Source organism: Alcaligenes faecalis (assembly GCF_005311025.1).
In the GTDB taxonomy this organism is placed as follows: Bacteria; Pseudomonadota; Gammaproteobacteria; order Burkholderiales; family Burkholderiaceae_B; genus Alcaligenes; species Alcaligenes phenolicus.
The window spans coordinates 3,011,731-3,069,401 of the sequence record NZ_CP031747.1 but is presented as its reverse complement, the minus strand read 5'-3'; the positions used below and the strand labels follow the sequence as shown (position 1 = coordinate 3,069,401).

Here is a 57,671-nt window from a genome sequence, read left to right as displayed (position 1 = left end):
CCTTCCGGCGAGCCGGTGTCATCCGAGCCGCTACCGCCGCCGCTGCCGCAGGCAGCCAGCAGCCCGCAGAACATCAGCAAGACAGATGCGCGTTTGAGGCGCTCGAAGGTAAGTGAGGTGTTCTTGGGAGTCATGAAAAGTCCTTGCGTGGCGATCAGGGTTGGAGGCTGGACAAAGGTTGGCGAGATTCATAGATGCTGGTCAGCTCGTCCGTGCTCAGGGCACGATCCCAGATGGCCAGCTCGCCAAAGTCCATGTTGATGTCGCTGCGTCCCCAGCGTTTGTAGTACTGGCCGGTAACGTCTTCGTTCAAGCCCAGTTCACCCGTGCCAGTGCCGCCCAGGGCCTGGATCGTGCGGGCTTCCAGGGCTACGGAGCTGAATTGCGCCCCTTTCTTGGGGTCGAATACGTGGCCCAGCATCCGGCCATCTGTCTTGTCGATCACGACGGCAACATAAGCCCACTCGTTGGGTGTGACGTTGTAGCCTTGGCTTTCATTACGGCCACCGCCGTAGCCGGTGTTAAAGCGGATATCGCAGCCACCGGAGTTGAACAGGCCCAGTGCAAAACCGGCGGTGTTGCCCGAGTCGTAGTTCTTGTTGGCCATGATGGAAGCGCCGTAACCCTGGCAGTTGTCGGGGGTGCGGAACCAGAAGCCGATGGTCATTTTGGGCACGCTGCTCAGGGAAAACAGGTCGCGGCTCATGGCCAGGCGGTAGCCTCGGTTGCCATTGGCATCAACATTGCTGCCCAGGATGCGCAGGCCGCCTTTGGCGGTGCTGGGGTCCAGGAAGTCGGCGGCAATCAGCTGACCGGCGGGCACGGATGGGGTGGAGGTTTGCAGGCTGCTGCCACCCTTGCTGTCGGTAAAAGGCTGGGCGTTGAAGGTGTAGTAGCTTTGCAGGCCGTTTTTCAGGGTGTCAGCCAGTTTGGGTGGGGGCTTGTAACCTACTTCTGCTTTCAGGGCGGACGCTGCCTTGCCTGTCTGGATCGAGTAATAGAGCGAGTAGATCTGCTCGGTGTCCGAGGTGGGCATTGGGTCGGAGTACTGGGTTGTGCCGGCAGGCAGGGTAGCGATCAGCTTGCCGTCGCGCATGACCTGGATTTCCTGTGAGGCGTCACCATCCAGTACCCATTTCAGGTCCACCATGTTCTTGTCGGCGGGTTTGCTGAAGGACACGTTGCGCACACGAGTTTCAGCTTGCAGTGGTGAGCCACGGAAGCGGTACTGTTCGCTTTGGATGCCCAGGTGGGACAGCACGGTGGGGGCAATGTCGATGACAGCCGCCAGGGTGTTCATGTCCGTCGTGCTGGTCACGGCGCTGTCAACGGCTGGCAAGGAGGCCAGTGTCTTGTTGGTGGCGATGAAGCTGGTCTTGTTGCGGTTGAATTGCGAGCCGGTGGTGCCGCCAAATTCGTCCAGACCATAGCTGGTGGTCAGGATGACCAACCAGTCTTCCGACGCGTCTGCCTGCTTGCGTTTTTCGATCAGGGCAAACAGTTTGTCCACGGAGGCCAGCGAGGCTTGCACGGCTTGCTGGTAGGCCTGGCCACCCAGGCCACCCTGGGATGCGGCACGGGCGGGAGCCTGGATCTGGGCCAGAATCAGGGATTTGCCTTGCTGCAGGTATTTTTCGGTTTGCTCGCTGACACAGCTGTCGGAATCGGTGCAGTTGGCCGCTTCGACGATGCGTCCGGCCTGCAGGTCTTCACCCAGCAGCTTGCGGTAGTCGGCGGCGCTCAGGGCCATGGCGGCCTGGGGCTGCTTGTCAGCCAGGGCTAGCAGGGTGGGGGCGCTCAGTGTGGGAGCGGCAGTGCCTACGCCACGCAGGCCGTGCTGGTCTGCCCAAACGCCGGTGATCAGGGAGGCCCAGCCAGGGACGGGCAGGGTGCGTTGTTCGCTGCTGGTGCCGACATAGCCGCCGGTTTGTGCGGGCGCGATGGTCAGTGATTTCAGGGCGGGGTGCTGGCCGGCCTGACGGGCTTGCAACAAGGCTTCGTAGCTCAAACCGTCGATGGTGACGATCAGTGCTTTTTTGCCACCCAGGGCCTGGGGTTTGTCGCCGGGTTCAACGGTAGGGGGTTCCGGGTCCACGCCAGGACTGGTGGAGCCATCATTGCCGCCGGAGCCACCACTACAAGCACTTAGCAGCAGGGCCATGGACAGAGTAAGCCCGGCTTGCTGCATGCGCTGCAATGCCGGGGACTTGGGAAGACGGGGAGAGAAGGTCATCAGCCACCGGCGCCAGCATACGCACCGGCGTACGCCCAGCAGCACGGACCAGGACTGCGGCAGTGAAGGTGCGCACCGCCCCGCGAACGCGAGAGCCAAACCGCCGGTCGACCGACCGCCTCGCCAGCCGGCCGGTGGGCAGGAAGCCCGGCGGGCTGGTCGGCCGCGGCAGCGCCGTGCGGCGGATGAGAAGCTCCGTCGCGGGCCAGCCCGCGCAGCTCAGCCGCCTTGAATGCCTTGTTCGTGCCGCGGCGGCGGCCGCCGCCGCCGCCAGTGCCGCGGCAGCTTGCTGAGCTTGAAGGTGGAGCAGGCTTGGGGGCGTTGGTTGCTGCTGAGTGGGGGGCAGAGCACTCTTCGTAGGCCGCTACTCGGGGTGCTGGCACAGGGGCGCGGGGCGGACCACTTGCCGACGCTGCGCGTCGGTCCCCTTGGCAGAGTGACAATCGGGGCGCAGCCTGAACTCGCCCGGTGGTTTGTCCCCCGGACAAACCACAAGCTTCGGGCTCAAGCAGCAGGCTGCTTGCATCCCCGATCGTCACTCCGCCTGCGGCAAGTGGTCTGACTCGCCCCGCGCCCCTGTGCCAGCACCCCGAGCAGTTTTCATAGGCTTCAAGAGTGAGGCCTGGAGTCTTTGTTTGGGTGGGGTGCTGGTTTGAGTTGTGATGGGGCAGGATCGTTGTTCGGGCTGACTTTAAAACCGTCCGGGGGGAGGGGCGTCATGTCATCACGTCAGTTCGAACGCTGAGTCGAGTCGAGTGGAGAGGGTGAATGGGGGGCGGTGGACCGCTAAAGCTAGTGGTCAATTAGCTGGAGCAGCCAATTCAAGCTGCTCTTATTGAACATGGCGAGAGATTGAGTAGAGGCCGTTTTTACAGCACGTTTAGCGAATGTATGGGGAATGCCAGCATGGTGGGTTCGCTCAGTCCTGTCAGGGCTTGGATGACTTTTTGGGCTTGGTCCACGGGGGCGCTGCTGATGAAGGCGCTGTTGCCTGCCTGGGCTTGTGTGTTCAGGCAGTTGGCCTGCTCCAGGCGACGGTGCACTTGCGCGGCGACGGCAAAGGACGGTTCCAGGATATGGAAGCGCGAGCCGCTGATGGCTTCGATTGTGGGACGCAGAAAGGGGTAGTGTGTGCAGCCCAGGACCAGGGTATCGGCCTGGCTTTGCAGGGCGGGGGCCAATCGTTCTTTGAGTTCTGCTTCGATTTCCGGGCCTGACAGTTGCAGGGCCTCGACCCGGTCGGCTAGCCCTGGACAGGGAATGCGTATGACTTCCACGTCGTTGGCATAGCGGTCAATCAGGCTTTGCAGGCCGCTGCTGTCCAGGGTGCGGCTGGTGGCCATCAGGGCGACGCTACGGCTACGGCTCAAGGTGGCAGCGGGTTTGATGGCGGGTTCGATGGCGATGATGGGGATGGAAAGCCTGGAGCGCAGGGCGGGGGCGGCTACCAGTGTGGCGGTGTTGCAGGCGATGACCAGCGCCTTGCAGCCCTGGTCTACCAGCAATTGAGTCATTTGCAGGGTACGCTCCACAATCCATTCGGGGGATCGGTCTCCGTAGGGAGCGTATTGGGAATCGGCCAGGTAGAGCAGATGCTCGTTGGGCAGGGATTGGCGCAGGGCACGCCAGATGGACAATCCACCCACGCCCGAATCAAACACGCCAATAGGGGCTTGTGCAAAAACGGCGGGGCGGGATGGACTCATGGCGCTGAACGATGCTTGTGGGGCAAAAATTCTATTATGGCGCTTTTGTCGTGTTTGGAGCAGAGGCTACAGCCTGGTTGACAGCGGCTGTCTCCTTTAGGCCCTGTTCCAGGTCTTGGTTGGTGTGTGGGGCGGTCTTTCCATGACCGCCCTGTTGCTGCGTTCAAGCCAGGTTCTTCAGGACGCCTCCCACTGCATCGAAGAGTGAGTTGAGTTGCTCGGGGGTAGAGGTAAAGGTGGGGCCAAATTGCAGAGTGTCGCCACCAAAGCGTACGTAAAAGCCCTGTTTCCACAGTTGTAGTCCCGCTTCAAAGGGGCGGATGGCGGGGTCGCCATTCCGTGGGGCGAGCTGAATGGCACCCGCCAGGCCGCAGTTGCGGATGTCGATGACATTCGGGCTGTCGCGCAGCTGGTGCAGGGCTTGTTCAAAATGCGGAGCCAGTTCAGCGGAGCGTTGCAGCAGATTGTCCTGTTCCAGCAACTCCAGGGCAGCCAGTCCGGCGGCGCAGGCGACGGGGTGGGCAGAGTAGGTGTGCCCGTGGCTGAATTCCACGGCGTGCAGTGGCAAGTCCTGGCCCATGAAGGTTTGGTAGATTTCCTTGCTGGCAACGACCGCGCCCATGGGGATGGCACCGTTAGTCAATTGCTTCGCCATGGTCATGATGTCGGGGGTGACGCCAAAGTATCCGGCCCCGGTATAGGTTCCCAGGCGGCCCAGGCCGGTGATGACTTCATCAAAGACCAGCAGAATGTTGTGCTGGTCGCAAATCTGGCGCAGGCGTTGCAGGTAGCCGGTAGGTGGCACCAGTACGCCTGCCGATCCGGAGACGGGTTCGACAAACACGGCGGCGATGGTGCTGGCGTCGTGCAATTCGATCAGTTTCAGCAGTTCGTCGGCCAGGGCAAGGCCCCCTGTTTCGGGCTGGCCGCGCGTGAAGGCGCAGTCTGCTTGCAGTACGTGGGGCAGGTGGTCGGCATCCATCAGTTGCCCGAACATCTTGCGATTACCGCCTATGCCTCCCAGGCTGGTGCCGGCCACGTTCACGCCGTGGTAGCCACGAGCACGGCCAATCAGACGGGTTTTGGTCGCCTGGCCTTTAATACGCCAGTACGCCCGCACCATCTTCACGACGGTGTCGGTACATTCAGAACCGGAGTTCGTGAAGAAAACATGATCCAGACCGTCAGGGGTGTGCTGGGTCAGCTTGTCGGCCAGTTGAAAAGCGGCGGGATGTCCAAACTGAAAGGCAGGGGAGTAGTCTAGTTGACCAAGTTGACGATGCACGGCTGCCTGGATTTCATGGCGAGCATGTCCGGCACCACAAGTCCAAAGCCCGGACAGGCTGTCAAAAATCTGGCGGCCATCCTGATCGTACAGCCAGTTGCCTTCGGCTTTGACCACCAGGCGCGGGTCCTGCTGGAAGTGTCGGTTCGCGGTAAAGGGCATCCAGTGGGACTGGAGATTGAGTTCACTGGCAATCTGCTGTGGCGCAAAGTAGGGTGAGTTCATGGTGGTCTCCTCAAGGCGGTGAATACCCCCAGTGTAGGCAGCTAAGTTGTTGAGTAAAATACGTTTTTATTCAACTTCACTTATTGTTTTACTCACCTATATGCAACTCAAAGGACTCTTGCAGGTTTCCGATTTTGATTTGCGTCTACTGCGTGTGTTCAGAACAGTAGCGCAAGTGGGCAGCTTTTCAGCCGCGGAAGGCGTGCTGGGCATTACACGTTCGGCCATTAGCTTGCATATGAGCGATCTGGAAAAACGTTTGGGTGGAATCCGGCTTTGTCAGCGTGGCCGGGCGGGTTTTGCCTTGACGGAAGAAGGGCGACAGGTATTGCGGGCCAGTGAAACCTTGATGGCGGCGGTGGAGAATTTCCGCAGTGAGGTGAACCAGCTGCATTCCAGTTTGCGGGGGGACTTGAATATAGGCTTGATGAATAGCCTGATCTCGCAGCCTCATATGCACATCACCTCGGCCTTGCGTGCCTTGCGGCAAAACAGTGAGGCGGTGCGCGTCCATATCAGCATGAGTACGCCGGGTGAGATTGAGCGTGGTTTACTGGATGGTCGCTTGCATATGGGCGTGCTGCCTGAAACTAATGCCTTGAGCGGGCTGGAATATCGCACGCTTTATGCCGAACCTTATTTTCTGTATTGCTCCTGGGAGCATCCTTTGTTTGCCGCGGTGCAAAAAGGGACAGTGTCTCAGGAAGCCTTGCGCCGGGCTGCGGCCATTGCGCCTGCTTATCGCATGAGCCCGGAGGCGATCGGGCAACACCAGGATCTGAATTGTGTTGCCACGGCCAGTGACCGGGAAGGAATCGCCTTTTTGATTTTGACGGGGGAATACATCGGTTTCTTGCCCGAGCACGTGGCGGCTCGCTGGGTAGAGAAGGGCCAGATGATTGCGGTGGACCCGCAGCAGCGTCAGTTTACGATTCCCTTGTCCTTGGCCATGCGCAAGGACAGGCGCGCACACGCGATTGTGGATTATTTTCTGGGCCTGTTAGATAGTGAGACTCAAAACTGAAACGGCCAGCATAAGCTGGCCGTGGGGGGCCAAGCGGTCAGACAGGCTTGGCACGATGCCACAAGAGGGTGCCTGTGCCCAGCTTGCCTGCGACGGTGATAGGCGTGCCTGTCGTCAGTTCGAGCTCATCCTGGGTAAGACGTGCCAAACGTGGTTGGGGAATACCGAGCCAATTGGGAGATAGGGACATGTCTACAAAGTGGGTAACACACTGAGAGGTTTCATCGACCTCAAATGTTCCTGCGTAGGCCAAGTATTTGTCTAGTAGCGTTTGGCTGCTGTCTTGCTCCGTTCTGTCTTTGCTACCTAGTTGCGCTGTCACATAGCCTGTTTCTGTGTACGTCAATTGCCCAATGGGATTTGGCCCAAACCCCGGGTAATTGGGCGAGCCATCTTCCGGGACAAAATCAAAGGACACCAATTGCCAGACACCGATCAGCTTGCTACGTAAGGTATGGGCCATCAAAAACTCCTGAATAGACAGTGTTGTTGCGTTATGTAACTGAGTCATCGTGCTGTCTTTTCGTTTGTTATTCAATGACTTGCCTATTCTTATTTTCTATCGCCAGGCCCTACGCTTCATGACTTTTTAAGTGGCAATGGTCGGCATAAATTACCCAGTATTTCCAGTGCGTGATCGCTGTGTTCTGTCCACGGATGGCCAAAGTTAAGACGCAGGCAATGGCTGTAATTCTGGGTAGTTGAAAAGATGGAGCCTGGTGCCAGACTGATGCCTTGTGACAGGGCCTGGCGATGCAGTTCCAAGGTCTGCACACTTTTTTCCAGCTCTACCCACAGGAAGTAGCCGCCCTCGGGGCGGGTGGCCCGAGTTCCTGCGGGGAAGTAGCGTCCCAAGGCTTTGGAGAACTGCGCATACTGGTTTTTTAGTTGAGTGCGTAAACGGCGCAGGTGTTGCTCGTACGCACCTTTTTCCAGGTAGCTGGCCAGGGCCAATTGGGTGGGCACGGGAGACGTCAGGGTAGTAGTCAACTTGGCCTGGGCGACTTCACGTATATAGCGTCCCGGCACAGCCCAGCCGATGCGATAGCCAGGTGCCAGGGTTTTGGAAAAAGAGGAGCAGTGCATCACCAGTCCTTGACGGTCAAAGGCTTTGGCGGGGCGGGGGCGCTCCGTGTCGAAGTACAGTTCGCCGTAAACATCGTCCTCGATCAAGGGGATTTCATAGCGGGCCAGCAGCTCGACCAATTGGGCTTTTTTCGCATCGGGCATCAGGCTGCCCAGCGGGTTCTGGAAGTTGGTCATCAGCCAGCAGGCTTTGGGGGCGTGATGTTTGATCGCGTGTTCCAGCGCTTCCAGATCAATGCCTTCACGCGGGTGGGTGGGCACTTCCAGTGCTTGCAGCTTCATGCGTTCCAGCGATTGCAGCGCGGCATAAAAGGTGGGCGATTCCACCAGCACGATGTCACCCGGTTGAGTTACCGCTGCAAGACATAGGTTCAGCGCTTCCAGAGCTCCGTTGGTAATCACAATATCGTTGGCATTGATGGCCATGCCTTGAGCCAGATAGCGCAAGGCAATCTGGCGACGCAGGGGCGCGTGGCCTTGGGTCAGATCGTCCACGCTGGCCCAGGGATCTTGCTGTTTCAGACTGGCAGACAAGAAGCGGCCCAGGCGTTCCAGAGGAAAGAGCACAGGGCTGGGGAAAGCGGAGCCTAAAGGCGCTACGGAACGCTCTGAACTGGATTGCAGGATCGCCATGATCAGGTCGCTATTGTTGACGCTGGTCGCTTGCAGCGGTGGCTGGGAGGCCGTGTCCGCCTCCAAGGTATGAGGCGCCAGGCTGGAGCAGACGTAGTAGCCCGAACGAGGACGCGCCTTGATCAAGCCTTGTGCTTCCAGTCGGTAATACGCCTGGAAAATCGTCGAGGCACTGATCTTGTGCTTATCCATCAATTGACGCACAGAGGGCATGCGCTCGCCTGCGGCAACTGTGCCGTCAAGAATGGCCTGGGCCAGTTCCTTGGCCAGCGTCTCGTACAGTTTCATGTCCTTCTGTGCTCCATCTGATACGGTAATTTCAATAAATGTGGTTTTTCTATTATCTGATGGGTATGTCTTCAAGCACAAGCAAACGGCAATTTGCGGGGCTTTCAGGACAACTGATAGGGTTTTTTAAGCTTTAACTGATTCTTGGAATGCTCTGTGCCGACAGGTAGCCTTGCCGGGTGTTTTCGTCCGTGCCCGTGTGGGCTGCGGGCCTATCTAATCAGAGGAATACCATGAACCCGACGGCGCTTTTGCTTGCCGCATTCATCCTGTCGATTGCCGGGCTTTTTGCCTTTATCTGGTCCTTGCGCAAGGGCCTGTTCGATGCTGACGTCAGTGGTGCGCGCACTATTTTTCACAAGGGCGAAATCGGCCAGCCCGAAGAACCCTCGGCCGATGCTGCCCAACGGCAGGCGCTAAGCCTGGCGGCGGCCGACCATATTGCAGAGAACCATGGTCAGCAAACCAGCGCGCTTGAAATGGCGGCGCGTGAACAGGCCGACCGTTCCAGTTCCATGCCTGCGTTCTTACTGATTGTCTGTGCGGTGGTCTGGCTGGTGGTGGCCTCGTTTGCGGGTTTGATCAGCTCCTTGAAACTGCACTGGCCCGAGTTTCTGGGTGACGTTTCCTGGTTGAGCTTTGGCCGTCTGCGCACGATTCACCTGAATGGCGTGGCATATGGCTGGGCACCCATGGGCTTGTTGGGGCTAACAATCTGGATGTTGCCGCGCTTGCTGCAGACCCCTTTGCTGGGTGGCCGTTTGGTGATGGTGGGCGGTCTGGTCTGGAATGCTGCGCTGGTGGCGGGGATTGGTGCTTTGGCCATTGGCTTGAATGCGGGTTTGGAGTGGTTGGAAATCCCCTGGCAAATCGGTGTGCTGTTCGCCTTTGGCGGCATGATGATCGGTATGCCGCTGGCCTTGATGCTCTCGCAACGCAAGGTCAAGCACTTGTACGTGTCGGTGTGGTACATCGGCGCGGCGCTGTTCTGGTTCCCCATTCTGTATCTGGTCGCCAAGGTTCCTGGCGTGCACTTCGGGGTGGAACAAGCCACCATGAATTGGTGGTTCGGGCATAACGTGCTGGGCTTGTTCTATACCCCCATGTCGATTGCCGCTATTTACTACTTCCTGCCCAAAGTCATTGGACGCCCTGTGCGCTCCTACAACTTGTCGCTGCTGGGTTTCTGGACGCTGGCCTTTTTCTACGGGCAGGTCGGTGCGCACCATTTGATTGGTGGTCCTATCCCTGAATGGCTGATTACCTTGTCCATCGTGCAAAGCGTGATGATGGTGATTCCGGTGCTGGCCTTCTCGGCTAACCAGCATTTGACGCTGAAGGGGCATTTCAGTGCGCTGCGTCACTCGCCCGTTCTGCGTTTTATTGTCTTTGGCGCCATGATGTACACCGTCGCGTCCCTGCAAGGTTCTGCTGAAGCCTTGCGTTCGCTGAATTCCATTACACACTTCACGCACTTCACGGTGGCTCATGCTCATCTGGGTATGTACGGCTTTGTGACCATGGTGATTTTCGGCGGAGTGTACTTTGCCTTGCCTCGCATTCTGAACACGGCCTGGCCCCGGCCTGCCTTGATCTCCTGGCACTTCTGGCTGGTGGTGGCTGGCTTTGCCGTGTACATGATCACGCTCAGCATTGGTGGCGTGCTGCAAGGTTTGGCCTTGCTGGATCCAGCCCGTGGTTTTATGGAATCGGTGGCAGTCACCATGCCCTGGTTGCAAGGCCGTTCTATTGGCGGCGCCATGATGACGCTGGGCCATCTGGTTTTTGCCCTGCACGTATTGCTGATGATTGTGAAGTCGGGTGCGTTTGCCTTGACCGAGTCCCGCTCGGCTGCAGTGCGCCGTACCGCTGAGCTGGAGGTTTAAGGTCATGGAAAACGAACTGAAGTTGATCATCGGGTCCATGGTGACCTTGTCCTTGGCAACGGCAGCCATGATTGTGGTGCCTTTTTTGCAGTTGAAGGATGAGCCTGCTCCTGAAGGTTTGTCGCCCTATACCAGCCAGGAAGTGCGGGGTCGGGCGGTGTATCGGGGCAATGGCTGCATTACTTGTCACACGCAGCAGCCCAGTACAACGGGCGCGGGTGTAGCGGATGCCAGCCGTGGCTGGGGGCGTGCTTCGGTCGCCGGGGATTATCACTACGACGACCCACCTTTGCTGGGCACCATGCGTACCGGGCCGGATCTGTTCAATATTGGTGTGCGTCAGCCTAGTCAGGATTGGCATTTGGGGCACCTGTACGATCCGCGCGCTTACTCGCCGGGTAGCAATATGCCTCCCTATCGTTTCTTGTTTGAAGCCAAGAACCCGGATCAGGTGCAGCCTGACGAGCGCGTCGTGAGTCTGCCGCCGGGTGTGGCACCGGAGGGCAAGGTGGTGGTAGCCCGTCCGGAGGCCTTGGATCTGGTGGTGTATTTGCAGTCACTCAAGCATGTGTATCCGATCTTGAGTGCTGATGTGGTGGGGAGTGAGGAATGAACCGGCCTGTTCAAAGTCGTCAAAGCGAGAATGCTGATCCCCACGAGCAGTACAACCCGATTCCGCGCATAGTGATTCTGGTGATTTTGGCCTTGCTGGCCTGGGCGGTGTATTACATCGTCTCGGCTCAGCCCAACAGCTCTCCGCGTTTGGGGGATCAGCGTCCTTTGGCGGTTCTGGCTCCTGCGCCTGGCAGTGTATCTGCGGATGGCAAGCAGCTATATGCCAATGCCTGTGTGGCGTGTCATCAGGCGACGGGGCAAGGTTTGCCAGGGGTGTTCCCGCCTTTGGCGGATTCAGAGTGGGTGAAGGGTGACCCCAAGGTACTGGCGCAACTGGTGCTGCACGGGGTCACGGGAGCTATCACGGTGAAAGGCCAGGAATATCAGGGGGCGATGCCTGCATTTGCAGAGCAGTTTAGTGATGCGGAGCTGGCGGCTGTGTTGAGCTTTATTCGCCATGAGTGGGGGAATGAGGAGGATGCCATTACCCCCGAGTTTGTTGCCGAGGAGCGGGCTGCCAGTGGGGATCGTAGTCAGCCTTGGCAAGGGGAGAAGGAACTGTTGGAGTGGATTGCGGCGCATTGAGGTGGCTGCGATGAGTTCTTCTGGAATTAATAATTAGAAGCACGTTTTGAAACGGTAGCACGCCGGGAACAGGCCCCCGGCTTTTGAACCGATATCTCGCCCGACCCCAGGGTTGGAGATGTCGGTTTTTTTTGTTTAGTGTCTCTGTGGGGACGCCGCTTGGGGGCCGGGTCCAGGGGGGCGGGCTTGACTACTTGCCGATGCTGCGCATCGGTACCCTTGTCGATTCTGATATCCGGGCGCCCTGTGAACTCGCCCGGTGATTGGTCCCCCGGACCAATCACAAGCGTCGGGCTCAAACAGCACAGGGCTTGCATCCCGGATATCAGAACCGCCTGCGGCAAGCAGTCTGAATCGCCCACCCCCCTGGACCCGGCCCCCAAGCGGCTCACAACGGAGAAATATAGAAAAACCGATTTTGGACGGGGGAAAGTGCTGGTTGTAGAGGGGACGGGGGCTGTGTACCGTTTCTAGGCTTGGCGCTTGGTAGGCTGGGTCTGTTGTCGGCCAAGTTGTTGAGATGGATTGGAGAGGCACTGCGGTTGAGCGCAGTGAGGCTAGTTGAAAAAGCCCAAAAGTAAACATTACTGATGATCAACGTGCTCGCAGTACTCACACACTGATGATTGGCATCAATCTGTAGCGAGAACTTGTAAACCAGGGGCTTTTAGAGGGGGCTTTGAGGGTTGCTGCTTAAAAATGGAGATCCAGGCATTGGATCTGTGTATGCAGCACTTGGATCTTGGAAGCAAACCGGCTTGAGTCGTGGAGTTGCATCACTGTGAACCACTTGGGGCCCTCTGCAGGGATTGGGCGGATCAGAGTACTTGCCGCGGTCAGGAGATAGCGTAGGGATGCAAGCGCCCTGTTGTTTGACCGGGGCGCTTGTGGTTCGTCCGGGGGACGAACCACCCCGGGAGTTCAGGGTGCGCCCGTAGCTATCTCCTGACAAGGGTACCGGTGCGCAGCACCGGCAAGTGCTCAGCCCAATCCCTGCAGAGGGCCCCAAGTGGTGGCTTCACGGAGACCGATCTCATCATTCAAAGACCGATTTCACTCTCCGTGAATCCCCACCTATACAGGCAGACTTACGCCGCTTTCTTCCGTAACGTCAGCCAAAGACCCGCCAAGATAGCCACCAGTCCCAACCCAGCGCGAGCCGCCAAGGTATTCCCTAGAATCAGGAAATCCAGCCCGGCTGTCACCACAGGAACCAGATAAAACAGGCTAGTAACGTTGACCAGATTCCCGCTGCGAATCATGCGATACAGCAGCAACTGGGCCAGCACGGAAATCACCAGACCAAGCCAGACCACCGGCCCCCAAAAGCCCAATGTGTTCTCCCAGCGGATTTCTTGTCCCAAACCCAGGGACGCAAGAATAAACAAGCCCAGAGACAAGGAATACTGCAAAGGCATTCCTTGCAACGCCCCCACGGGCTGACGCTTTTGAACAATGGTCCCCACAGTGATGCTCAACAAAGCAGCAATTGCAAATACCAGACCCATCACGGACAAACGGCTGACAATCAGGCTTTGATACACCACCAGAATCAGCCCTGTCAGCGATAGTGCCAAACCGGCCACACGGCTCAAAGAAAAACGCCGCTCGGTCAAAGCCAAGGTCAGAATCGGCTGCACACCCAGGATCGTCGCCAGCAGACCCGGCGTGATTCCTTGAGCCAGGGTTTCAAAATAGAAAAACGAATACAGCCCGATCATCAGCAAACCGCTGATAGCTGGCAGCAGACGTTGCCCTTTGGGCGGCAGCCAGCCGCCATTGAAGTGCCCCAGCATGATCACCATAGGTAGGGCGATGGCAAAACGCAGGATCAGCATGGCCATAACCGAGCCATGATCCAGACCGATACGCGTGAAAATACCCGCGCTGCCCCAAAGCAGCACGAACAAGGCAATAGCACCCGCTTGGGCGCGAGAAGAAGAAATCATGATGTTCTTTATCTGTCTAAATAAATTAGGTTTGTCTGCAAAGACATTCCAGGCGCATCAATGGCGCAGGAAAAGAAAAAGAGGTCTTAGGAGCAGACGCTGTAGACGCGTGTGTCGACGACGACGTCGGACACGACTGCGGCTTGATTGACGACGCCTGGGGCGACGACAGTCAACAGCAAGACAGATGGAGGGGAGCCCGCCCGCAGCGACGCGGCCCGCGACAGGGGCAGAGTGCTTGGCAAAGAGGATGCGGGGCGGTTCATGAAATAAGAATCAGATCGTTAAATCGATGAAGTACTGTAGCACAAAATATATTCAGCACGCCAATCATCAGCCGCTAGGGTAATCGCTAGTACAGGCGATAGTCCGGGCTATGTAAGAATTGCACCGATCGCGATTTCAGATCGCTGCGACATTTCCAAATAGATACGACATCCGCTGCCAATGCTGCCAGCGCCGATGCCGGGCAAAAAGGCCCAGACCGGTTCAATGCTTGAACCGGTCTGGGCCTTTTTGTTTGCCTGAAATAAATCCGACCTCGTAGTTAGGTTGCGAACTATCTGGAACCTTGCTTCGCGGCACGATGCCATCGCGATACACAGAGCTCACGCAGCGTCAGCAAGATCTGACGCCAGCCAGGCCGGAATCGTCACCTTGTTTTGGAGGCTTATGCCATGTTGGGTGTTGCGCTTTTCTTTATTGGGGCTGTGCTGATTGTGAATGGCGTGGGTTTGACTGGACGTATTGAAAGTCGGGACCTGGCCCCCTTTAACTTGCTGGTGGGGCTGTTGGCCCTGTTCATCAATTTGCTGGGCTTGCAGCGCGGCGAGCAAATGGCGGATTACTTTGCCGTTGCTGGTGGGCTGCTGTTTGCCTTCACCTATCTGTATCTGGCTGTGGTGCAGTGGTATGGGTTGAAAGGAGTGGGCTTTGGCTGGTATTGCCTGTTCGTTGCCATCAGCGCACTGGCCTTTGCCGGGTCTGCCAGCGATCCGCGTTTGATCGCCATGTGGCTCTTGTGGTCCAGCCTGTGGTTTCTGTTTTTCCTGGCCTTGGGGTTGGGACGGTCCTTGCGTATCTTGCCTGCGTATACCGTCTTGATCGGGGCCTTGACCTGCTGGTTGCCCGGCACCCTGATCATGATGGATGCCTGGTAGTTTTCATAGGAGTGCAAGCGTGGTGGGGGCCAGAGTAATGCAGTTTTTTGGAGTAACCTGATGCTCGCTCGTAGTGTTTACCGGCAGGTCCGTCGACCTGCGCCCCTACCATGCTAGACAGGAGATGGACTTTGGCTCACAACGAACCCGTACGCGTCGGCGTTCTTTATTCCGCAACCGGCATGACCTCTACCATTGGTCAGTCGCAATGGCAGGGCACCAAACTGGCGATTGAGGAAATCAACGAGGCCGGTGGCCTGCTGGGGCGTGAACTGGTGGCGGTGTGCTACGACCCGGCGTCCAGGCCCGCTTGCTACGCTGAACAGGCCGAGCGGCTGATTGTGCAGGACCGCGTCAATGTGATCTTTGGCTGTTATATGTCCAGCAGCCGCAAGGCCGTGATCCCGATTGTGGAGAAGTGGAACAAGCTGCTGTTCTATCCCACCCTGTACGAAGGTTTCGAGTTTTCGGGCAATGTGATTTATACCGGCGCGGCGCCCAATCAGAACAGTGTGCAGCTGGCGCATTTCATGACCAGCAATTTTGGCGCGCGGGTCTACATGATTGGCTCGGACTATATCTACCCCTATGAGTCCAATCGCATCATGCGCGAGCTGGTCATGCAGCATCCCGATAGCAAAGTGCTGGGCGAACACTATCTGCCATTGGATGCCAGCGAGAGCGATTACAGCCTGATCATGGAAGACATACGCCAGAAACAGCCGGACTTTATTTTCTCCACCGTGGTGGGGGACTCCACTGCCAATCTGTATCGTGCTTATGCCAATGCGGGCTTTAATCCGCAAACCATGCCCATTGCCAGTTTGACGACCTCCGAGGCCGAGATTGCCCAGATGGGCGCGGAAATTGCCTGTGGACACTTCACCGCCGCACCGTATTTTCAGTCCATCGAGTCGGAGGTCAATGCGCGTTGTCTGGCCAGTTTGCGCAAGCGCTTTGGGGCCGACTGCCACCCTAATCTGTGCTGGGAAGCTGCCTATTCACAGATGCATTTGTTCGCCAATGCGTATCGACAATCCGCCAGTGATGCGATCGGAGATCTGCTGCCCTACCTGCTGGGCAGTGAACTGGATGCACCTCAGGGGCGGATCAAGATCGATCCCAATAATCACCATACTTGGCTTTATCCACGGATTGGCCGCATCAATGCCGACGGCGAGTTTGCGATTGTGCGCCAGGCAACGCGCCCGGTCTCGCCCGACCCGTATCTGGTTACCCATTCCTTGGGCGACTGGACTGCCAAGCTGGATACTTTGGAGACATAAAGCGTGGCCAACTCCTCTTCCTACGGTGATGAGCCGGCAAACAAGCCTTTGCGAGTGCGGAATCGTTTTCCGCATGCCACCTCGCCGCAGCTCAAGGAACTGCGGCAATTGACGATGGTGGTCATGCATCCGGACGATAGCGATGGCCGCTTGCTGACCCAGCAACTGCAGCGTATCGGGTGTTCGGTCCAGACGATCTGGCCGCCCACGCAAAACCTGCCTTCAGGAACGGATCTGGTGTTTCTGGCCGTGCAGCCTGATCTTTTGCACCTGCGCCTGGATTGGGTCTGCGAGGAGGAAGCACCCACGATTATTGCCGTGGTCAATTATGAAAATCCCACGATAGTGTCGGCCGTGCTGGATTTGAATATTCAGGCGATCCTGCCTTCGCCCATACGCTCTTTTGGCTTGTTGTCCACGGTGGTGCTGGCACGTAAATACCATAAAGAACTGCGCCAGCAACGTCGGCTGATCAGCAAGCTGCAAACCAAACTGATGGGGCAGCGGCATGTGGCGCAAGCCAAGACGATCTTGATGCGTACCCATCAGGTGTCCGAGGACCAGGCCTACGATTTGATTCGTGAGCAGGCCATGAACAAGCGCAGCACGATTGAGGATATTTCGATTGCCATTGTGAATGCCAGTGAAGTGCTGTCCCTGGGGCAAAAAGGTTCGTCCTTGCTGGGGAACTAGCCAGGCGTTTTGGCCTGGCTGAGCTGCGGTGGCTGGCTAGAGCAGGCGCGTGATTGAAGTGGTAGGCATAGGCTTGCTTGGTAAAGAGAAAAAGGCAGAAACACTACCCGTTTTCATTCCTCCTACAATAGCGATTTTCCAGAGTACGCCGCTGCTGCAGCGTAGAGATAATGAGCCATCAGGAATATGAACAGCCCCGGTCTGCCCTTGCGGTGACATCAGAGCAGCGCGCTGCCTGGGTTCAACTGCAAAAAGACCGCGATCAGCTTTACGAGCAATTAGAGACTCTGAACCGTGGCCACCTGGATTTGAGGAAATTCTTGCTCAAGGCCAAACGCAATAATTGGATTGCCTGCACTTTAGTGGTGATTTTTACCGCGCTTGGCTGGTTGCTGGATGCATCGGTCTGGCTGCGTTGGTATGTATTGCCGATTACGTTTTTCTGCTGCGCCTTGTTGTGGTTTGGCGGAAAGCTGCTGGATCGGCTAATGCAAAGCAAGATTGCGAATCTATCCGAGTTTTTGCAACAGACGGATGCACAAATAGAAAAGGGGCGGCCTATCTTCGAGACAGACCACCCCCAATCCGATCAAGCTTGAAGTTACTCAGTGGAGCTTGGTGTCGCCACTCCCCAACCCAAGGCCTGATACAAGGCAATTACATTCAGGTACGAGCCGGTTTCCGCTATTGCCAGTTCTTGCCGGGTCTGGTTCAGGCTGCGCTGATTTTCCAGCACTTGCTGATAGGCACCGGCTCCCACTTCATAACGCGTCAAGGCACGCTCATGGGCATTTTCCAGATGTGACGCCGCCCGAGTCAGGCTAAGCAGGCTTTCCTGATGTTGAGTCAGCCTTTGCAAAGAGCCCTGAATTTCTTCCTGAGCTTGCAACAGCACTTGTTGATAGTGCAGGCGTGATTCATCGGCCACCGCCTCCATGCCACGCAAGCGCGCTTTGGCATGGCCCAGGCGCAGGGCAGGCCATTGCATGGCAGGTGAAACATCAAAGGCACGGGCAGCATGGCCCAGGTCGCTACCTCGCAAAGCAAAAAAGCCAATAAAGCCAGCCAGATCCAGGCGGGGGTACAGCTCGGCGGTGGCGGCGGCCACTTCGTGCGAGCTGGCCAGGATTTCTTGCCGGGCGGCGCGTACGTCAGGCCGGTTGAACAGCATGGCGTTCACATCGCCTAACGGCAAGGAAGCGGCCAAGGGTGCCTTGGCGCTGGGCAATGGCGTATCAATGCTCCCGGCTTGCCCGCCGCTTAGTACCTGGATGCGCAAACGAGCCAGTTCCAGGTCGCTGCGCAGTTGGGGCACCAGGGTTTTGGCGCGCTCCAGACCAGCCTGGGCATTGTCCAGATTCTCCGGCAATTCCCGACCCAGCGAGACGCCAGCCTGCACCAGCCTGATCGTATGTTCCCAGCTGCGTACGTCATCCTCAGCCAGAGCCAGTTGCCGTTGCAAACCTTGGGCTTGCACGTATTGGCGTGCCAGTTCAGCCGCGATAGCCTGGCGAGTCAGGTCCAGTTGGTCTGCGCTGGCCTCGCTGCGAGCCTGTGCAGAACGGGCCAGTTGCTCCAGACGACCCAACAGATCGATCTCCCAAGTGGCCTGCATGCCCAGGCGCCAGTTCTCGGTAATACCGTGATCAATGGAGCCGTCGGGCGCGGCAAACTGTGAGCCGCTACGGTTATAGCTGGCGTGGGCCGTGATGGCGGGTAGACGGTCGTGTTGGCGCTCGTCGATCAGGGCGCGGGAGGCCCGCCAGCGGGCCTGTGCCTGGGCAATATCCAGGTTGTGATCCAGGGCCTTGGCAATCAAGGCGTCCAGCTGCGGGTCTTGCAGCAAGGTCCACCAGTTTTCGCGTTGCTCGGTGGCCTGAGCGAACTGGCTGTTCCAGTTGGTGTCGGCCAAGCTTGGAGCGGTGGGAATGGAGGTGTCCAGCCCCACAGCGCAACCGCTCAGGATCAGGCTGGGGATCACCAGTCGCAGAGCACGCGCCACAGGCGCTAGCCTGTTTGATAGTTGTGGCGTCATGATGAGTGTTCTCCAGTCGAAGGGCGCAGGGCTTGCGCCAAATCGCGCGCCCGCGGGGTGTCTGCTTGATGGGCGTGATCACGCGCCAGCAAGGTATACAAAGTCGGCAAGATAAACAGGGTGAATATTGTGCCGATCAACATGCCCGAGACCAGCACTACGCCCAGGCCAAAGCGGCTGTTAGCACCCGCACCGGAGGCAAACAGCAGAGGCACTAGACCAAAGACCATGGCCCCGGTTGTCATCAGCACGGGGCGCAAACGAATGCGGGCGGCTTGCAAGATGGCTTCGGGCTTTTTCAGGCCCTCTTTGAATTGCAGTTCATTGGCAAACTCCACCATCAGAATGCCGTGTTTACTGATCAGGCCGACCAGCGTTAACAGACCTATCTGGGTGTAGATGTTGAGCGTGCCAAATCCCAGGGCCAAAGGCAGCAGGGCACCGCACAGGGACAAGGGCACCGTCACCAGAATGATGATGGGGTCCACCAGGCTTTCGTACTGCGCGGCCAGTACCAGATAAATCACCACCAGCGCGGCCAGGAAGGCCCACACCAGAGACTGACTTTCCTGGGTGAATTGGCGCGACTCGGATTGCCAGTCATGCGTAAAGCCTGCGGGCAATTGCCGGGCGATGTCGTCCAGATAGCCCACTGCTTGCCCCAGCGTTACGCCCGGTGCTGGAATGGCTTGCAGCGTGGCCGAGTTTTGCTGGTTGAATTGGTGCAGGCTGTTGGGTTCCACTTCGCTGTGGATTTGAACCATGGCCGACAAGGGCACCAGCTCGCCATTGGCGCTGCGTACAAACTGACGTGTCAGTGCTTGAGCCGTCAGGCGCAGTTCACGCTGGCTTTGTGGAATCACGTCATACGAGCGACCATCCAGCGAAAAGCGGTTCAGGTAATTCTCGCCCACCAGTACGGCCAGGGAATCAGCAATATCTCGCAGACTGATCCCCATGCTGGCCGCTTTGCTGCGGTCAATTTCCACGCGGGAAACGGGCTTGTTGTAGTCCAGATCGCTGTCTACCACGACGAACAATCCGCTTTCACGGGCTTGCTGTTTGACCCACTCCATCGTGTCGTACACCGTACGGTAGTCGCCGGGGCTGCGTAGTACCAGTTGAACCGGCAGACCGCCGCTGGAACCGGGCAAGGGGGCAAGCTGGAAGGCGAAGATACTGCTGCCGGGAATCGCGCTGACACGTCCTTGCAGCTCACCCTGTACGGCGCTGGCATCGCGCTCGCGCTTGCTCCAGTCCTTCAGGTTGATCCCGCCAAAGCTGGCGGCCGGGCCGTCTGTCCCCACAATCAACCAGGTGCTTTCGGTTTCGGCCACTTCACGATACGTGTCATCCAGCAGCTTGCCGTCGCGCTCGGCATAGGCCAAGTTGGCATTTTGCGGAGCTTTCACGGCTGTCAGTACGCTGGCCTGATCTTCAATGGGAGCCAGTTCGCTGTGCGTCATTTGATAGAGCACGGGCAGGCTGATAAAGACCAGCAAGGCCATGGCGCCCGTGATCCAGCGATGGCGCAAGGAGCGGGCCAGCAATCGACCGTAGCGGGCCGACAGACCACCAAAGAAGCTCTCTGCCAGGTGCGCCATGCGACCTTCATCTTGCTGTGAGGGCAGTAGCAAGGAACTCATCACTGGGGACAAGGTCAAGGCCACGACCCCGGATACCAGCACGGCACCGGCCAGCGTCAGGGCAAACTCTTTGAACAGTGCTCCAGTCAGGCCACCCATCAGCCCAATCGGGGCATAGACGGCGGCCAGGGTCAGGGTCATGGCGATCACTGGGCCGGCCACTTCACGTGCGCCCAATAAAGCCGCCACCACGGGTGAGCGTCCGGCGGCAATGTGACGGTGTACGTTTTCAACCACCACAATCGCATCGTCCACTACCAGTCCGATAGCCAGCACCATGGCCAGCAAGGTCAGCAAATTGATGCTGAAACCAAAGGCCAGCATCAAGGCGGCTGCTCCCAACATGGACAAGGGAATGGTAGCCAGCGGAATCAGCACGCTGCGGAAAGAACCCAGACACAGATAAATCACCAGCACCACGATAATCATGGCTTCGGTCAGGGTCTTGAGCACCTCATCAATCGAGGCCTGGATGAAGCGGGCGGTTTCAAAAGCCAGGGCCACTTCCACGCCGGGAGGCAAGGTGGCCTCAATGGCTGGGAGGCGATCACGAATGCCTTCCACAATCCGCAAGGGGTTGCCGCCGGGAGTGGGGAACAAGCCCAGGTGAATCGCGGGCAGGCCATCCATCAGGGCGCTGGTTTCCGTCGCTGCTGCTCCCAGCTCTACCTTGCCTACGTCGCGCAGTCTAACCAGCGAGGTGCCGTCTTCGCGCACGATCAGGTCCTGAAATTCGGCCACGCTGGTCAGGTCCGAATTGAGCTGAATATTGCTCAAGACATGCTGGCCTTTGACCATGCCGGGGGCGGCCTGATAGTTGTTGGCACGCACAGCCTGGGCAATATCGGCAGCCGTCAGTCCATAGCCCGCCATGCGATCCGAATCCAGCCACAGTCGCATGGCCAGTTTTTGACCACCAAAGGTCTGGATTTTCGCCACGCCATCAATGGTGGAGAACATGGGCTCCACCACGCGGGACAGATAGTCATTCAGTTCCGGGATGGAGATTGACGTCGTGGAAAAGCCCACATAGGCCACCGCAGTGGAGTCCCCGGAGGAACGTTCCACAACCGGGTCATAGGCGCCTTCAGGCAGGCGGTAGCGCACCTGGCTGACCTTGCTCATGACTTCGGTCAGGGCCTGGGTAGAGTCGCGGTTCAGCTCCATGCGCAGGGTCACGACACTGCGGCTTTGCACGGAGTTGGAGGACAGGTAATCCACCCCTTCCACCGAGGCCAGAGCCTGGGCGATGGGCTGGGTGACAAAGCCTTGCATCAGTTGTGCAGAGGCGCCGGGGTACTCGGTGGTAATCGTGATGGTGGAGTTCTCCAGCAGGGGATACTGCCGGATGGGCAGCTTGTCCAAGGAGAACAGCCCCAACATCAGGAGCAAGGCGCTGACCACCAGGGCAAGTACCGGCCGACGAACGAACAAGTCGGTAAAGCCGGGACGGGAGGTGGTGTTCATACTGGCTCCTTGTCCTTGGCGGTTTGTACTGTGGAGCCGTCCTGAATCTTGATCTGGCCGGCGCTCACAACCTTGTCGCCTTCTTTCAAGCCATCAATGATTTCGACACGTTCATCCCATTGCTCGCCAGTTTGTACGGCCACGCGCTTGACCTGCCACAGACCCTGATCCGTGGGGGAGGCCACAAACACGGTCTGGCCGTAGGCGGTGTAGGTCAATGCGGTTTCGGGCACGGTCAGGACGGGCGCTTCGGCGGGGCGCTTCAATTGAGCACGGGCGTACATCCCCGCTTTCAGGCGATTGTCCGGGTTGGGCAGCAGCGCTTGCAGGCGCACGGTGCGCGAATCTCCAATCAAGGGATCGATGGCGCTGATTTCAGCCTGGAAGTTCTCGCCTGGCCAGGCGTCCACCTGTACGTGCAGGGTCTGGCCCACCTTCAGATCCGGCAGGCTTTGCTCTGGCACGGTCAGATTCACACGCAGTTGACTGTCATCGACCAGGCTGGCGATGGCTTGGCCGGGTTGCAAGTAGTGGCCCTGATGCAAGCTGGTGATACCGATGCGACCCGAGAAGGGGGCGGCAATCTGTTTCAAGGCCAGTTCAGCGCGTTGATATTGCAGTTGGGCCTGGGCCACAGCGTGATCGGCCTGGGCTTGATCCAACTGCTCCTGGGTAGCGGCTTGCTGTTCCTTCAGCTTGCGTACACGGGTGAGCTGAATGGCGGCCTGTTTGACCTGTGCCTGCTCGCGGCGCACGCTGGCTTGTTCCAGTTCGTCATTGAGCAAAACCAGTGGCTGGCCTGCCTTGACTTGCTGTCCGGAGGTGAAATCAATCTTGCGAATACGGCCGCTGGTCTCTGCACTGAGCAGCACTTGCTGCCAGGCTTCCAGTGCACCGACGGCATGCAAAAGACGAGGAGCGGTCTGGGACTCGACGCTGGATAGTTCGACGACGGCAGGCGGATAGGCTCCCCCTGCTTGAGCTTCTTGCGAGGCTGGCAGCAAACGCCAGCCTATGGCCAATACGCCGGCCAGAACGGGAATCATGATCCAAGTACGACGCGAACTCATGCTGCCGACCCTCCTGTCAGGGAAGAGGGCCACAAAGGCTGTTTGTTGGGAAGAGTCCAGCCGAATCGCTGATCACTTTGCGACCAGTCTTCGGGTTTGAAGTAGGTGGCTGACACAAGCTGGGCTTGCCGTAACCATGACAGAGGTCCGGCAAACAGAATCCAAATGAGGGGAGGCATGGCAGGTTCCTGTGACAACAAAGAGGCAGCCAACATGGCTTGCCTTAATTAGGTACCTGGACTATAAAACCTCAAGTTAACTTGAGGTCAAGGGGTGTCAAGATGGCAAAAACAGTGGATTTCAGTCGTGCCTTGACGGTGGGAGAAGTGGCCAAACGCAGTGGTGTCCCTGTCTCGACCGTGCATTTTTATGAAGCCAAGGGCTTGATTGCCAGTACGCGGAATAGCGGGAACCAGCGTCGTTTTGATTCGGTGGTTTTACGCTATATTGCGATCATCAAAGTGGCGCAGCGTACCGGGATTCCCCTGGAGGAAATCCACGAGGCCTTGCGTGGTTTGCCACCGGGCAGCAAGCCATCCAGCAAGCAATGGCGAGCCATGTCCAGCCGTTGGCAGGCCAGTTTGAATGATCGTATTGAGCAGTTGACGCGACTGCGCGATGAGCTGACCCACTGTATTGGCTGTGGGTGCTTGTCCATGAGTGAGTGTCCCTTGCGTAATCCGGCCGATATTCTGGGCCAGCAAGGGCCCGGTCCCCAGATTCTGGAAAGAAAACTGGAGACCGGAACAGAGGCTTAGCTCGGGTCGGGCGACTGCGCGTACAGCGCGGTGGCTTCGGAAGTGACCAGGGACTGATAGCGCTCGAAGTGGTTCAGGATGTCGTTGATGACCTGACTGGACGACAGGCCCATCAAGTCATAACCCCGACTGCCATCGGCAAAGACAGTACGCACTTGCCATTCTTGAGGGCGAGCCTGTTCGTTGCGTGCTGCTGCCGCGGTAAAGCTGGCAACCCGGCGAGCGCGCAACTCGACGCCATAGACAAAGTTGCGCTGGTTGTCGGCCTGAATGGTTAGTTGGGCCGTATCCTGCTCGCTGGTCTCCAGGCTGACGTTCAGGTTGCGTTTGCCCAGCTCGTCGGCCACGGCCTGCAAGGCGGGAACCACGGTTTCACCCATGAAGCGACGGGCGTCCCGCTGGTTGGGCGTGTGCAGGATCGTCGAGAGGCGTCGACGCCAGGACACTTCCGAGCCGGGAGCCGGGCCGGACATGGGGCCTTGACGACGCAATCGTGACATATCTGCCTTCATGCCTTTGAACAGCCCCAGGATCAACAAGAACATGATGATGGCAAAGGGCAGGGCACTGACCAGCGTGACGGTTTGCAAGGCTGTCAGACCACCGGCCAGCAAGAGCAGGGAGGCAGCGGTGCCTTCCAGCGCGCACCAGTAAATGCGTTGCCAGACTGGAGCGTCTTCCACCCCACCGGCAGCCAGGGTATCGATAACCAAAGAGCCCGAGTCGGCCGAGGTCACAAAGAAAATGGCTACCAGAATAATTGCCAAGGTCGAGGTTACATTCGACCAAGGCAGGTATTCCAGGAACTCGAACAGGGCCACGGATGCATTCGCGGCAGCATCCTGGGCCAGTTGGCCCGCCGCCACACCCATATCCAGGAAGATGGCGGTGTTGCCAAAAACGGTCATCCAGAAGAAGGTGAAGACGGTGGGCACCAGCAAGACGCCCAGTACGAATTCACGTACGGTGCGGCCACGCGAGATGCGGGCGATGAACATGCCGACAAAGGGCGACCACGCGATCCACCAGGCCCAGTAAAACAGGGTCCAGGCTTTCATCCAGCTTTGCCCGCGGAATGCTTGTGTACTAAATGAGCGTGCAAAGAAGTTATCGAGATAACCGCCGATATTCTGTACAAAAGCATTCATCAAAAAGGCTGTAGGGCCCACGGCGAGCACAAACAGCATCAAGGCAATGGCAACCAGCAAATTCAGTTCGGACAGGCGACGAATGCCAACATCCAATCCGCTGACAACAGATAGGGTAGCCAGCGAAGTAACCACCACAATCAAAATAATTTGTAGCCAGGTTTCCTGCGGCCAGCCAAATAAATGCTCCAGACCGGCATTGATTTGAAGTACGCCCAAACCCATGGAGGTAGCAATACCAAATAGCGTGCCGCACACGGCAAAAATATCCACGCTATCGCCAATCCAGCCTTCAATACGCTTGCCAAACAAGGGATACAGGCCCGAGCGGATGGTCAAAGGCAGGTTGTAGCGAAAGCAAAAGTAAGCCAGCGACAAGCCAACGACCGCATAGACGGCCCAGGCGTGAACGCCCCAGTGAAAGAAGGTGATGATCTGCGCCTGATGGGCGGCTTCCACTGTGCTGGCCAGGCCCGAGGGCGGGGCCGAGAAGTGTTGCAGTGGCTCGGCCACGGCAAAGAACATCAGGCCAATCCCCATACCGGCAGCAAATAGCATCGCCATCCAGGTGAGATAGGGGTAATCAGGCTCCGAGTCGTCCGGCCCTAATTTCAAATTGCCGTAGCGGCTTAATGCCAGATAGACGACGGAAAAGAAAAACAGGGCCACAGCCAGGATATAGAACCAGCCGAAACTTTTGATGACCCAGTTTTGTAACTGCTCAAAAATAAGTGCGGCGTCTTTAGGGAAAATAATCCCGATCAGCAAAAAGACCAGGACGATAAAGGTAGATCCCCAGAACACCCGTGGATGTAGCGTGCTTTTAAAAGGCAGCCCCATGTCATGCTCCGTTTGTAACTAAGAGGGCACAGCTTAACGAGAACGACTGCCGGTTGAAAGGTTTGTTAGATTAGGAAATATTTGCTCAGGCTCGGAAAGGATCTATTGGCAAAATTAATTCCTGATGTCCGGCCTGGCGGGTTAATTCCAACTGATGCAGCACACTGGCACTGGCCGTATGCACCGCAGAATGCAGGTCTGCACCCAAAATCAGATGGGCCAGCAAGGTGGAGGCAAACAGGTCTCCGGTGCCTTTGGCGGCGCAATCCACGCGTGGATGGCTAAGCAGGGTGTCGGCACGCGGCTCCTTGCGGGACATCAATAATTTGATCTGACCATCCTGCCAGGAGTCGGGGGCGGCGCTGGTGGCAATGACCCATTCGGTCCGGCCATTTAGCAAGGCGTGCGCGGCACTGGAACTGCCCTGGATGGTGTCGCAAGGCTGTTGGGACAGCAAGGACAGCTCGTAATTATTGGGGGTCAGGCCCGTGGCCAGCGGCAGCAAGGTTTCGTGATAGGCGGGGATCAGCGCCGGGTCTACGTAGACGCCTACATCCAGATCGCCGATGACCGGGTCCACTATCACCAGAGTGTCAGGGTGCTCTTGCAGCAACGCTTTTAACCAGCGCGCAATGATGACGGCTTGATTGGCGCTGCCCAGATAACCGATCAGGACAGCGCGTACCTTGTCCAGCGCACCGCGCAAGACCAGATCATTCAGAAAGCCTTCCAGCCATTCATCGGGGACAGCACCGCCGTGCACCGTGGGGTATTGCGGGTTGTTGCTGAGCAACACGGTGGGAACGGCGGCCACTTTAAAGCCATGTCTACGCAAAGTCGGGCCGGCAACATTGTTGCCCACCCGACCGTAGACGACTTGAGACTGAATCGAAACGACATCCACATGGTAGGGATGTCGTTCACGATCGACAAACGTTACAGCAGCAGTGTTCATGCAGTGCAATCAGCGGAACTGGCCTGTTTAAGTTGGCTGAGCCAGCTGGTCAGGACCGTAGCGGCAGCGGCGTGCAGGCGTTTTTGTACCGCCATGGCTTCCAGACGCAGCATTTGCGGATCGATATCAGCTTGTCCCAGTTCGTTGGCATGACCAACCAGCCAGCGTTCCAGCTTGCTGGTGTCGGCTTCCAGGTGAAATTGCAGGCCCAGTACTTGGGTTCCGAAGGAGAAGGCCTGATTGGGGCCTACGTCCGTGCTGGCCAGGTGAATGGCTCCGTCAGGAATATCGAACTGATCCCCGTGCCAGTGCAGGACGGGAATGCCGCTAACGGCGGCCAGGGGCGATTCTTTGCCCGCTTCGCTCAGTTTCAACGGAGAGAAACCGATTTCTTTCACACCCAGGGGGTAGACATTGGCACCCAGGGCGCGCGCAATCAGTTGTGCGCCCAGGCAAATGCCCAGCAAAGGTTTGCCTGCCAGCAAGAACTTGTTGATCAGTTCCAGCTCATCAGACAGGAAGGGGTAAATCTTTTCGTCGTAGGCGCCGATTGGCCCGCCCAATACAACCAGCAGGTCAGCGTCCTGTTCACCCACGTGACGCAGTGACTCGACGGAAGGGTCAATGTATTGAACTTGGTAGCCCTGTTCGATCAGAACAGGTTCCAGTGTGCCCAAGTCTTCAAAATGGATATGACGCAGTGCGATGACTTTCTTCATAAGAGGTTCTTTCAATCCAGATGGTAAGGATGTCAGCTCGTGGTACCGATGTCTACATTAATGGCACCCGATAAGGGGAAGGTGCAACATGCCAGTGCATGGCCCTGGGCCTTGTCCTGGTCGCTCAGGCAAAAATCCGGTTCAGAGCGGTACTCGCCCTCCGAAATCTGTACCCGGCACGCGCCGCAGATGCCCGAGCGGCATTGACTGCGAATAGGCACATCGGCGGCCTCCAGCATTTCCAGCAAGCTGCTGCCCGGTTCAGGCGAGAGCGTTTGCCCGGTGCTGCGTACATTGATTTGCAAGGGCGCGCTGCCTGCTTCAGGTAGGATTTCCACGCCGGAACTGGCGGGCGGGGAAAAAGCCTCGATCAACATGTGCGAGATGGGGTGAGCCTGAAGGGTGTATTCGCGCAAGGCCTGGGCAAAACCGTGGCTGCCGCAAATCACGACGGCCTGTGGGTCTTTTAACTGCTCCATATTTTCAAAAGAGGGGCGACCCACTTTGAAATGAGCGCTTTCGCGAATCTTTTCCTGCGTGACAAACACGGTCAGCGTGAACCAGCTGGTGCCCAGATCCAGTTGCAGCAGTTCATGCAGGAAGGGAATGTCGGCAATACGGGCAATACTGAGGAGCAAATGTACTTGTGGTACAGGCAAGCCGTCCTGGGCTCGCGCCGCCAACTCACGCAGCAAGGCAATGGGCAGGGTAATGCCAATGCCGCCTGCGATCATGGCGATACGCTCGTAACCCACAATAGAGTTCACCGAGATTTCACCCGCCACATATTGCAGGGGCACACTCATGCCCTCGCGCAAGGTGGCGTGCAAGTGATCGGAAACACTATTGCGCCCCGACCCTTTTACGGCAATTTCAATCAGGTCTGGATCGGCCACACGAGTGATCGAATACATACGCTGTTGAATGGTGCCGCCGGTATCGGGGTAGCTCAGGGCGACGTGCTTGCCTGCCTGCAAGGCTTGCAGAAAATCAAAATGGCCGCCCTGCACCCGCAAGGTAAACACTTTGACGTTTCCGGCCTCGGGGCGAACGGTCTCGCAGCGCGCCTGAATCATGGCTGTCATTGCAGCGCCTCCTGTTGTTCGGCCTCGGCAGGAGCCTTGCCGGACTTGCTGTTCAGGCCAATGCGCTCGATCAGGCTTTCTACCGAGCCGGTGTACACGCCAATTTCGTTGGAGTCGCCGGTGTCGTGCAAAATGTCGCGGGCATGGGGGAAATTCACCATGGAGAAGACTTTTTCCCAGGCGCCCATTTCATTGTTGGCGAACATTTCTACGGTGCGCAAAATAACGGCGCGCATATGCTCGCGCTCTTTCTGGCTCAGTCCGTGAATGATGTCCGACGCCACAAAGCTGAACACGCTGGAGTGGCTCCACTCGTCCATGGCATGGGTGCGGGTAACTTCATGGCACACGGTCTGGATGCTCTTGTCCTCGGCCATGGTCTTCAGGTAGTCGGTAATCAGGGTCTCGGATGCGCAGGCAATGGCAAAGCGGGTCAGACGACGCTCGGATTCGGAACTGCATTGGCTCAGGATGTCATTGCGCCACTGCACCAGGTTGAAATTGGTGAAATCCAGGGGCGTCAGACCGCGCATGGAGTAGATGTAGTTGCAGGCCATGATGGACATGCGAGTGTGCAGGGCCTCGTCCAGCAAGGCCTGGGACATCACGTCTTGCAGCAGATTGCGGTTGGCGCTTGGGGGCGGGGTCTTGATGATGTCTTCGCAAGAAGGCGTGACCACGTTGCACTCAACGTAAATGGTCTTCAGGTTGTAAATGCCCCAGGCATAGGACAAGCACTGCGATTTCAATTCTTCAGGAGCTTCCAGCCAGGCCTGATGCTCGCGAAAAGGCAGCAGGCATTCGCTGAAATCGGCCTTGTTGGGATCGAAAGCCAGATTGTTGTAGTCAGGCAGTTCCTGATTCACGGCAGCCCGGTTTTTCCAAAGTACCGACAGTTTTTGCAGCATATTACGTACGGCGTCATCAGTTTCGTAGCTTTTGATTGTCATTTCAAACTTCCTTGCTGTTGATTGCGATCTGTTCGAAATGAACAGGTCGTTTCTTTATTTCACCTATCTTTATTTCCAAATGGAAAATCGCAGGCTTAAAAGGATTTGCCGATTCTTATGGACAAGGCCCAAAAAAATCCCGTTGCCGGGTTTCTTGAACCGTGGGGATCAGCGTGGTTGAACTGCCGTTAAAGCAATGGCGTTTCCTGTAGTCGTGGGAAAACTGGGGATGTTTTTTATCGTGCACAGATTGAGAAAGGTGATAATCTGCTTGAGCGTTTAGAAGTATGGGTGTTGAGTATTCGTTGGCTGCATTCTAATGATCCTATGACAATAAATGACAGACCATTTCAAGATCATTTGACAGACCACTTAATAATAAAAATTTGAATCTTGTTTTAATTCTTGATCAGGATAATCGGGATTGGCGTTCTCTCTGTGTTTCAGAGGATTTTAAATTCTTTATGCTTTGAATGTTTATTCAAATAACAATAATTAAAAGTGGTCTGGTGAATTAATTTTTAATGGACTGTTTTATAGGTCGATAAACAGAATAGGATGTTTATCTTTCGCCCTTGGAGTCCGTGCGTCCAGGGCAGCACTTTTGCCTGGTATCGGGCAATGAGCCACGACCCTATCGTGGCTAATCTCTAAACAGGAACTCCCATGAAGAGTCTTGCCGGTGGCGACACCCCCCACCAGCCTCTGGCGGGTTCGCAATTTCTACAGCAAAGTGATCGCAATCTTTGGGACATCATCGAAGCCGAACGGCGTCGCCAACAACACACCATTGAGCTGATCGCTTCCGAGAATTACCTGAGCCGCTCCGTTTTGGACGTGCAGGGCTCCTTGCTCAGCAACAAGCAGGCGCAAGGCTATCCTGGGCAACGGATTTACGGCGGGTGCGAACAAGCCGATCAAACCGAAGAGCTGGCTATCGAGCGGGCCAAGTCGGTTTTTGGGGCCTCTTACGCCAATGTGCAGGCGCACTCGGGCAGCCAGGCCAATCTGGCGGTGTATCTGGCCTTGCTCTCGCCGGGCGACACGATTCTGGCGCTGGATCAAAGTGCGGGCGGGCACCTTAGCCACGGTTCGCATTTCAATGTGTCCGGACGCTGGTTTCAGACTTGCTCGTATGGAGTGGATCGTCAAACGCAGTGGGTCGATATGGACGAGGTTCGTGCCCTGGCCCACAAGGAACGGCCACGGTTGATCATTGCCGGAGGTTCGTCCTATTCACGTACGCCAAATTTTGCCGAATTCAGAAATATCGCCAATGAAATCAACGCTTATTTAATGGTGGATTTGGCCCACGGCGCGGGGCTGGTGGCGGCCGGTCTGATGGAATCACCTGTCAAACATGCCCATGTCACGACCTTTTCCACACATGGCACCTTACGCGGACCGCGTGGGGGGATTATCTTGAGCAATGAGCCCAAGCTGGCCGAGCGCTTAAGTCAGGCCGTATATCCAGGGCTGCAAGGCGGGCCTTTGCTGAACATTCTGGCCGCCAAGGCGGTGGCTTTGGGTGAAGCAATGAGTCCGTCCTATAAAGCCTATGCCCAATCCGTCATCATCAATGCGCGCAGCTTGTGTCGCCGCTTGTCCGAAGGTGGGCTGACGGTGGTGTCAGGGGGAACAGACTGTCATTTTGGTGTGGTGGATTTGCGCCCTTGGGGGCTGTCCGGGCCTTTGGTGGAGCAGGTTCTGGCTCAGCTGGGCATTAGCTTGAGTAAACACCGTGTGCCGTATGAGCAAGCCTCTGGCGCCTACTCGGGGGTACGGGTCGGCAGTGCCGCCTGTACGACTCGCGGTTTGGGTGAAGATGATTTCAAAGAAATTGGCGACATGATTCTGGCCTTGCTGGGCGGGGTGCGCAGTGGTTCGCGCAATCCCCGCACCGAGAATGCCATTTTGGAAGGGGTCGCAGACCTGAACCGGCGATACCCCTTGATGTACTGATTTTTCCCGGCTCAGCCTTTGCCCTGACGCAGAGCGTTGGCCAGACGCAACATGGCGGACTCGATCTCGTAGGCGGTCAGGGAGGCATAGCCCAGCAGCCAGCCCTGTTGTTTTTCTTCACCAATGTACAGACGGCTCAAACCCGGCAGTTGAACGCCAGCACTCAAGGCGCGGCGCAGCGTGTGTTCTTCTGACCAGCCCGGCTCCAGAAAGCAGGGAATCTGCAAACCGCCTTCAGGTCGGGCCGCACGAACGATTCCTTGCAAGTGCTGCTCGATGGCTTCCAGCATGATCTCCCGCCGCCCGGCATACAGCTTGCGCATGGCGCGAATATGCGAGTTGTAATGTCCGTCTTCCATAAAACGCGCCAGCGTCAGCTGCAGGATTTGCGGTGTGTGACCATCCATGATGCTGCGTGCCTGGGTGAAGGGTTTGACCAGCTCGGGTGGCAGGGCCATATAGCCCATGCGCAGGCCTGGATACAGGGTTTTGCTGAAAGTGCCCAAGTAAATTGTGCGTTGGTATTTATCCAGCCCCTGCACACACGCCGTGGGTAAGCCGTCGTAATGAAATTCGCTGTCGTAGTCGTCTTCCATAATCCAGCGGCCATTTTCAGCCGCCCAGTGTATGAGCTCCAGACGACGTTCCAGGGACATGGTGGCCCCGGTGGGGTACTGGTGCGAGGGCGTCACGTAAATGCAGTTCGCGCCGCAGCGATCTTCATTCAGCAGATCGGTGCGCAAGCCTTGCTCGTCCACGCCAATTGGTACGACACGAGCCTCGGCTGCTTCAAAGGCTTTGCGGGCGCCGAAGTAGCCAGGATTTTCAACCAGAATAGGTTTGCCAGCATCGACCAGTAATTGCGCGCACAGAAACAAGGCCTGGCGCGTGCTGCTCAGAATCAAAATCTGATCAGCGGAGACCTTCGCACCACGCTCCAGATTCAGGTACACGGCAATCGCTTTACGCAGGGACTCGGTGCCTTGCGGATCGCCATGCAGCAGGATGTTGGCTCGATAGTCTTTCATGGCCTGACGCTGCAGGCGTTCCCACACATCGGTGGGGAAGTTGCGGGTTTCCGGCAGGCCAGTGGCAAAGGCCTTGATGGTCTGTTGATCGGCAATGCCGCCACTTTCAAACACGGCGCGACCCCGACGGCTTAAGCCCGTACCGGGTTCCATTACGCTGCGTTTCAGATCCTGGGCTTTGATGCGGCGATAGGCACTGCCGCGCAGCTCCGTGCCGACCGACTCGGAAACATAGCTGCCCGAGCCCTCGCGCCGCACGATAAAGCCGTCTCGATGCAGTTGAACATAGGCGTTTTCAACCGTATCGCGGGCCATGCCCAAGGATTTGGCCAGGGAGCGTGTGGCAGGCAGCTTGACCCCCGGACCCAGGGCGCCATCCAGAATCAATGCCCGCAAGGCACGCTGAATGCGCTGGTGAAGATCCAGGGATTGAAGTTCGTCATCGTTAAGACGCATCTTCAAGGTGTCCAGTTCAAACGAACGCGTCATGCGGTCTGCTCCAGAGAATATTAATGGTCTGACTAGTCAGACCATTGTGCTCGTAGACTTGATTGTCATTGCCGAAATAGGGGGGGCCTGTTCCGGCGTTCAGGTTTGTACAGGATCTCAGCAAGTATGTCCCGACCCTTTAATTTCAGCGCAGGGCCCAGCGCCTTGCCAATGGATGTTCTATTGCAAATACGTGATGAGCTGCTTGATTTTGCGGGCACAGGGGTGTCCGTGATGGAAATCAGCCATCGTTCCCAGCCTTTCATGGATTTTGCCCATCGTACCGACGCCGCTGTGCGTCGTGTTCTGGCCGTGCCAACGGACTATCACGTCTTGCTCCTGCAAGGAGGGTCGTACCTGCAGTTTTCTCAAATACCGATGAACTTGCTTCATCAAGCAAACACAGCGGACTATATACATACGGGTTTATGGTCGGAACAGGCGGCTAATGCCGCCAAGCAATATGGGAATGTCGAAATCGTAGCCAGTTCTTATGAAACTGGATTTGATCGTATTCCCGAGATTAATGAATCTAATATTAATCGGGATGCAGCGTACTTGCATTACACAGAGAACGAAACTGCACAGGGCTTGCAATTTTCAAAACCACCTGTTTCACCTATTCCCTTGGTGTGTGATGCTTGCTCCAGCTTGATGTCAAAACCGATTGATGTCTCGGCTCACGATTTGATTTATGCCTCGGCCCAGAAAAATATGGGAATTGCCGGTGTTACGCTGGTATTACTTAATCCTGCTATTTTAGACAGGCCTTTGGCAAATACGCCACAAGCTTTGGATTTTTCCATTCAAGCAAAAAAGCAATCGCTATTAAATACACCGTCAACCTTTTCCTGGTATGTGCTGGGTTTGATGCTGGAATGGATAGAGCGTGTTGGTGGAATAGAAGTATTGCACAAAATAAATAAGAAAAAATCGCAGCTGCTCTATGAGCTTATTGATAGCAGTGATGGTTTCTATATCAACAATGTTTTGCCTGACTATCGATCCATCAATAATGTCCCATTTCATATTGCTGAAACTGATTTAGATATTTTATTTGTTGAAGAAGCGCAAAAGAATGGTTTTCACGGCTTGAAGGGCCATCAGTCAACGGGGGGCTTGCGCGCCAGCATCTACAACGCCGTCACCTTGGATGCGGTACAGGCGCTGGGAGAGTTCATGCGCGAGTTCAAGCGCACGCACGGTTAGGGCGTGCGCCTGCTTTGCAAGGCGGCCGAGCAAGTAGCCGCGACGAGGGTAGAAATTTTTTTAAGGAAAAGCGATGTACGACAACACACTCAGCCTGGCTGAATTCGACAAGGAATTGGCTCAGGCCATTCAGGGCGAAGAAAGCCGTCAGGAAGATCACGTAGAACTGATTGCCTCGGAAAACTACGCCAGCCCTTTGGTGATGCAGGTTCAGAACTCCGTGTTTACTAACAAATACGCCGAGGGTTACCCGGACAAGCGTTACTACGCCGGTTGTGAATTTGTAGATGTAGCCGAACGTCTGGCTATCGAGCGTCTGAAAGCGGTGTTCGATTGTGATTACGCCAACGTACAGCCTCATGCTGGAGCGCAGGCTAATACTGCTGTGTTCCTGGCTTTGCTCAAACCGGGCGATACGGTGATGGGGATGAACCTGGCTCAGGGTGGTCACCTGACCCACGGTAACCCCATCAATATTTCCGGGCGTCTTTACAACATTGTTCCTTACGGCGTTGATACCCAAACCGGGCTGATCGATTACGACGAAATGGAGCGCATTGCTATCGAGACCAAGCCCAAAATGCTGATTGGTGGTTTCTCCGCCTATTCGCGTGTGAAGGATTGGGCGCGTATGCGCCAGATTGCCGACAAGGTCGGTGCCTGGTTCTGGGTGGATATGGCCCACGTAGCTGGTCTGGTGGCGGCGGGTGAGTACCCCAGCCCCTTGCCACACGCCCATGTGGTCACCAGCACAACGCACAAAACTCTGCGCGGTCCACGTGGTGGCGTGATTATGGCTAAAGGGCAAAGCGAAGATTTCTACAAACGCCTGAATTCCGCTGTATTCCCAGGCGTGCAAGGCGGTCCCTTGATGCACTTGATTGCGGCCAAAGCCATTGCTTTCAAAGAGGCTTTGCAGCCGGAATTCCGTACCTATCAGCAAAACGTGGTGCGTAATGCTCGCGCCATGGCGGCGGTACTGATGCAGCGTGGTCACAACATCGTGTCAGGCGGGACGGATAACCACATGATGCTGATCAACTTGTCGACCAAGCCCTACACCGGGCAAGAGGCCAGCGATGCCTTGGCAGATGCCTATATCACCGTGAACAAGAACTCGGTGCCCAATGATCCCCGTTCGCCCATGGTGGCCTCGGGTATTCGTATCGGAACGCCGGCTGTAACGACACGTGGCTTTACGGTGGAGGACTGCGAGCAGCTGGCGCATTACTTGTGTGATGTGCTTGATGCTTATGAGGCTGGCACTCTAGATAAGGTCAAGCACGAGATCCGCGAAAAAATTGTGAGTCTGTGCCGAAGCTATCCGGTGTATCAGGTGCAGACGGAGCCAGCGCAGCTTTGATTTGATTAATTTTTTTATAGGAGCCCAGCCGCTTTGGTGGTTGGGTTTTTTTTATGATTGAAATCGCTGTGGACTTGAGTGGTCGTATCTTGGTTGGTTTTTACTTCACGGTGGCTTTTTTAGGATATTTGATTTTTAAGTTAAAAGGTGCCCATTTCGTTCTTATGGATTATTTATGGTCATTTTTTAATAAAGAAAATTATTATCATGATTTTTTGGAAAAGGAACGTAGAGACAATTTGGATGTAGAACGGTTTAAGTTGATGTTTGGCGTGAAAGGTGTGCAGTCTATTGATTCGGTACAAAGGGCTGTGCGGTGGTCCAAGCGCTTGTCTGTCTCTTTACGAGAATTAGGTAAAGCTGGCAAGTGGGTAGATTGGGATAAGCAAGAGGTCACGGAGCCGACGAAGTGCTATGGGGGAGGTGTTTTTGGAGCCGCTTTATTAGTGCTTATGCTGCTCATTATGTCAGTTGGCTTTTCATTAAGCTCCAGGGTTCTGGTGCAATTTAAAGAAAGTAAAGTCTGGGCATGGCAAGGTGAAGATTACTTCAGTGCATTTCCGCTAACAAATGAGCAGGATTGGGTTCTTCGGAAAAAAGATTGCTTTGGTGGTTTTAAAGGGGCGGATTTACCGTTGAGTCCGGATGAAATTGATTATATGTGTATGAATATGGGTAGTGAGAGTTATTTGAAGAGTTTTCGCTCAGGGATGGCTGCTCAGAAATATTTTGGAGTTTTTTCTTTTTTTGTTTTTCTTTATTTTTTAATTGTTTTTAAAATTGAACTTTCATCTTTTTCAACCGCTTCTCGAGTACACAAGTTGGTCAATAAGCCGTAGTTGGTTTCTGGGGTAGGGAATTGGGGGCTTAGCCCCACAGCTTCCAATCTCCATACCCCTTCGCCCGCAGCTCACAAGCCGGGCATTGCCCGCAGCCATATCCCCAGTCATGCAGGGTTTCCCGCTCGTTCTGGTAGCAGGTATGGCTGTCTTCCTGAATTAGCTTCACTAAAGCATCCGAGCCCAACTGGTGGGCCAGCTCCCAGGTATCTGCTTTATCCAGCCACATCAGTGGTGTTTCCACGGTCAGTGGGCGCTCGATCCCCAGGCTTAATGCCACCTGCAGTGCTTTCAGCGTGTTGTCGCGGCAGTCCGGGTAGCCCGAGTAATCAGTTTCGGACATACCGCCAACCAGCGTATCCAGTCCCCGACGGTAGGCCAGGGCGCCAGCCAGGGTAAAGAACAGCAGGTTTCGACCCGGCACAAAGGTATTGGGCAGACCATCTTCCTGCATGGCGATAGTCATGGATTCAGTCATGGCGCTGCCGCCTATCTGAGCCAGGACGCTGGCATCGAGCACATGGTCTTGCCCCAGGCGCTCTGCCCAGTGCGGGAACTGCTGGTAAAGCTTGTCTCTTAGTGTTTGTCGACACTGCAATTCCGCATGGTTGCGTTGGCCGTAGTCAAAGCCCACGGTTTCTACAAAGGCAAAGCGGTCCAAAGCCCAGGCCAGACAGGTGGCTGAATCCTGTCCGCCCGAAAAGAGAACCAGTGCCCGGCGGCGGGGAGTGTGCGGCTTCATGCTTTGACCTGTGCGGTGCTCAGGGCGCGGCGCTTCATGGTGCTGATCAGGGAATTGAGCAGTACGCCATACATGGGTACAAACAGCAGCAGGCTGACGCCCAGTTTGATGACGTAATCGACGACGGCGATCTCGCCCCAGTGTTCGGCCATGAAGGGATTGCTGCTGTGCCAGAAAGCGATGCCGAAAAAGGCCAAGGTATCCAGTGCCTGCCCAAAGATCGAGGCGGCCGCTGGAGCAAGCCACCATTGTTTGTAGTCGCGACGGATGCGATCAAAGACCTGTACATCCAGCAGTTGCCCTAATACATAAGCGGCAAAGCTGGCCAAGGCAATACGGAACACAAAGCTGTTGAATTCGCCCAGTGCTTGCAAGCCGTTGAACTGGCCTTCATTAAAAAGCACCGAGACCACATAAGAGGCGATCAGGGCTGGAAACATCGCGCGGGTAATCACGCGGCGCGCTTCGGACTTGCCCATCAAGCGGACGGTCAGGTCGGTAGCCAGAAAAACAAAGGGAAAGCTGAAGGCTCCCCAGGTGCTATGAAAGCCGAATAGTTCAATAGGAAGTTGAACCAGATAATTGCTGGCAATCACAATAAAAATGTGAAAGGCAATCAGAAGTCGCACGTAGAACGACAGCCGTGAAGACGGCACGGTAGGCAGAGTCATGTCTGGACCTTTTTGGTGGATGGGGTGAGGGAACCCATTGGAAATGGACTGCAACCGACTATTGTACGGTCAGTTGCGGTTCGATGGAATGGTTGTTGCCCGCAAGTGTAGCGTGTGCATCAGACGCGCTTATACGTCTGCCTTGATGAGGCTTATGGCACAAAAAAGGGGTAGGGGGCTTGCAGAGGCTCAAACAAGCCCGCTTGCCAAAGCAAACGAACTTGTTTGGCTCGTTCTTGATGAGCAGCCCTTAGGCCGATGCAGGTTGCAGGCACTCTATCAGCAAGCGCTTGTGCAACTGGTGTACTTCTTCAAAGGGCACGGGCGAGTTCTGTGGTCCCAGAACCAGCAAAACCATCAGCCACATCAGGGAGGGAGAGGCGGCCAGGATGTAGTCGGAGGAACTGACGTCGGGGCGGATGAGACCTCGCTGGATGCCCAGTTCAAAAAACGCCTGATTGGCGGTGTAGTTCTGGCTCAGGAGCTGTTTGCCCCAGTAATGGGCCAGATCCGGCACGCGGCCACTTTCTGTCATCAAAAGCCTGAACATGGCTTGCACGTCCGGGTTGGACAGGCGTTCATACAACTGGTGCAGGTACTCATCCACGATACAGGACAGGGTGTCTGCCTCGGAGGTATCGGATAACTCAAAGGTATTGCCATCAGGCGGCAGCAGAGTGCTGTGGAGCATGTCCTCGAACACTTCATCTTTGCTGCTGTAGTGCGCGTAGATGCCGGACTTGGATATCCCGGCGCGCGCGGCGATGCGCTCCAGCGAAGTACCCAGAAATCCCCGATGAGAAAACTCTTCAAAAGCGGCTTTCAGGATTTCGCGTTTGCGCTCAGCTGACGGTAAGTAACGTCGCTTGTTTGTGCTTTCGTTTTTAGGAGGTTTATTTTGGTGCGTGTCTGTCATGTCATCCTGTGGGGATGGGCAAGATATGGGGCTTGCAGTATATCAGGCCACTTGTCCCAGGCCGATGGCAAGCCAGCCTGGCTGCGGCTTGAGGGCTTGACGAGGGGCTGTGCTTGTTTTGTCACATTGCTGTGGAAATAATAGTTGTGCCATGAGTCTGGGTTACCGCTTGTTTCACTGGATTGCATCGCCTTTGTTTTTTTTAAAAGCCTGAGTTTTTTAGTGAGGCTTTATTTGTTTTTTCACTTGTTTTTATTTCCCTATTCCATAACAGGCACGGTATAACAACAAATGTGGCTGAGGCTGGTCGTTTTTTATCTGCCATGAACTTGATCTAACGCAAAGGTTTTTTATGGCTCTTTATTAAAAGGCCTGCATACAAAAAGTTTAGATGTAAACTGGTGTATTATTAAAAAGACTAAGCAGTCGTATCTGCTTTTTGTATGTACTTTTTGCGGAGTGGCAATGGTTAGCAGGCAGTCCCTTGATCAGACTGAGCAGTTAGACGCATCCGCACGAGCCGCCTGGGCTCGTATCTGGAGTTCCATCTCCCCCGAATCGCAGTTTCTTGCCTGGATGGACTGGATACGTCATCTGGCCCTTAGCCCTGGCAAACAAGAACAGTTGCGGCAGTTGGCGCAAAGCCAATGGGAACAGCTATTTCGTGAATGGAGCGAGGAGCTGGCCGCATCGGCCCAGTCGTCTTTGCAAACCTCAGAGCAAGCTGCAGCGCCTGCCTATACCGACCGCCGCTTTTCGGACCCCGCCTGGGATCGTTGGCCTTTTAATTTGCTGCGACAAACCTATCAGGCGCAGCAGCAGTGGTGGCAAAGTGCCACGGAAGGCGTAGCCGGTGTGGAGCCTCATCATCAAAAACTGATTGCCTTTGGTGCAGAGCAATGGTTGAACATGCTCAGCCCCAGCAACTTTGCCTGGACCAACCCCTTGGTGTGGGATAAAACCCTTGCAGAACAGGGGGATAACTTCAGCCGTGGCCTGGAGAACTGGCAGCAGGATATGCAGGCCCAGTTCGCGGGTGAACCGCCCGTAGGCACCGAAGATTTTGTGGTCGGCAAGGATGTGGCGGCCACGCCGGGCAAGGTGGTACTACGTAACGAGCTGGTGGAACTGATCCAGTACACGCCTTCTACCAAGCAGGTCCATCCAGAGCCTGTGCTGATCGTTCCGGCCTGGATCATGAAGTACTACATCCTGGATCTGTCCGAACAAAATTCCCTGATCAAATACCTGGTGGATCAAGGCCACACGGTGTTTTGCCTGTCCTGGAAAAACCCGCTTGCCGAAGATCATGCCTTCGGGATGGACGACTACATTCGCCTGGGCTGGAAGGCCAGCCTGGATGCTGTCAACGCCATTGTTCCCGGCCAGAAAATCCACGCCACCGGCTATTGCCTGGGCGGCACCTTGCTGGCGACTGCCGCGGCTGCCATGGCACGCGATGGAGACGACAGGCTTGCGTCCCTGACGTTCTTTGCGGCCCAAACCGACTTTTCCGAGCCGGGCGATTTGTCCCTGTTCATTGACGAAAGTCAGGTCAGCCTGCTGGAAGCTCAGATGGCCGACGAGGGCTATTTGCGCGCCAATCAGATGGAAGCCGCTTTTCAAATGCTGCGCTCCGCTGATTTATTGTGGGCGCCCATGGTTAATAAATATTTATTGGGGGAACGCCGCCCCTTGAACGATTTAATGGCCTGGAATGCAGACGCCACGCGTATGCCCGCGACCATGCATTCGCAATATTTGCGCCGCATGTATTTGAATAATGATTTAAGTCAAAACCGTTATCCGGTTGAAGGCCGTATCGTTTCTCTGGCGCAAGTTAATTTGCCTATTTTTTGTGTCGGTACTGTTTCCGATCACGTTGCCCCCTGGCGCTCTGTTTACAAGTTGCATTATCTGGTGCCTGCCGAAATCACCTTTGTCTTGACCACAGGTGGGCATAACGCCGGGATTGTCAGCGAACCGGGCCATCCGCGTCGCAAATATCAGATTCAGACCCGCGCAGCAGGCACTGCGCCTGTTCTGGTGGACGACTGGCAGGCAAAAGCCGCCTCGCATCAGGGCTCCTGGTGGCCCGCCTGGACGGAATGGCTCAAGGCGCGCTCGGGAGCGGAGGTGAAACCACCGCAAATGGGTGCCGCCAAACAGGGCTACGCTCCAATCGGCCCGGCTCCCGGTCAATACGTATTAGTGAAGTAAGCAGTCAGTTCATACAAGCTCGCTAAATGGTGAGCTTGTCGCTCTGTTTGATGTCGGCGATAGGTGCAAAGCCCATCGCTGACGTGCTGTTTTGCCTTGACGGCAGTTCCCTTTTTCTCATTAGGCATTTTTTCCAATGGCCCCACAGACCTACGATTTGAGTCTCAAGCACCGAAGCGCTGCGCGTCGCCCTCATTTCGCGCTGGCTGCCTTGCTGGTCACCCTGGCGGGTTGTGCCTCGATGGCACCCGATTACGATCAGCCCGCTTCCCCCGTTCCACAGGCTTACTCGGACCTGTCCGCAGGCCCGGCCAATGCGGTGCGAGCGCGTGATCTGGGTTGGCGCGAATACTTTAAAGACCCGGTTCTGAGCAAGCTCATTGAGACTGCGCTGGAAAATAACCGCGATATGCGCGTGGCTGTTTTACGGGTGGACGAAGCCCGTGCCATGCTGAATTTGCAGCGCAGCGAACGCTTTCCTGAATTTACCGTAGGGGGGCAAGCTGCTCGCTCGCGTGTGCCTGGGGACATGAACCCCAGCGGCCAGGCGGTGACAGGTGGTGATTACCGCGCCCAGGTCGGTTTGACCAGTTGGGAGCTGGATTTATGGGGCCGCGTACGTAGCCTGGAAGATGCTGCCTTGCAAGGCTGGCTGGCTACCGAGGCAGGCCGACAAGCCGTGCATGTCGCTTTGGTCTCGCAAGTGGCCAATAACTATATTGTGGTGCGCGAGCTGGACGAACGCGTGCAGATCGCCCGCAAAAGTGTAGAGACTCGTCAGGAGTCTTACCGCATTTTCTCCCGTCGTTATGAAGTTGGCGCAACGTCCAAATTGGATGTGACGCAGGTGCAAACCTTGCTGACGCAGGCTCAGTCCATGCTGGCCCAGCTGGAACAGCAACGTGCGGTGCAACTACATGCCTTGCAACAGCTTCTGGGGGCCGATCCGGGCGTGTCTCCAACCGGTGCGCCTTTGAATGAAAACATCATGTTGGCCGAGCTGTCCCCCGGTTTGCCTTCGGACCTGATGGTCTGGCGTCCCGACATTATTGCGGCTGAACACAAGTTGCGTGCCGCCAATGCCAATATTGGGGCTGCCCGTGCCGCTTTCTTCCCCCGTATTGCCTTGACTGGCAATTTCGGCACCGCCAGCGCCGAGCTGGATGGTTTGTTTGATTCCGGCAGCAAGGCCTGGATGTTTGCTCCGACCATCTCCCTGCCCATCTTTGATGGTGGCCGCCGCAGCGCCAATCTGGACGCCTCCTATGTGCGTCGCGACATGCGCATTGCGGAATACGAGAAAGCTATTCAAACCGCCTTTCGTGAAGTGTCGGACGCCTTGTCGACACGCCACTGGTTAAGCCAGCAGTTGGAAGTTCAGCTGGTCGCCCGCAGCGCCCAGACCGAGCGCGCCCGTCTGGCGCAGATGCGTTACGACAACGGTTCGGCTGCCTATCTGGAAGTGCTGGATGCGCAGCGTGACTTGCTGGATGTGGAGCAGCAAGTGGTGCAAACGCGCCGCGCGCTCCTGGCCAGCCAGATTGCCATGTATAGCGCCTTGGGCGGTGGGCTGGACCCCTCCGAGCCCCTGACCAACACCCATAACTCCTCTAATTCGGATCCATCCTCGAGCCAGCTATGAGCAAACAATCCTCTTTGAAAAAAAACCTTGTTCCTGTCCTAATCGTTGCCGGTGTTCTGGGCCTGGGGTGGTGGGCATGGCAGAAAATGTCCAATACCGGCCCTGGCGCTGGCTTTGTCAGTGGTAATGGCCGTATCGAGGCGACCGAGATTGATATCTCCACCAAGTTTGCCGGACGTATCCAAAGCATCGCCGCCCACGAGGGCGATTTCGTCAAAGAAGGTGAAGTGCTGGCCATCATGCAGCAAGACAGTCTGGAAGCGGCCCGCGATGAAGCTGTGGCTGGTTTGCGTCAGGCTGAAAACAATGTGGCGGCCTCTCAGGCCCAAGTGGCCTTGCGTGAAAGCGATGCCATCGCTGCTAAAGCCTTGATTGGTCAACGTGAGTCGGAACTGGACGCAGCCCAACGTCGTCTGGCGCGTTCCACCACCTTGTCCAAAGAAGGTGCCGCTTCGGCGCAGGAACTGGATGATGACCGTGCCCGCGTGCGTGGTGCTCAGGCTGCGGTAGCTGCTACCAAGGCCCAGGCCAATGCCGCAGAAGCGGCCATTAATGCTGCCAAAGCTCAGCTGATCGGTGCCCAATCTGCCGTGGAGGCCGCCAAGGCTGCTGTGGCCCGTATCGAAGCTGACTTGCGCGACAGTGAGCTGGTCAGCCCCCGCGATGGTCGCGTGCAGTTTCGTGTCGCCCAGCCCGGTGAAGTACTGGGTGCGGGTGGCCGTGTGCTGAACGTGCTGGACCTGTCCGATGTGTACATGACTTTCTTCCTGCCCAGCGAAGTGGCCGGCAAGGTGGCGTTGGGTACCGAGGTGCGTCTGGTGCTGGATGCCATTCCGGACATCCCGGTTCCAGCCACCGTGTCCTTCGTGGCCAGCTCTGCCCAGTTCACTCCCAAGAGTGTGGAAACGGCCTCGGAGCGCCAAAAACTGATGTTCCGCGTCAAGGCCCAGATTGCCCCCGAGCTGTTGAAAAAGCACCTGGAGCAAGTCAAGACCGGCTTGCCCGGTGTGGCCTGGGTAAAGCTGGACCCCAATGCCAGCTGGCCTGAGTCGCTGACTTCCACCTTGACGGAGTAAACCATGCCCAAGCAGCAAGCGGCGGCGGTTGCTCGCGTTGTTGAACTTAGCCAGCGTTATGGCGACACGCTCGCACTGGATCGTTTAAGCCTGGATGTGCCTGCCGCTTGCATGGTCGGACTGATTGGTCCTGACGGCGTGGGCAAGTCCAGCTTGCTGTCCTTGCTGGCGGGCGCCCGTGTGATTCAGGAAGGCCGTATTGAAGTGCTGGGTGGCGATATGGCGGAAAAAAGCCATCGCGACCAGATTTGCCCGCGCATTGCCTACATGCCTCAAGGCTTGGGCAAGAACCTGTATCCCACCTTGTCGGTGGAAGAAAACCTGCAGTTTTTTGGTCGATTGTTCGGGCACGATGCTGCCGAGCGCCGTCGCCGAATTGATGATTTGACGCGCAGCACGGGCCTGCATCCTTTTCTGACACGGCCAGCAGGCAAGCTTTCGGGCGGTATGAAGCAAAAGTTGGGTCTGTGCTGCGCATTGATTCACGACCCGGACTTTTTGCTGCTGGACGAGCCTACTACCGGCGTGGACCCCTTGGCCCGCAAGCAGTTCTGGGATCTGATCGAGCGTATTCGCATCGAACGTCCCAGCATGAGCGTGATTGTCGCCACCGCTTATATGGACGAGGCCCAGCGCTTTGATTGGCTGGTCGCCATGGACGACGGCCAGATTCTGGCAACAGGTTCGCCCAAAGAACTGCTGGAGCGCACGGAAAGCAAGAGTCTGGAGCAGGCCTTTATTCGCCTCTTGCCCGAGGACAAGCGTCAAGGCCACAAGGCTGTAGAAATCCCGCCATTGGATGTGGATGCGGACGATATTGCCATTGAAGCCGAAGGGCTGACGATTCGCTTTGGCGACTTTACCGCCGTTGACAATGTGTCCTTCCGGATACGTCGTGGCGAAATTTTTGGCTTTCTGGGCTCGAACGGCTGCGGTAAATCCACCACCATGAAGATGCTGACGGGGCTGTTGCCTGCCTCCGAAGGTCAGGCCTGGTTGTTTGGCCACGAGGTCGATCCCAAAGACATCGATACCCGCCGTCGTGTGGGCTATATGTCACAGGCTTTTTCCCTGTACAGCGAGCTGACGGTCCGGCAAAACCTGGTGCTGCACGCCCAGTTGTTCCACGTTCCCGAGGACGAGGTGGAAGGCCGTGTGGCGGAAATGGTGGAGCGTTTTGAGCTGGGCCAGATTCTGGACCGTTTGCCCGATGCCATTCCTTTGGGGATGCGCCAGCGCCTGTCCTTGGCGGTGGCCATGGTGCATAAGCCAGAGCTGCTGATCCTGGACGAACCCACTTCCGGTGTGGACCCAGTGGCTCGCGACAATTTCTGGCGCTTGCTGATTGAGTTGTCCCGCCGCGACAAGGTCACGATTTTTATCTCCACCCACTTCATGAACGAGGCCGAGCGTTGCGATCGCATGTCCATGATGCATGCCGGTAAAGTGCTCGATAGCGATACGCCTGCGAACCTGGTGAAAAAGCGCGGCGCCGCTGATCTGGAAGAAGCCTTCATTGGTTATTTGCTGGAAGCCAGTGGCCCCGAGCCTGAAGTAGAACCGGCGACAGAACAAGCGGTGGTGGCAAACGAAGCTCATAGCGAAAAGCGCGAACGCTTCAGCTTGCAGCGTTTGCTGAGCTACACCTGGCGCGAAGCGCTGGAGCTGCGTCGAGATCCGGTGCGAGCCACTTTGGCCTTGGCCGGTTCCCTGATTTTGCTGTTTGTGATGGGGTTCGGGATCACCCTGGACGTAGAGGATTTGCGCTACGCCGTGCTGGACCGCGACCAGACCAGTATCAGCCAGAACTACGCTTTGAACCTGTCCGGCTCGCGCTATTTTCTGGAGCAGGCCCCCTTAACGGATTACCAGGATCTGGACGACAGAATGCGGCGCGGCAAGATTGCGCTGGCGATCGAAATTCCGCCCGGTTTTGGACGTGATGTGCTGCGCGGCAGCAAGCCGGAAATCGCCGCCTGGGTGGACGGTTCCATGCCTACCCGTGCCGAAACCATTCAAGGCTACGTGAAGGCCATGCATCAGCAATGGCTGATTACTCAAGCCAAGGAGCGTCTGGGGGCAGGGGCTTTGGTCGTACCCGCCAGTATTCAGGACCGTTACCGCTACAACCCGGACGTCAAGAGCTTGCCGGCCATGGTGCCTGCCGTGATTCCGGTGCTGCTGCTGATGTTGCCTGCGATGTTGACGGCATTGTCCGTGGTGCGTGAAAAGGAACTGGGTTCCATCATCAACCTGTACGTTACGCCGGTCACCCGAGTGGAGTTTTTGCTGGGCAAGCAGATTCCCTATATCGGCCTGGCGATGATCAACTTTCTGTGCATGTGCCTCTTGGCCATCACGGTGTTCGATGTACCCATCAAGGGCAGCTTCCTGACCTTGAGCGTGGCCACCTTGATGTTTTGCGTGATTTCTACCGGCATGGGGTTGGTGGCTTCCACGGTGACGAAAAGTCAGATCGCGGCCATGTTCTTTGCCATGATCGGCACCATGCTGCCCGCCACGCAATTGTCCGGTTTGCTGAACCCGGTGTCCTCCATGGAAGGGATCAGCCGTTGGGCGGGCGAGATTTATCCGGCTACGCATATGTTCAACATCAGTCGCGGGGTATTTAACAAAGCGCTGACGTTCTCGGATCTGCACGGGGCCTTGTTTGCCTTGTTGCTGGCCATTCCGGTGGTGTTGGGCGCGGCGGTCATGCTGCTGAAAAAGCAGGAGAAGTGAGATGAGAAAACTCAAGAATGTACTGTTGCTGGGCCGCAAGGAGCTGTGGAGTCTGGCGCGTGACCCCATGATGCTGCTGCTCATTGTGTACGTGTTTTCGGTCTCGATTTACACCTCCGCGACCGCGCAGCCCGAAACCTTGAACAATGCGCCTATCGCGATTGTGGACCAGGACCAGAGCCCCTTGTCAGCGCGCATTACGTCGGCTTTTTATCCGCCTGAATTCATCCACCCGCACATGATCGAATATGGGGAAATGGACTCGGGCATGGATACGGGGCAGTTCACCTTTGTGCTGAACATTCCACCGAACTTTCAGCGCGATGTGCTGGCCGGACGCAGCCCCGAAGTGCAGTTGAACATTGACGCCACCCGCATGAGTCAGGCCTTTACCGGCAATAACTACATCCAGCAGGTGGTGATGGGCGAGGTTAACGAGTTTGTGCGGCGGTATCGCAGCATTGACACCTTGCCGGTGGATCTGGCCTTGCGGGTGCGGTTTAACCCCACACTGGAAAAAGCCTGGTTCGGCAGTATTGCCGAGGTCATCAACTCGGTGGCGATGCTGTCCATCATCCTGACCGGAGCCGCCCTGATCCGGGAGCGCGAGCACGGCACGATCGAACACTTGCTGGTGATGCCGGTGACACCGGGCGAGATCATGGCGTCCAAGGTCACGGCCATGGGACTGGTGGTCCTGGTGGCGACGGCGGCGTCGCTGAATTTTGTGGTGCGGGGCCTGCTGGGCGTGCCCATTGAGGGTTCCATTCCCTTGTTCCTGTGCGGCGCCGTTCTGTGTCTGTTTGCCATGACTTCCATGGGGATTTATCTGGCTACCTTGTCGCGCAGCATGCCGCAGTTTGGCTTGTTGTTGATGTTGACCTTGCTGCCCATGAACCTGCTCTCGGGCGGACGTACCCCCCGCGAAAGCATGCCTGAAATTGTTCAGAACCTGATGCAACTGGCTCCCACTACACACTTCGTGTCCCTGGGGCAGGCCATCTTGTTCCGGGGGGCTGGCATTGAAACCGTATGGCAACCCTTTTTAGCCCTGCTGGTGATCGGGACGGCTTTGTTCCTTCTGTCACTGCGGCGTTTTCGTAACACCATCTCTCAGATGGCTTGATGGACTGGGCCCCGTCAGGGGGCACTTTTTTCCTTTAAGGAGATTTCGATGAGCATGGAAACACTTCCCCTGGATCTGTACAAGGCCAATGTTGAGTTGCAACTGCGTATCACGCGCCTGCTGCAGGAGGGCGGCCATCGTTGGCTGGAGTCCGTACAGAAAAGTAATTTGCGCAGCATGGAGCAGACCACGGCCGAGATTGAAGGCTTGTTGCAAACGGGTAACTGGCAGTCCTTGGCCACCTTGCCCGCCGACACGTTCTGGCGTTTGTTCCAGCACGGCGTTAACGACAGCCAGACCATCAATCAATTAGCGATTCAGAACCAGACCGAGTTCACCTCCGGTTTGCAGGAAGCGCTGGAAGCCTGGCAGAAGTCGGTGATGGCGGTGGTCAGCAATACCAGTGCGGCCGTGCCAATGATGGATATTTTCAAGCAGTGGGGCGCACCTTGGGCAAACGCTGCCAGCGCCTCTGACACTAAAAAGGGAGCATAAGCGGTATGTCTACGGTTAAACGCACGGCGTTGGTGACAGGTGGGATGGGCGGTCTGGGCCAAGAGATCGCCCGTGCCCTGCATGATGCGGGCCATCAAGTTCTGGTGACTCACTCGCGCAGCGAGGCCGATGCCCAGGTCTGGCTTAAAGAGCAGGCCGATGCAGGTTATGTGTTTCAGGGCTATCACGTTGATGTGGCCGATTTCGAATCGTGCCAGCAAATGGCGCAAGCTATCGAGAAGGACGGTCTGCAAGTCGATATCCTGGTCAATAACGCCGGTATTACGCGCGATGGCACGTTCCGCAAGCTGAGCAAAGACAAGTGGGACGATGTGCTGCGCGTCAATCTGGACTCGGTGTTCAACGTGACCAAGCCGTTTATTGACGGCATGCTGGAGCGTACCTGGGGCCGAGTGATCAATATCTCGTCCATCAATGGCAGCAAGGGGCAGTTCGGTCAAACCAACTACTCGGCCGCCAAGGCAGGGATGCACGGTTTCACCAAGGCCTTGGCTCAGGAGGTGGCGCGCAAGGGCGTGACCGTAAACACAATTTCCCCCGGTTATCTGGCCACCAAAATGGTCATGGCCGTGCCTGAAGATGTGCGTAACAGCATTATCGCGGGCATCCCGGTTGGCCGTCTGGGCAAGCCCGAGGAAATTGCCGCTCTGGTCACCTTTATTGCCAGCGAAGCAGCTGGATTTATGACAGGTAGTAATGTCGCCATGAATGGCGGCCAGCATATGTATTAAGCCAGATCCGGTTCGGCTGCTGCCTGTATGGGCCCGCTTGTCGGGCCTGCGACTTATGAAAGGAATGGATATGCACAAAGATATCGCCATTGTTGCTGCGACTCGTAGTCCCATCGGCCGTTTTCAAGGGGGGCTGTCTACGGTGCCCGCCCACGATTTGAGCGCACAACTGATTCGTGCCGTGCTCCAGAGCACGGGCGTTGCAGCCGAGCAGATTGATGAAGTTATTCTGGGCCAGATTCTGACCGCCGGCGCTGGTCAGAACCCGGCTCGTCAGGCCGCGGTGAACGCTGGCCTGCCTTATGAAGTTCCCTCCATGTCCCTGAACAAGCTTTGCGGTTCAGGCTTGAAAGCGGTGCATCTGGCGGCTCAGGCCATCGCCCTGGGCGATGCCGATCTGGTGCTGGCCGGTGGTCAGGAAAGCATGAGCCTGGCTCCCTTTGTTGTACACAAAGCCCGTACCGGCTTGGGCCTGGGCCACGCCATGATGGATGACACCTTGTTGCGTGACGGTTTGACCGACGCTTTCCACAACTACCACATGGGGATCACGGCCGAAAACCTGGCCGAGCGCTACGGCATCACCCGCGAACAACAAGATGCTTTTGCGGTGGAGTCCCAGCGTAAAGCCGTAGCCGCGATGGAAGCCGGACGCTTCAAGGACGAAATTACCCCCATCGACGTACCTCAGCGTAAAGGCGACCCTGTGCGCGTTGAGGCCGACGAACAGCCGCGTGCCCAAACCACGCTGGAGTCCTTGGCCAAGCTGCGTCCTGCCTTCAAGAAAGACGGCACGGTTACCGCCGGCAACGCGTCCACCATCAACGACGGTGCAGCCGTACTTTTGCTGGCCAGCGCAGAGAAAGCCAAGGAATTGAGCCTGCCCGTTCTGGCCTGGATTCGTGGCTGGGCCAGCACGGGCGTAGATCCGGCCATCATGGGTATTGGCCCGGTATCGGCCAGTCGCAAGGTCTTGAAGAAGGTGGGTTGGGAACTGGATCAACTGGACTTGATCGAAGCCAACGAAGCCTTTGCCGCTCAATCGCTGGCGGTGGCCAAAGACTTGCAGTGGGATATGGACAAGGTCAACGTCAATGGCGGTGCCATCGCTTTGGGTCACCCCATTGGTGCTTCCGGCGCGCGCGTGCTGGTGACCTTGGTTCATGAAATGCGTCGCCGTGGTGCCCAGAAAGGTCTGGCCACCTTGTGCATTGGCGGTGGTCAAGGCGTAGCGATTGCCATTGAGGCCGCTTGAACAGATAGCTGATGGAAGGGAGAAGATGATGACAGATAAGTCTCGTGACGACAGCACGGCCTGGTCCTCCTGGATGATGAATCCCTGGAACCTGGGTCAGACCGTCTCCTCGTACCTGGTGGACGCCTGGCAGCGCGCCATTCTGTATGCCGATATCGAGCGTCAGGTCGGGGATCAGTACCAGGCTCAACGCAAGGTTGAGGTGCCCAATGTGCTGAACTTCCCGGCTGAACTGGTCATGTCGGGCCTGAGTCTTCCCCGACCCGTTAACTATCTGATGGTGCGCATTCTGGCACCGGAAGATCAGCCTACCGATCCCAGCAAACGTCCTTTCCTGGTGGTGGACCCCAGGGCAGGGCACGGACCGGGGATCGGTGGCTTCAAGTCCGACAGTGAAATCGGTGCTGCGCTGCAAGCCGGGCACCCTTGTTACTTTGTTGGTTTTTTACCGGACCCCGTTCCCGGTCAGACCGTCGAGGATGTGATGCGAGCCCATGCTGCCTTTGTCAGCAAAGCGGCTGAATTGCATCCGGAAAGTCAGGGCAAGCCGGTGGTGATTGGCAATTGTCAGGCGGGCTGGCAGGTCATGATGGCCGCCGCCGTCTGGCCGGAGCTGTTTGGCCCCTTGATTCTGGCCGGTGCGCCCGTGTCCTATTGGGCCGGTCGCAACCCCATGCGTTATGCCGGTGGTCTGCTGGGCGGCAGTTGGCTGACCGCCCTGACCAGCGACCTGGGCAATGGCCGTTTTGATGGTGCGTGGCTGGTCAAGAATTTCGAGAACCTGGACCCGGCCAATACCTTGTGGTCCAAGCAGTACAACGTGTACGCCAAGGCCGACACCGAGGCCGAGCGCTATATCGGTTTCGAGAAGTACTGGGGGGGTTATGTCTTTTTGAATGATGTGGAAATGCAGTACATCGTGGACAACCTGTTCATTGGCAACAAGCTGTCTACAGCCCAGTTGTTGACGTCGGATGGCATCCGTATCGACCTGCGCAATATTCGCTCGCCCATTGTGGTGTTCAGTTCCTTTGGCGACAACATCACGCCGCCTGCACAGGCCCTGGGCTGGATTACTGACTTGTATCTGGACGACGATGATGTACGCAGTCACGACCAGACCATTGTGTTCACGACCCATGATCGTATCGGGCACCTGGGTATTTTTGTGTCGGGCAGTGTGGGCAGTAAAGAGCACCGCAAATTTGCCAGCACGATTGATCAAATTGACCTGTTGCCCGCCGGAATTTATCGGGCCACTGTCGAGGAAACGCCCGACGACGACACCTTATTGAATGACCCCTATCTGATGTCGGTGCGTCAAAGCAGCCTGGCTGAAATTGCGGAGATTGTGCAGCCTGATCCCGAATCTGATCGCCGCTTTGCTGCCGCTGCCCGTCTGTCGGAAATCAATCTGGCTTTTTACAAGAGCACCTTGCAGCCTTGGGTAAAAGCTTTGACTACGCCTTATACCGCCGCGTTGCTGGAAGCATTGCATCCCATGCGCTTGTCTTACGAGTCCTGGACCAGCGCCCATCCCTGGGCCGCAACGATCCACCAATGGGCCGAGAATATCGCACAGCAGCGTCAGACTGTGGATGAGGATAATCCTTTCCTGGAGGCGCAGGAGAATTTCTCCCAGGCCATGGAACGGGTCTTGAATAATTATCGTGACCGCCGCGACAGCATCTATCAGATCTGGTTCGACACCGTCTATGGCTCTCCTTTGCTGATGGCCCTGGCCGGTCATGCACCGGGCGATTCCATCCCGGCGCGTCCCCATCCTGGTAGTTCGCCCGAGCATCTGGCCTTTGTACGCCAGCAAATGCACAGATTGGATGGCTTGTTGAACGAAGGCGGTTTGCTGGAAGCAGCACTGCGTGGTTTGTTCCATATAGCCAAGCAGCGCAACAGCGTGGACGAGCGTTATCACCATGCCGCCATGCGTTTGCGCGAGCAATACGACACGGGCAATTTTGATATTGAAAAAATGCGTGCTGCGATTCGCGAGCAGGCCCTGGTGCTGGCGCACCACGGTCATAAGGCCGTGGAAGCGATTCCCCATTTGCTTAGCAAGCAGACGCCCGAGGAAATTCGTCTGGTGGCATCCCTGATCAAGCAATTGATCAGCGCCATCGACGAACAAGACCCTGCCTCCGAGGCGGTAACTCAAGCTTCCCAAGAAGTTCTTGGCTTGTTCGAGTCGGCCGCCAAACAGCAGGAGCAGGGCGAGAAATCGAGCAGTGCAGGCACCAAGCCCGTCGCCAAAACAGCAAGCAAGGTCACAACGAAAGCAGCTGTTAAAACGACGCCTGCAGTGGCCAAGAAGTCGGCTGTTCCTGCGTCAGTAAAGCCAACGGCGGCCCAGCCAGTACAGAAAATGGTCGTGAAATCGACTGGTACATCGTCACCAGCTACGACCGCTAAAACAGCGGCAACAGCACCAGTGAAAGCAGCCGCCAAGCCCGCAGCTGACAAGCCTGTTGCTCGCTCCATGGGTGATACCAAGGTTGGCGCCACGACAAAAGCAGAGGGTAATACAGCGGCCAAACCCCAGGCCAAATCGGCGGAGCCCAGCAAGGAAACGGGTAAAGCGACCCGCGTTGCTGGGACTCCAGCCTCCGCCGTTTCAAGCTCGGCAGCTCCTGCTACAAGCAAATCGCCAGTATCTAAACCTGCCATGAGCCCATCGCCAGCATCCGGACAGAGCAAGGCTGTAGCTCAGCCTGCCAGCACGGGCGCTCCGTCCAGGACTCGTCAGCGCAAATCCTGAGATTTGGCGTGAATGAATTTTTGAAGGAGTTTTGAGTATGAAGTATTCATTTTCCGGCCACTCTGTTCTGGTAACGGGTGCAGCCTCCGGCATTGGTGCCGCCACGGCCCGCATGCTGGCGGCCAATGGTTTGTCGGTCGTGGTGTCCGACGTACAGGCTGATGCCGTGCAGGCCGTGGTCAAGGAAATTGAGCAGGCCGGTGGCAAGGCCGTGGGCAATGTGGCCGATGTCACCCAGCCTGATCAAGTAAAGGCGGCTGTTGATTGCGCCATTGAGCATTTCGGGGCCTTGCACTTTGCCGTCAATAACGCCGGTGTGGGCGGGGATTCCGGCCCGGCTGGCGAAATGGACCTGGATGGCTGGCGTCGCCTGATCGACATTAATCTGAACGGCGTAGCCTATGGCCTGCGCTATCAGATCCCCGCCATTTTGGCGGCAGGGGGCGGCGCCATTGTGAATATGTCTTCCATCATGGGCCTGGTTGCCAATCCGACATTGCCCGGCTACAACGCGGCCAAGCATGGAGTCGTCGGCCTGAGCCGTTCTGCGGCTTTGGAGTATTCCTCCAAAGGCATACGCATCAATACCATCCACCCCGGTTATGTGGATACCCCCATTCTGTCGGGCTTTGATGAGGCCGCGCGCGCTGCTTTGGTGGCCCAGCACCCGATTGGTCGTTTGGGCCATGCGGATGAAATCGCCCATGCCATTGCTTTCCTGCTTTCGGATGGTGCCAGCTTCATGACGGGTGCTTGCATGGTGGCCGATGGGGGCTACACCTCTATTTGAGTTGGGGGATCACGTCGCTGCGAGAACAAAATCAGTATTTCAATCCAAAATTAGCCAGCGAAAATCCGGGCCCCACTTTTACTGGGGCCTATTTTTAAGGAGTTCCACAATGAAGTATTCATTCTCTGGTCACTCTGCTTTGGTGACGGGGGCAACGTCAGGTATTGGCGCTGCGACCGCACGTGTGCTGGCTGCGAATGGTTTGTCTGTGGTGGTGTCCGGTAGAAATCGTAGTGCCCTGGAGGAGGTGGTCAAGGAGATCGAACAAGCGGGTGGTAAGGCGGTAGCCCAAGTAGCCGATGTGACCAAGCCCGAGCAAGTGAAAGCCTTGGTGGATTGTGCCATTGAGCATTTCGGCGCTTTGCACTTTGCTGTCAATAATGCAGGCATTCTGGGCGGCTCCAAGCCGGTTGGGGAGATGGATCTGGATGATTGGCATCGCCTGATCGATACCAATCTGAATGGCGTAGCCTATGGCTTGCGCTATCAGATTCCGGCTATTTTGGCAGCGGGTGGTGGGGCGATTGTGAATATGTCGTCCATCATGGGCCTGGTGTCCAATGCCCGCTTGCCCGGCTATAACGCGGCGAAACATGGGGTAGTGGGGTTGAGCCGAGCCGCTGCGCTGGAATACTCCTCCAAAGGCATACGCATCAATACGATTCACCCCGGCTATGTGGATACACCGATTCTGTCGGACTACGACGAGGCGGCGCGGGCTGATCTGGTGACTCAGCATCCTATTGGCCGCTTGGGGCATTCAGATGAAATTGCCCATGCCATTGCCTTCCTGTTGTCGCAGGGGGCCAGCTTCATGACGGGAGCATGTCTGGTGGCCGACGGGGGCTATACCGCTCGTTAAGCGACAGGTTTGGCGGCTCTTTTTTTGTGTTGGAGCCGCCATCCTGTGTTGGGAAATATACTGATGCCGACATCCGACATCCGACATCCGACATCCGACATCCGACATCCGACATCCGATACCTGATATCCGGCTCGATCCTTGATGCGGAGGAATGGGGCACCTCTATTCCAGTCTTATTTCACACCAATAATTTTGATGGTAGTGATCGATACCGAGCCCGGCAGCACCCCAGTAGCAGCATGAGCCTCGGTGATAGGGATGTGGATTCTTGCCGAACCGCCAATACCCAGTTGTTTGACGATATCTTGGAATAGGGGCGGCAAGTTCGTGGTGAGACTGGTTTTGGTTTCTCTGGCCGCCAGTACCTCACCTGTGGCCAGTTCCTCATCCAGTTCAAACAGAATGTCGCTGCTAGCGGTTACCATGGGCGCCTTGCCCTTGCTCAAGATTTTGTAGACCACACCATCAGGCATTTTGATTGCGCCTTTTTCGGCTCCAGCCGCCGCAAGAACAGACTTGGCCTGTTTCTCGTTCTTGGACAGCATGGCTTGCTCCAATAACTTGTCTACGTTGGCCAGCTCCACAGAAATGATGCTGGAGGACAGCTGCAGGCGTTGATCGATCTTGTCGCTGAAGCCTTGTGAGAAGGCTTGCAAATCCAGTGTTTTGCCAATGGATGCCAGCTTCTGTGTCTCGTGCGGCGCACTGTCCGCATACCAGGCTCCGATGGCATAGCTAAGGCGGATATCTGGCGAGGCTGCATCATTCACAATCATGCGCCTGGGGGCTCCGCCAGATTCGGCCTTGCTGGCAGTAAGAGCCTGCGCGACCAGTCTGTGCTGCAAGTCCTGTTTTGTTTCCTTCAGATCATCAATTTCTTTTTTGAGGGTGGTGATTTCAGCCGCATTTGCAGCCAGTCTGCTGTCTTGTGACTGGCCATTAGACAGCTCCAGGCTTCGGTCTCTTTGCAGGCTTTCCAGTTCTGATGCCAAAGCATGTTTCTGATTCAGCTCCTCTTCCAGACGCTGACTCAATTCCTTGATCCGTGCTTGGTTCTGCTCCTGATCGATAGCAATGGGCGCCAGGACCAGAGCCCCATCCGGTTCTGCCTGTAGCTGCTGGAGTTGTTGTTGCAGTTGGCTATTCAGGTTTTCGGCATCCGACAGGCGCTGTTGCAAGGCGATCAACTGAGTATTGGCTTGATGCAGTTCGTTGCGGAGCAAGGCGTGGCTGTTGTCCTGATCAGAATCGACAGCGAAAGAGGGGACGGTATTTCGCTTTACTGGATTTGAGGCGGATTGGGGGCGAGCTAGGCCGTCGCCAATAATGTTTTCCTGGGCCAGGCGGTCCAGTAAACCTGTTCCAACCGAGTGAGAGGCCTCATAGAAAATCAGCAAGGTGCAGCACAGGGCTACATTGAAGTACTTTTTCATAGCTTGTTCAGGGATTGAACGCGATCGACCATATTGGAATAGACGGCGTTGTTGATCCGGATGCAAACCAGGGAAAGCATTTTATTCACTTCGGTCAGCATGATTTCAGACGCATTTTCATCAATCAGAGATGCATTGGCCTTGTAGATGCCAAAGTTCTCATCAATGGTCTGCATTTGCTGTCGATATTTCTCATAAGAGACGGGGTCCAGCTCTTTTAGCGCCGCGAATTCCTGATAGCACTTGTCTTCCTTGCCCGACGCGGCGGATTCCGGGGTGGGCCGAACAGGGGCGCTAGCTTGGCAAGCAGAAAGAAAAAGAGCGACCAGGATGGCCGCGCCGGGAACAGCGAATCGCATAAACACCTCGAGACGTTCGACTATCTTTATTCAGATTCTTTTAGGGGACGAGCATTGAGTTCGAGCGTTGCAGCCAAGTTGGGACATGCAGGCCATCGCTGGCTGTGGTAAGTGATAGCCTCGCGTGGCGTGATCAGAGTGTCTGGGCTTGTGCTGCACGGGAATTGGACCATGCAGATGCGGGCAGAAAATTAAGAACTATCTGATTTTCACGGCTTGCGATTATCGACAGGAGTACAAAAATCCTGCCGCTTTTCATAGGAAGCCGTGACTGTGCAGGGGCGGGCTTGAAAGCCCGCTAGCGTGTTCAGTGGGTAAGGTCCGGATCTATGGCTTGCCTGATGTTTGGGGCGGGATATAGATCAGCGACAGAAGCAGTAGCGTCAGGCAGATAAGTCCGGCCAGAATATTGGTGCCGCTCCAGCCAGCAAAGCTGAACAGGAAGGCAGGGGCAAAGGCACCCAGTGTGGCAAAGATGGAGACGCCCAGATCATTCAAGCCCTGTACCGCCATAGCTTGCGGCTTGCCTTCCAGACAGTTGCTCAGCAAGGCACTGCCACCGACATAAGTAAAGTTCCATCCCAGCCCCAGCGTTAACAGGGACAGGCTCAGTGCCGTATAAGTATGAGCCACGATATTGGCCAGACTGCTGAGCAGCAAGAGCACGATGCCGCTGATGGCAATGGTTTTCAGGCCAAATTTTTGAATCAGAAAGCCGGTGAAAAAGGAGGGGGCAAACATGGCCAGCACATGCCATTGAATGGCGGTGCTGATATCCGAGAAATGCACATGAAGATGGGACATATGCATGGAAGCTTGAATCATCAGCAGATTCATGATGCCGTAACCTATGGCCGCAATGCAGATGGCAATGGCCAGGGTTTTGTTGTGCAGCACCAGCCCAAGTGCCTGGCCACGGCTTTTTTTCCCGAGTGCCGCGCCATGACTCGGTTTTATTTCTTTGATGAGCAGATTCAGCATCAGCGACACTAGGGCCAGAACGGTGAAGGCAGCATAGCAGGCGGCAAATTCCTGTCCGAAGCTGCTGCTTTTCAAACCCCGTATCAGCATTGGGCCTGACACGGCGGCAACTACCCCGCCAGCCACAACTAATGAAATGGCGCGTGGTTTCAATCTGTTGTTCAGTCCGTCCGTGGCCGCAAAGCGATTGAAGTTGGCAAAGGCAATATAGATTCCCAGCAGGGCGTGTGAGGCCACCAGCCAGGAAAACAGCTTCATTTCTATCGCCCAATATCCCACCACCCCCGATACAGCCAAAGGCAGGCTTGCCAGCAGAAAGGATTTCTTGCGACCTATGGCAGCCATCAATCTGGAGGCGGGCAAGGTAAAGAGCATCACAAACAGGAACTGAAAACCGTAGGGCACGGTGGATAACCAGGGCTCGGGGGCCAAACTGCCACCTACCAAAGCAGCCATGGTGACAGACATGACGGCAGTGGTCAGGTTGATGGATTGGGCCAGAAAGTAAAGGTAGGTTCTGTAAGGAAGGTGGGTGGCAGTCATGGTGCTACGTGGCGAGGGATATTGAGGCTGATCGTGCAGTCAGGAACAGCGGAAGTGTGATGCAACGCGTTCT

46 protein-coding genes (1 of these 46 running past the window's edge) are annotated in these 57,671 nt (G+C 56.5%); 24 read left to right on the top strand and 22 right to left on the bottom strand.

What is annotated here, in order from left to right; translation table 11 throughout:
• The 4 genes from D0C27_RS14095 to D0C27_RS14080 form a co-directional block, all read right to left on the bottom strand.
• Nucleotides 1-134, bottom strand: the 5' portion of a protein-coding gene (locus D0C27_RS14095) for a hypothetical protein (RefSeq protein WP_137431207.1). It extends 61 nt beyond the left edge of the window; the window shows 134 of its 195 coding nt (coding positions 1-134); its start codon is at nucleotides 132-134; its stop codon lies beyond the left edge, outside the window.
• Nucleotides 135-154: 20 nt separating this feature from the next.
• Nucleotides 155-2,233 (bottom strand): LamG-like jellyroll fold domain-containing protein, encoded by a 2,079-nt coding sequence (locus D0C27_RS14090; protein WP_137431206.1) that lies wholly within the window; start codon nucleotides 2,231-2,233, stop codon nucleotides 155-157.
• A gap of 869 nt (nucleotides 2,234-3,102) precedes the next feature.
• Entirely contained in the window at nucleotides 3,103-3,939 is an 837-nt protein-coding gene (gene murI / locus D0C27_RS14085; protein WP_137431205.1) for a glutamate racemase, read from the bottom strand.
• 163 nt (nucleotides 3,940-4,102) lie between these two features.
• A complete protein-coding gene (locus D0C27_RS14080; RefSeq protein ID WP_137431204.1) occupies nucleotides 4,103-5,449 on the bottom strand; it encodes an aspartate aminotransferase family protein in 1,347 nt (448 codons plus the stop codon).
• 100 nt (nucleotides 5,450-5,549) lie between these two features.
• Here D0C27_RS14080 and D0C27_RS14075 point away from each other — a divergent pair, with 100 nt between their 5' ends.
• Nucleotides 5,550-6,473 (top strand): LysR family transcriptional regulator, encoded by a 924-nt coding sequence (locus tag D0C27_RS14075; protein ID WP_137431203.1) that lies wholly within the window; start codon nucleotides 5,550-5,552, stop codon nucleotides 6,471-6,473.
• Nucleotides 6,474-6,510: 37 nt separating this feature from the next.
• Here the strand turns inward: D0C27_RS14075 and D0C27_RS14070 are convergent, their stop codons facing one another.
• Complete coding sequence (locus tag D0C27_RS14070) at nucleotides 6,511-6,936, bottom strand: lipocalin-like domain-containing protein (protein ID WP_009459361.1); 426 nt, start codon at nucleotides 6,934-6,936, stop codon at nucleotides 6,511-6,513.
• 116 nt (nucleotides 6,937-7,052) lie between these two features.
• Nucleotides 7,053-8,480 carry a PLP-dependent aminotransferase family protein gene (locus D0C27_RS14065; protein ID WP_137431201.1) on the bottom strand — a complete coding sequence of 476 codons (1,428 nt, stop codon included), beginning with the start codon at nucleotides 8,478-8,480 and terminating at the stop codon, nucleotides 7,053-7,055.
• 233 nt (nucleotides 8,481-8,713) lie between these two features.
• Here D0C27_RS14065 and D0C27_RS14060 point away from each other — a divergent pair, with 233 nt between their 5' ends.
• From D0C27_RS14060 to D0C27_RS14050, 3 genes are read left to right on the top strand one after another with little or no spacing between them, the layout of a single operon-like run.
• Nucleotides 8,714-10,366, top strand: coding sequence for a cbb3-type cytochrome c oxidase subunit I (locus D0C27_RS14060; RefSeq protein WP_026484662.1), 1,653 nt, complete (start codon nucleotides 8,714-8,716; stop codon nucleotides 10,364-10,366).
• Nucleotides 10,367-10,370: 4 nt separating this feature from the next.
• Nucleotides 10,371-10,979, top strand: a complete 609-nt coding sequence (locus D0C27_RS14055; RefSeq protein WP_035271983.1) for a cbb3-type cytochrome c oxidase subunit II — start codon at nucleotides 10,371-10,373, stop codon at nucleotides 10,977-10,979.
• Nucleotides 10,976-11,566, top strand: a complete 591-nt coding sequence (locus tag D0C27_RS14050) for a c-type cytochrome (protein ID WP_137431200.1) — start codon at nucleotides 10,976-10,978, stop codon at nucleotides 11,564-11,566. Before D0C27_RS14055 ends, D0C27_RS14050 begins: the two co-directional genes overlap by 4 nt.
• 1,088 nt (nucleotides 11,567-12,654) lie before the next feature.
• On the opposite strand, the gene D0C27_RS14045 is transcribed toward D0C27_RS14050, so the two are convergent.
• The gene (locus D0C27_RS14045) at nucleotides 12,655-13,515 is read right to left on the bottom strand and encodes a DMT family transporter (RefSeq protein ID WP_009459353.1); all 861 of its coding nucleotides are present in this window, start codon (nucleotides 13,513-13,515) and stop codon (nucleotides 12,655-12,657) included.
• Between the two features lie 677 nt (nucleotides 13,516-14,192).
• Between D0C27_RS14045 and D0C27_RS14040 the strand changes: the two genes are divergently transcribed.
• The 4 genes from D0C27_RS14040 to D0C27_RS14025 all read left to right on the top strand — a co-directional run bounded on the left by D0C27_RS14040 (nucleotide 14,193) and on the right by D0C27_RS14025 (nucleotide 17,253).
• Nucleotides 14,193-14,675, top strand: coding sequence for an AmiS/UreI family transporter (locus D0C27_RS14040; RefSeq protein WP_060186338.1), 483 nt, complete (start codon nucleotides 14,193-14,195; stop codon nucleotides 14,673-14,675).
• 131 nt (nucleotides 14,676-14,806) lie between these two features.
• Nucleotides 14,807-15,961, top strand: a complete 1,155-nt coding sequence (locus D0C27_RS14035) for a transporter substrate-binding domain-containing protein (RefSeq protein WP_035271988.1) — start codon at nucleotides 14,807-14,809, stop codon at nucleotides 15,959-15,961.
• Nucleotides 15,962-15,964: 3 nt separating this feature from the next.
• Complete coding sequence (locus tag D0C27_RS14030) at nucleotides 15,965-16,654, top strand: ANTAR domain-containing response regulator (RefSeq protein WP_026484656.1); 690 nt, start codon at nucleotides 15,965-15,967, stop codon at nucleotides 16,652-16,654.
• A 170-nt stretch (nucleotides 16,655-16,824) separates the two neighbouring features.
• A complete protein-coding gene (locus tag D0C27_RS14025; RefSeq protein WP_137431199.1) occupies nucleotides 16,825-17,253 on the top strand; it encodes a hypothetical protein in 429 nt (142 codons plus the stop codon).
• Between the two features lie 2 nt (nucleotides 17,254-17,255).
• Here D0C27_RS14025 and D0C27_RS14020 read toward each other — a convergent pair whose 3' ends face one another.
• Genes D0C27_RS14020 through D0C27_RS14010 form a run of 3 tightly spaced genes read right to left on the bottom strand, consistent with a single transcriptional unit; the run spans nucleotide 17,256 to nucleotide 22,872 of the window.
• Nucleotides 17,256-18,689, bottom strand: coding sequence for an efflux transporter outer membrane subunit (locus D0C27_RS14020; RefSeq protein WP_240688260.1), 1,434 nt, complete (start codon nucleotides 18,687-18,689; stop codon nucleotides 17,256-17,258).
• Nucleotides 18,686-21,802 (bottom strand): MexW/MexI family multidrug efflux RND transporter permease subunit, encoded by a 3,117-nt coding sequence (locus tag D0C27_RS14015; RefSeq protein ID WP_137431198.1) that lies wholly within the window; start codon nucleotides 21,800-21,802, stop codon nucleotides 18,686-18,688. The genes D0C27_RS14020 and D0C27_RS14015 overlap by 4 nt, the downstream gene beginning before the upstream one ends.
• Nucleotides 21,799-22,872 (bottom strand): efflux RND transporter periplasmic adaptor subunit, encoded by a 1,074-nt coding sequence (locus D0C27_RS14010; RefSeq protein ID WP_009459332.1) that lies wholly within the window; start codon nucleotides 22,870-22,872, stop codon nucleotides 21,799-21,801. Before D0C27_RS14010 ends, D0C27_RS14015 begins: the two co-directional genes overlap by 4 nt.
• 281 nt (nucleotides 22,873-23,153) lie before the next feature.
• Here D0C27_RS14010 and soxR point away from each other — a divergent pair, with 281 nt between their 5' ends.
• Nucleotides 23,154-23,630, top strand: coding sequence for a redox-sensitive transcriptional activator SoxR (gene soxR / locus D0C27_RS14005; protein ID WP_009459330.1), 477 nt, complete (start codon nucleotides 23,154-23,156; stop codon nucleotides 23,628-23,630).
• On the opposite strand, the gene D0C27_RS14000 is transcribed toward soxR, so the two are convergent.
• The 5 genes from D0C27_RS14000 to D0C27_RS13980 form a co-directional block, all read right to left on the bottom strand.
• On the bottom strand, nucleotides 23,627-25,618 hold the full coding sequence (locus tag D0C27_RS14000; protein ID WP_137431197.1) for a BCCT family transporter: 1,992 nt from the start codon (nucleotides 25,616-25,618) through the stop codon (nucleotides 23,627-23,629). The genes soxR and D0C27_RS14000 overlap by 4 nt on opposite strands.
• Before the next feature lie 85 nt (nucleotides 25,619-25,703).
• Nucleotides 25,704-26,573 (bottom strand): pyridoxine/pyridoxal/pyridoxamine kinase, encoded by an 870-nt coding sequence (pdxK, locus tag D0C27_RS13995; protein WP_035271999.1) that lies wholly within the window; start codon nucleotides 26,571-26,573, stop codon nucleotides 25,704-25,706.
• Nucleotides 26,570-27,292: a glutamine amidotransferase gene (locus D0C27_RS13990; protein WP_083053174.1), complete on the bottom strand. Its 723-nt coding sequence runs from the start codon at nucleotides 27,290-27,292 to the stop codon at nucleotides 26,570-26,572. The genes pdxK and D0C27_RS13990 overlap by 4 nt, the downstream gene beginning before the upstream one ends.
• Before the next feature lie 32 nt (nucleotides 27,293-27,324).
• Nucleotides 27,325-28,377, bottom strand: coding sequence for a 2Fe-2S iron-sulfur cluster-binding protein (locus D0C27_RS13985; RefSeq protein ID WP_137431196.1), 1,053 nt, complete (start codon nucleotides 28,375-28,377; stop codon nucleotides 27,325-27,327).
• On the bottom strand, nucleotides 28,374-29,327 hold the full coding sequence (locus tag D0C27_RS13980; protein WP_137431195.1) for an AurF N-oxygenase family protein: 954 nt from the start codon (nucleotides 29,325-29,327) through the stop codon (nucleotides 28,374-28,376). Before D0C27_RS13980 ends, D0C27_RS13985 begins: the two co-directional genes overlap by 4 nt.
• A 666-nt stretch (nucleotides 29,328-29,993) precedes the next feature.
• Between D0C27_RS13980 and glyA (D0C27_RS13975) the strand changes: the two genes are divergently transcribed.
• The gene (gene glyA, locus D0C27_RS13975) at nucleotides 29,994-31,289 is read left to right on the top strand and encodes a serine hydroxymethyltransferase (protein WP_052159405.1); all 1,296 of its coding nucleotides are present in this window, start codon (nucleotides 29,994-29,996) and stop codon (nucleotides 31,287-31,289) included.
• A gap of 11 nt (nucleotides 31,290-31,300) precedes the next feature.
• On the opposite strand, the gene D0C27_RS13970 is transcribed toward glyA (D0C27_RS13975), so the two are convergent.
• Nucleotides 31,301-32,806, bottom strand: a complete 1,506-nt coding sequence (locus tag D0C27_RS13970; RefSeq protein ID WP_137431194.1) for a PLP-dependent aminotransferase family protein — start codon at nucleotides 32,804-32,806, stop codon at nucleotides 31,301-31,303.
• A gap of 126 nt (nucleotides 32,807-32,932) precedes the next feature.
• On the opposite strand from D0C27_RS13970, the gene serC reads away from it, so the two are divergent.
• From serC to D0C27_RS13955, 3 genes are all read left to right on the top strand, one after another.
• Complete coding sequence (serC, locus tag D0C27_RS13965) at nucleotides 32,933-34,015, top strand: 3-phosphoserine/phosphohydroxythreonine transaminase (protein ID WP_137431193.1); 1,083 nt, start codon at nucleotides 32,933-32,935, stop codon at nucleotides 34,013-34,015.
• Nucleotides 34,016-34,088: 73 nt separating this feature from the next.
• Nucleotides 34,089-35,378: a serine hydroxymethyltransferase gene (gene glyA / locus D0C27_RS13960; protein WP_137431192.1), complete on the top strand. Its 1,290-nt coding sequence runs from the start codon at nucleotides 34,089-34,091 to the stop codon at nucleotides 35,376-35,378.
• A gap of 53 nt (nucleotides 35,379-35,431) precedes the next feature.
• A complete protein-coding gene (locus D0C27_RS13955; RefSeq protein WP_115633993.1) occupies nucleotides 35,432-36,217 on the top strand; it encodes a DUF6216 family protein in 786 nt (261 codons plus the stop codon).
• Between the two features lie 28 nt (nucleotides 36,218-36,245).
• On the opposite strand, the gene queC is transcribed toward D0C27_RS13955, so the two are convergent.
• The 3 genes from queC to D0C27_RS13940 form a co-directional block, all read right to left on the bottom strand.
• On the bottom strand, nucleotides 36,246-36,959 hold the full coding sequence (gene queC, locus D0C27_RS13950; protein ID WP_137431191.1) for a 7-cyano-7-deazaguanine synthase QueC: 714 nt from the start codon (nucleotides 36,957-36,959) through the stop codon (nucleotides 36,246-36,248).
• Nucleotides 36,956-37,630, bottom strand: coding sequence for a 7-cyano-7-deazaguanine/7-aminomethyl-7-deazaguanine transporter (locus tag D0C27_RS13945; RefSeq protein WP_022983354.1), 675 nt, complete (start codon nucleotides 37,628-37,630; stop codon nucleotides 36,956-36,958). Before D0C27_RS13945 ends, queC begins: the two co-directional genes overlap by 4 nt.
• A gap of 250 nt (nucleotides 37,631-37,880) precedes the next feature.
• A complete protein-coding gene (locus D0C27_RS13940; protein WP_035272014.1) occupies nucleotides 37,881-38,546 on the bottom strand; it encodes a TetR/AcrR family transcriptional regulator in 666 nt (221 codons plus the stop codon).
• 465 nt (nucleotides 38,547-39,011) lie between these two features.
• Between D0C27_RS13940 and D0C27_RS13935 the strand changes: the two genes are divergently transcribed.
• From D0C27_RS13935 to D0C27_RS13885, 11 genes are all read left to right on the top strand, one after another.
• A complete protein-coding gene (locus tag D0C27_RS13935; RefSeq protein ID WP_137431190.1) occupies nucleotides 39,012-40,766 on the top strand; it encodes a PHA/PHB synthase family protein in 1,755 nt (584 codons plus the stop codon).
• A 136-nt stretch (nucleotides 40,767-40,902) separates the two neighbouring features.
• On the top strand, nucleotides 40,903-42,408 hold the full coding sequence (locus tag D0C27_RS13930; protein WP_137431189.1) for an efflux transporter outer membrane subunit: 1,506 nt from the start codon (nucleotides 40,903-40,905) through the stop codon (nucleotides 42,406-42,408).
• The gene (locus D0C27_RS13925) at nucleotides 42,405-43,484 is read left to right on the top strand and encodes an HlyD family secretion protein (protein WP_009459316.1); all 1,080 of its coding nucleotides are present in this window, start codon (nucleotides 42,405-42,407) and stop codon (nucleotides 43,482-43,484) included. The genes D0C27_RS13930 and D0C27_RS13925 overlap by 4 nt, the downstream gene beginning before the upstream one ends.
• Before the next feature lie 3 nt (nucleotides 43,485-43,487).
• Nucleotides 43,488-46,226, top strand: a complete 2,739-nt coding sequence (gene rbbA, locus D0C27_RS13920; protein ID WP_035272018.1) for a ribosome-associated ATPase/putative transporter RbbA — start codon at nucleotides 43,488-43,490, stop codon at nucleotides 46,224-46,226.
• Nucleotide 46,227: 1 nt separating this feature from the next.
• On the top strand, nucleotides 46,228-47,352 hold the full coding sequence (locus D0C27_RS13915; protein ID WP_021446932.1) for an ABC transporter permease: 1,125 nt from the start codon (nucleotides 46,228-46,230) through the stop codon (nucleotides 47,350-47,352).
• Between the two features lie 54 nt (nucleotides 47,353-47,406).
• The gene (locus D0C27_RS13910) at nucleotides 47,407-47,847 is read left to right on the top strand and encodes a phasin family protein (RefSeq protein ID WP_230940634.1); all 441 of its coding nucleotides are present in this window, start codon (nucleotides 47,407-47,409) and stop codon (nucleotides 47,845-47,847) included.
• Between the two features lie 5 nt (nucleotides 47,848-47,852).
• Complete coding sequence (phbB, locus tag D0C27_RS13905) at nucleotides 47,853-48,599, top strand: acetoacetyl-CoA reductase (protein ID WP_026484632.1); 747 nt, start codon at nucleotides 47,853-47,855, stop codon at nucleotides 48,597-48,599.
• 70 nt (nucleotides 48,600-48,669) lie between these two features.
• Nucleotides 48,670-49,854 carry an acetyl-CoA C-acetyltransferase gene (locus D0C27_RS13900; RefSeq protein ID WP_088450668.1) on the top strand — a complete coding sequence of 395 codons (1,185 nt, stop codon included), beginning with the start codon at nucleotides 48,670-48,672 and terminating at the stop codon, nucleotides 49,852-49,854.
• Nucleotides 49,855-49,882: 28 nt separating this feature from the next.
• Nucleotides 49,883-52,627 (top strand): DUF3141 domain-containing protein, encoded by a 2,745-nt coding sequence (locus tag D0C27_RS13895; RefSeq protein ID WP_240688259.1) that lies wholly within the window; start codon nucleotides 49,883-49,885, stop codon nucleotides 52,625-52,627.
• A 37-nt stretch (nucleotides 52,628-52,664) separates the two neighbouring features.
• Nucleotides 52,665-53,417 carry an SDR family NAD(P)-dependent oxidoreductase gene (locus tag D0C27_RS13890; protein ID WP_060186352.1) on the top strand — a complete coding sequence of 251 codons (753 nt, stop codon included), beginning with the start codon at nucleotides 52,665-52,667 and terminating at the stop codon, nucleotides 53,415-53,417.
• A 109-nt stretch (nucleotides 53,418-53,526) separates the two neighbouring features.
• Nucleotides 53,527-54,279, top strand: coding sequence for an SDR family NAD(P)-dependent oxidoreductase (locus D0C27_RS13885; RefSeq protein WP_021446930.1), 753 nt, complete (start codon nucleotides 53,527-53,529; stop codon nucleotides 54,277-54,279).
• 176 nt (nucleotides 54,280-54,455) lie between these two features.
• On the opposite strand, the gene D0C27_RS13880 is transcribed toward D0C27_RS13885, so the two are convergent.
• The 3 genes from D0C27_RS13880 to D0C27_RS13870 form a co-directional block, all read right to left on the bottom strand.
• Nucleotides 54,456-55,715 carry an FKBP-type peptidyl-prolyl cis-trans isomerase N-terminal domain-containing protein gene (locus D0C27_RS13880; RefSeq protein ID WP_060186353.1) on the bottom strand — a complete coding sequence of 420 codons (1,260 nt, stop codon included), beginning with the start codon at nucleotides 55,713-55,715 and terminating at the stop codon, nucleotides 54,456-54,458.
• Nucleotides 55,712-56,074, bottom strand: coding sequence for a hypothetical protein (locus D0C27_RS13875; RefSeq protein ID WP_060186354.1), 363 nt, complete (start codon nucleotides 56,072-56,074; stop codon nucleotides 55,712-55,714). The genes D0C27_RS13880 and D0C27_RS13875 overlap by 4 nt, the downstream gene beginning before the upstream one ends.
• A 327-nt stretch (nucleotides 56,075-56,401) precedes the next feature.
• A complete protein-coding gene (locus tag D0C27_RS13870) occupies nucleotides 56,402-57,598 on the bottom strand; it encodes an MFS transporter (protein ID WP_137431187.1) in 1,197 nt (398 codons plus the stop codon).
• Between the last annotated feature and the right edge of the window lie 73 nt (nucleotides 57,599-57,671).

Bases quoted from the DNA above. Each gene is read 5' to 3' on its own strand.
- D0C27_RS14060 (WP_026484662.1), top strand. From the start codon at position 8,714: ATGAACCCGACGGCGCTTTTGCTTGCCGCATTCATCCTGTCGATTGCC.
- phbB (WP_026484632.1), top strand. From the start codon at position 47,853: ATGTCTACGGTTAAACGCACGGCGTTGGTGACAGGTGGGATGGGCGGT.
- D0C27_RS14065 (WP_137431201.1), bottom strand. From the start codon at position 8,480: ATGAAACTGTACGAGACGCTGGCCAAGGAACTGGCCCAGGCCATTCTT.
- D0C27_RS13900 (WP_088450668.1), top strand. From the start codon at position 48,670: ATGCACAAAGATATCGCCATTGTTGCTGCGACTCGTAGTCCCATCGGC.
- soxR (WP_009459330.1), top strand. From the start codon at position 23,154: ATGGCAAAAACAGTGGATTTCAGTCGTGCCTTGACGGTGGGAGAAGTG.
- D0C27_RS14050 (WP_137431200.1), top strand. From the start codon at position 10,976: ATGAACCGGCCTGTTCAAAGTCGTCAAAGCGAGAATGCTGATCCCCAC.
- D0C27_RS13955 (WP_115633993.1), top strand. From the start codon at position 35,432: ATGATTGAAATCGCTGTGGACTTGAGTGGTCGTATCTTGGTTGGTTTT.
- D0C27_RS14010 (WP_009459332.1), bottom strand. From the start codon at position 22,872: ATGAGTTCGCGTCGTACTTGGATCATGATTCCCGTTCTGGCCGGCGTA.
- D0C27_RS13935 (WP_137431190.1), top strand. From the start codon at position 39,012: ATGGTTAGCAGGCAGTCCCTTGATCAGACTGAGCAGTTAGACGCATCC.
- D0C27_RS14070 (WP_009459361.1), bottom strand. From the start codon at position 6,936: ATGGCCCATACCTTACGTAGCAAGCTGATCGGTGTCTGGCAATTGGTG.
- D0C27_RS14000 (WP_137431197.1), bottom strand. From the start codon at position 25,618: ATGGGGCTGCCTTTTAAAAGCACGCTACATCCACGGGTGTTCTGGGGA.
- D0C27_RS13890 (WP_060186352.1), top strand. From the start codon at position 52,665: ATGAAGTATTCATTTTCCGGCCACTCTGTTCTGGTAACGGGTGCAGCC.
- D0C27_RS14025 (WP_137431199.1), top strand. From the start codon at position 16,825: ATGAGCCATCAGGAATATGAACAGCCCCGGTCTGCCCTTGCGGTGACA.
- serC (WP_137431193.1), top strand. From the start codon at position 32,933: ATGTCCCGACCCTTTAATTTCAGCGCAGGGCCCAGCGCCTTGCCAATG.
- glyA (WP_137431192.1), top strand. From the start codon at position 34,089: ATGTACGACAACACACTCAGCCTGGCTGAATTCGACAAGGAATTGGCT.
- pdxK (WP_035271999.1), bottom strand. From the start codon at position 26,573: ATGAACACTGCTGCTGTAACGTTTGTCGATCGTGAACGACATCCCTAC.
- queC (WP_137431191.1), bottom strand. From the start codon at position 36,959: ATGAAGCCGCACACTCCCCGCCGCCGGGCACTGGTTCTCTTTTCGGGC.
- D0C27_RS13925 (WP_009459316.1), top strand. From the start codon at position 42,405: ATGAGCAAACAATCCTCTTTGAAAAAAAACCTTGTTCCTGTCCTAATC.
- D0C27_RS13985 (WP_137431196.1), bottom strand. From the start codon at position 28,377: ATGACAGCCATGATTCAGGCGCGCTGCGAGACCGTTCGCCCCGAGGCC.
- D0C27_RS14020 (WP_240688260.1), bottom strand. From the start codon at position 18,689: ATGACGCCACAACTATCAAACAGGCTAGCGCCTGTGGCGCGTGCTCTG.
- D0C27_RS14055 (WP_035271983.1), top strand. From the start codon at position 10,371: ATGGAAAACGAACTGAAGTTGATCATCGGGTCCATGGTGACCTTGTCC.
- D0C27_RS13940 (WP_035272014.1), bottom strand. From the start codon at position 38,546: ATGACAGACACGCACCAAAATAAACCTCCTAAAAACGAAAGCACAAAC.
- D0C27_RS13970 (WP_137431194.1), bottom strand. From the start codon at position 32,806: ATGACGCGTTCGTTTGAACTGGACACCTTGAAGATGCGTCTTAACGAT.
- D0C27_RS14075 (WP_137431203.1), top strand. From the start codon at position 5,550: ATGCAACTCAAAGGACTCTTGCAGGTTTCCGATTTTGATTTGCGTCTA.
- D0C27_RS13915 (WP_021446932.1), top strand. From the start codon at position 46,228: ATGAGAAAACTCAAGAATGTACTGTTGCTGGGCCGCAAGGAGCTGTGG.
- D0C27_RS13885 (WP_021446930.1), top strand. From the start codon at position 53,527: ATGAAGTATTCATTCTCTGGTCACTCTGCTTTGGTGACGGGGGCAACG.
- D0C27_RS14090 (WP_137431206.1), bottom strand. From the start codon at position 2,233: ATGACCTTCTCTCCCCGTCTTCCCAAGTCCCCGGCATTGCAGCGCATG.
- D0C27_RS13910 (WP_230940634.1), top strand. From the start codon at position 47,407: ATGGAAACACTTCCCCTGGATCTGTACAAGGCCAATGTTGAGTTGCAA.
- glyA (WP_052159405.1), top strand. From the start codon at position 29,994: ATGAAGAGTCTTGCCGGTGGCGACACCCCCCACCAGCCTCTGGCGGGT.
- D0C27_RS14080 (WP_137431204.1), bottom strand. From the start codon at position 5,449: ATGAACTCACCCTACTTTGCGCCACAGCAGATTGCCAGTGAACTCAAT.
- D0C27_RS13875 (WP_060186354.1), bottom strand. From the start codon at position 56,074: ATGCGATTCGCTGTTCCCGGCGCGGCCATCCTGGTCGCTCTTTTTCTT.
- D0C27_RS13990 (WP_083053174.1), bottom strand. From the start codon at position 27,292: ATGAAGAAAGTCATCGCACTGCGTCATATCCATTTTGAAGACTTGGGC.
- D0C27_RS13945 (WP_022983354.1), bottom strand. From the start codon at position 37,630: ATGACTCTGCCTACCGTGCCGTCTTCACGGCTGTCGTTCTACGTGCGA.
- D0C27_RS14015 (WP_137431198.1), bottom strand. From the start codon at position 21,802: ATGAACACCACCTCCCGTCCCGGCTTTACCGACTTGTTCGTTCGTCGG.
- D0C27_RS14045 (WP_009459353.1), bottom strand. From the start codon at position 13,515: ATGATTTCTTCTTCTCGCGCCCAAGCGGGTGCTATTGCCTTGTTCGTG.
- D0C27_RS13880 (WP_060186353.1), bottom strand. From the start codon at position 55,715: ATGAAAAAGTACTTCAATGTAGCCCTGTGCTGCACCTTGCTGATTTTC.
- D0C27_RS13930 (WP_137431189.1), top strand. From the start codon at position 40,903: ATGGCCCCACAGACCTACGATTTGAGTCTCAAGCACCGAAGCGCTGCG.
- D0C27_RS13870 (WP_137431187.1), bottom strand. From the start codon at position 57,598: ATGACTGCCACCCACCTTCCTTACAGAACCTACCTTTACTTTCTGGCC.
- D0C27_RS14040 (WP_060186338.1), top strand. From the start codon at position 14,193: ATGTTGGGTGTTGCGCTTTTCTTTATTGGGGCTGTGCTGATTGTGAAT.
- D0C27_RS13980 (WP_137431195.1), bottom strand. From the start codon at position 29,327: ATGACAATCAAAAGCTACGAAACTGATGACGCCGTACGTAATATGCTG.
- murI (WP_137431205.1), bottom strand. From the start codon at position 3,939: ATGAGTCCATCCCGCCCCGCCGTTTTTGCACAAGCCCCTATTGGCGTG.
- rbbA (WP_035272018.1), top strand. From the start codon at position 43,488: ATGCCCAAGCAGCAAGCGGCGGCGGTTGCTCGCGTTGTTGAACTTAGC.
- D0C27_RS13895 (WP_240688259.1), top strand. From the start codon at position 49,883: ATGACAGATAAGTCTCGTGACGACAGCACGGCCTGGTCCTCCTGGATG.